General features: G+C 38.6%; 48 protein-coding genes. 19 read left to right on the plus strand and 29 right to left on the minus strand.

Annotated elements, in window-relative coordinates; genetic code table 11:
* The 4 genes from AC1DDK_RS24405 to AC1DDK_RS24420 all read left to right on the plus strand — a co-directional run.
* Positions 1-1,515 (plus strand): SusC/RagA family TonB-linked outer membrane protein (locus AC1DDK_RS24405; RefSeq protein ID WP_477634128.1); only part of this gene is annotated, 1,515 nt, incomplete at its 5' end.
* An 11-nt stretch (positions 1,516-1,526) separates the two neighbouring features.
* On the plus strand, positions 1,527-3,275 hold the full coding sequence (locus AC1DDK_RS24410; protein WP_477634129.1) for a RagB/SusD family nutrient uptake outer membrane protein: 1,749 nt from the start codon (positions 1,527-1,529) through the stop codon (positions 3,273-3,275).
* Between the two features lie 13 nt (positions 3,276-3,288).
* Positions 3,289-3,711 carry a DUF4945 domain-containing protein gene (locus AC1DDK_RS24415; RefSeq protein ID WP_337716065.1) on the plus strand — a complete coding sequence of 141 codons (423 nt, stop codon included), beginning with the start codon at positions 3,289-3,291 and terminating at the stop codon, positions 3,709-3,711.
* A gap of 207 nt (positions 3,712-3,918) precedes the next feature.
* A complete protein-coding gene (locus AC1DDK_RS24420) occupies positions 3,919-4,815 on the plus strand; it encodes a DUF3078 domain-containing protein (protein WP_337716063.1) in 897 nt (298 codons plus the stop codon).
* A gap of 111 nt (positions 4,816-4,926) precedes the next feature.
* Here AC1DDK_RS24420 and AC1DDK_RS24425 read toward each other — a convergent pair whose 3' ends face one another.
* Genes AC1DDK_RS24425 through AC1DDK_RS24435 form a run of 3 tightly spaced genes read right to left on the minus strand, consistent with a single transcriptional unit; the run spans position 4,927 to position 8,910 of the window.
* Positions 4,927-6,522, minus strand: a complete 1,596-nt coding sequence (locus AC1DDK_RS24425; protein ID WP_337716061.1) for an MFS transporter — start codon at positions 6,520-6,522, stop codon at positions 4,927-4,929.
* Positions 6,519-7,583: an HlyD family secretion protein gene (locus AC1DDK_RS24430; RefSeq protein ID WP_288881680.1), complete on the minus strand. Its 1,065-nt coding sequence runs from the start codon at positions 7,581-7,583 to the stop codon at positions 6,519-6,521. The genes AC1DDK_RS24425 and AC1DDK_RS24430 overlap by 4 nt, the downstream gene beginning before the upstream one ends.
* A 1-nt stretch (position 7,584) precedes the next feature.
* Positions 7,585-8,910, minus strand: a complete 1,326-nt coding sequence (locus AC1DDK_RS24435; protein WP_477634130.1) for a TolC family protein — start codon at positions 8,908-8,910, stop codon at positions 7,585-7,587.
* A gap of 83 nt (positions 8,911-8,993) precedes the next feature.
* Here AC1DDK_RS24435 and AC1DDK_RS24440 point away from each other — a divergent pair, with 83 nt between their 5' ends.
* Together AC1DDK_RS24440 and AC1DDK_RS24445 are read left to right on the plus strand one after the other, a co-directional pair.
* Complete coding sequence (locus AC1DDK_RS24440; RefSeq protein ID WP_337716059.1) at positions 8,994-9,788, plus strand: AraC family transcriptional regulator; 795 nt, start codon at positions 8,994-8,996, stop codon at positions 9,786-9,788.
* Positions 9,789-9,928: 140 nt separating this feature from the next.
* Entirely contained in the window at positions 9,929-10,300 is a 372-nt protein-coding gene (locus tag AC1DDK_RS24445) for a hypothetical protein (RefSeq protein ID WP_172662727.1), read from the plus strand.
* Between the two features lie 7 nt (positions 10,301-10,307).
* Here the strand turns inward: AC1DDK_RS24445 and AC1DDK_RS24450 are convergent, their stop codons facing one another.
* The 3 genes from AC1DDK_RS24450 to surE are packed head-to-tail and all read right to left on the minus strand — an operon-like array spanning position 10,308 to position 14,065.
* Positions 10,308-10,769, minus strand: a complete 462-nt coding sequence (locus tag AC1DDK_RS24450) for a DUF4268 domain-containing protein (RefSeq protein WP_172662726.1) — start codon at positions 10,767-10,769, stop codon at positions 10,308-10,310.
* An 18-nt stretch (positions 10,770-10,787) separates the two neighbouring features.
* The gene (locus AC1DDK_RS24455; RefSeq protein WP_477634131.1) at positions 10,788-13,280 is read right to left on the minus strand and encodes a YfhO family protein; all 2,493 of its coding nucleotides are present in this window, start codon (positions 13,278-13,280) and stop codon (positions 10,788-10,790) included.
* A 38-nt stretch (positions 13,281-13,318) separates the two neighbouring features.
* Entirely contained in the window at positions 13,319-14,065 is a 747-nt protein-coding gene (surE, locus tag AC1DDK_RS24460) for a 5'/3'-nucleotidase SurE (protein WP_048905710.1), read from the minus strand.
* Between the two features lie 63 nt (positions 14,066-14,128).
* Between surE and AC1DDK_RS24465 the strand changes: the two genes are divergently transcribed.
* Complete coding sequence (locus AC1DDK_RS24465) at positions 14,129-15,064, plus strand: diacylglycerol/lipid kinase family protein (protein ID WP_172662724.1); 936 nt, start codon at positions 14,129-14,131, stop codon at positions 15,062-15,064.
* Here the strand turns inward: AC1DDK_RS24465 and AC1DDK_RS24470 are convergent.
* On the minus strand, positions 15,038-16,234 hold the full coding sequence (locus tag AC1DDK_RS24470) for an MFS transporter (RefSeq protein WP_172662723.1): 1,197 nt from the start codon (positions 16,232-16,234) through the stop codon (positions 15,038-15,040). The two genes, AC1DDK_RS24465 and AC1DDK_RS24470, sit on opposite strands and share 27 nt — an antisense overlap.
* Positions 16,235-16,278: 44 nt before the next feature.
* Here AC1DDK_RS24470 and cysC point away from each other — a divergent pair, with 44 nt between their 5' ends.
* Entirely contained in the window at positions 16,279-16,824 is a 546-nt protein-coding gene (gene cysC, locus AC1DDK_RS24475; protein ID WP_172662722.1) for an adenylyl-sulfate kinase, read from the plus strand.
* Here the strand turns inward: cysC and cysQ are convergent.
* Genes cysQ through AC1DDK_RS24495 form a run of 4 tightly spaced genes read right to left on the minus strand, consistent with a single transcriptional unit; the run spans position 16,821 to position 21,085 of the window.
* Positions 16,821-17,585, minus strand: a complete 765-nt coding sequence (gene cysQ / locus AC1DDK_RS24480; protein ID WP_172662721.1) for a 3'(2'),5'-bisphosphate nucleotidase CysQ — start codon at positions 17,583-17,585, stop codon at positions 16,821-16,823. The genes cysC and cysQ overlap by 4 nt on opposite strands.
* A gap of 3 nt (positions 17,586-17,588) precedes the next feature.
* A complete protein-coding gene (locus AC1DDK_RS24485; RefSeq protein ID WP_477634132.1) occupies positions 17,589-18,605 on the minus strand; it encodes a sulfotransferase family protein in 1,017 nt (338 codons plus the stop codon).
* A gap of 27 nt (positions 18,606-18,632) precedes the next feature.
* Entirely contained in the window at positions 18,633-19,844 is a 1,212-nt protein-coding gene (gene chrA / locus AC1DDK_RS24490; protein ID WP_172662719.1) for a chromate efflux transporter, read from the minus strand.
* A gap of 35 nt (positions 19,845-19,879) precedes the next feature.
* On the minus strand, positions 19,880-21,085 hold the full coding sequence (locus AC1DDK_RS24495) for an MFS transporter (RefSeq protein ID WP_337716055.1): 1,206 nt from the start codon (positions 21,083-21,085) through the stop codon (positions 19,880-19,882).
* Between the two features lie 71 nt (positions 21,086-21,156).
* Here AC1DDK_RS24495 and AC1DDK_RS24500 point away from each other — a divergent pair, with 71 nt between their 5' ends.
* From AC1DDK_RS24500 to AC1DDK_RS24510, 3 genes are all read left to right on the plus strand, one after another.
* Complete coding sequence (locus tag AC1DDK_RS24500; RefSeq protein WP_337716053.1) at positions 21,157-21,822, plus strand: HAD family hydrolase; 666 nt, start codon at positions 21,157-21,159, stop codon at positions 21,820-21,822.
* 21 nt (positions 21,823-21,843) lie between these two features.
* Positions 21,844-23,097 (plus strand): gliding motility protein GldB-related protein, encoded by a 1,254-nt coding sequence (locus AC1DDK_RS24505; RefSeq protein ID WP_337716051.1) that lies wholly within the window; start codon positions 21,844-21,846, stop codon positions 23,095-23,097.
* A 103-nt stretch (positions 23,098-23,200) separates the two neighbouring features.
* A complete protein-coding gene (locus AC1DDK_RS24510) occupies positions 23,201-24,415 on the plus strand; it encodes an MFS transporter (protein WP_172662715.1) in 1,215 nt (404 codons plus the stop codon).
* A 7-nt stretch (positions 24,416-24,422) separates the two neighbouring features.
* Here AC1DDK_RS24510 and AC1DDK_RS24515 read toward each other — a convergent pair whose 3' ends face one another.
* Both AC1DDK_RS24515 and AC1DDK_RS24520 read right to left on the minus strand, forming a co-directional pair.
* Positions 24,423-25,139, minus strand: coding sequence for a LytR/AlgR family response regulator transcription factor (locus AC1DDK_RS24515; protein WP_337716049.1), 717 nt, complete (start codon positions 25,137-25,139; stop codon positions 24,423-24,425).
* On the minus strand, positions 25,139-26,209 hold the full coding sequence (locus AC1DDK_RS24520; RefSeq protein ID WP_337716047.1) for a sensor histidine kinase: 1,071 nt from the start codon (positions 26,207-26,209) through the stop codon (positions 25,139-25,141). The genes AC1DDK_RS24515 and AC1DDK_RS24520 overlap by 1 nt, the downstream gene beginning before the upstream one ends.
* Positions 26,210-26,431: 222 nt before the next feature.
* Between AC1DDK_RS24520 and AC1DDK_RS24525 the strand changes: the two genes are divergently transcribed.
* A complete protein-coding gene (locus tag AC1DDK_RS24525; RefSeq protein ID WP_337716045.1) occupies positions 26,432-28,870 on the plus strand; it encodes an outer membrane beta-barrel protein in 2,439 nt (812 codons plus the stop codon).
* 6 nt (positions 28,871-28,876) lie between these two features.
* On the opposite strand, the gene AC1DDK_RS24530 is transcribed toward AC1DDK_RS24525, so the two are convergent.
* The 6 genes from AC1DDK_RS24530 to AC1DDK_RS24555 are packed head-to-tail and all read right to left on the minus strand — an operon-like array spanning position 28,877 to position 36,870.
* Positions 28,877-30,529, minus strand: a complete 1,653-nt coding sequence (locus AC1DDK_RS24530; protein ID WP_337716043.1) for an alpha-L-rhamnosidase-related protein — start codon at positions 30,527-30,529, stop codon at positions 28,877-28,879.
* 15 nt (positions 30,530-30,544) lie between these two features.
* Positions 30,545-32,392: a glycoside hydrolase family 127 protein gene (locus AC1DDK_RS24535; RefSeq protein WP_477634133.1), complete on the minus strand. Its 1,848-nt coding sequence runs from the start codon at positions 32,390-32,392 to the stop codon at positions 30,545-30,547.
* Positions 32,393-32,401: 9 nt separating this feature from the next.
* The gene (locus tag AC1DDK_RS24540; protein WP_477634134.1) at positions 32,402-33,466 is read right to left on the minus strand and encodes a glycoside hydrolase family 99 protein; all 1,065 of its coding nucleotides are present in this window, start codon (positions 33,464-33,466) and stop codon (positions 32,402-32,404) included.
* The gene (locus AC1DDK_RS24545; protein ID WP_477634135.1) at positions 33,459-34,232 is read right to left on the minus strand and encodes an SDR family NAD(P)-dependent oxidoreductase; all 774 of its coding nucleotides are present in this window, start codon (positions 34,230-34,232) and stop codon (positions 33,459-33,461) included. The genes AC1DDK_RS24540 and AC1DDK_RS24545 overlap by 8 nt, the downstream gene beginning before the upstream one ends.
* 24 nt (positions 34,233-34,256) lie before the next feature.
* Complete coding sequence (locus AC1DDK_RS24550) at positions 34,257-35,969, minus strand: IlvD/Edd family dehydratase (RefSeq protein WP_477634136.1); 1,713 nt, start codon at positions 35,967-35,969, stop codon at positions 34,257-34,259.
* A 10-nt stretch (positions 35,970-35,979) separates the two neighbouring features.
* On the minus strand, positions 35,980-36,870 hold the full coding sequence (locus AC1DDK_RS24555) for an SMP-30/gluconolactonase/LRE family protein (RefSeq protein ID WP_337716035.1): 891 nt from the start codon (positions 36,868-36,870) through the stop codon (positions 35,980-35,982).
* Between the two features lie 138 nt (positions 36,871-37,008).
* Between AC1DDK_RS24555 and AC1DDK_RS24560 the strand changes: the two genes are divergently transcribed.
* A complete protein-coding gene (locus tag AC1DDK_RS24560) occupies positions 37,009-39,348 on the plus strand; it encodes an ATP-binding protein (protein WP_477634137.1) in 2,340 nt (779 codons plus the stop codon).
* Between the two features lie 18 nt (positions 39,349-39,366).
* Here the strand turns inward: AC1DDK_RS24560 and AC1DDK_RS24565 are convergent, their stop codons facing one another.
* Entirely contained in the window at positions 39,367-39,855 is a 489-nt protein-coding gene (locus tag AC1DDK_RS24565; RefSeq protein WP_172662705.1) for an Lrp/AsnC family transcriptional regulator, read from the minus strand.
* Positions 39,856-39,983: 128 nt separating this feature from the next.
* Between AC1DDK_RS24565 and AC1DDK_RS24570 the strand changes: the two genes are divergently transcribed.
* Entirely contained in the window at positions 39,984-41,354 is a 1,371-nt protein-coding gene (locus tag AC1DDK_RS24570; RefSeq protein ID WP_337716033.1) for an MFS transporter, read from the plus strand.
* A gap of 352 nt (positions 41,355-41,706) precedes the next feature.
* On the opposite strand, the gene AC1DDK_RS24575 is transcribed toward AC1DDK_RS24570, so the two are convergent.
* From AC1DDK_RS24575 to AC1DDK_RS24605, 7 genes are all read right to left on the minus strand, one after another.
* The gene (locus AC1DDK_RS24575; protein ID WP_216854465.1) at positions 41,707-41,958 is read right to left on the minus strand and encodes a HepT-like ribonuclease domain-containing protein; all 252 of its coding nucleotides are present in this window, start codon (positions 41,956-41,958) and stop codon (positions 41,707-41,709) included.
* A gap of 72 nt (positions 41,959-42,030) precedes the next feature.
* A complete protein-coding gene (locus AC1DDK_RS24580) occupies positions 42,031-42,342 on the minus strand; it encodes a nucleotidyltransferase family protein (protein ID WP_172662703.1) in 312 nt (103 codons plus the stop codon).
* A gap of 62 nt (positions 42,343-42,404) precedes the next feature.
* The gene (locus AC1DDK_RS24585; protein WP_337716031.1) at positions 42,405-42,821 is read right to left on the minus strand and encodes a hypothetical protein; all 417 of its coding nucleotides are present in this window, start codon (positions 42,819-42,821) and stop codon (positions 42,405-42,407) included.
* 31 nt (positions 42,822-42,852) lie between these two features.
* Entirely contained in the window at positions 42,853-43,224 is a 372-nt protein-coding gene (locus AC1DDK_RS24590; protein WP_172662701.1) for a hypothetical protein, read from the minus strand.
* A gap of 413 nt (positions 43,225-43,637) precedes the next feature.
* Entirely contained in the window at positions 43,638-45,191 is a 1,554-nt protein-coding gene (locus AC1DDK_RS24595; RefSeq protein WP_337716029.1) for a TlpA family protein disulfide reductase, read from the minus strand.
* A gap of 96 nt (positions 45,192-45,287) precedes the next feature.
* Complete coding sequence (locus AC1DDK_RS24600) at positions 45,288-45,539, minus strand: hypothetical protein (RefSeq protein ID WP_172662699.1); 252 nt, start codon at positions 45,537-45,539, stop codon at positions 45,288-45,290.
* A gap of 57 nt (positions 45,540-45,596) precedes the next feature.
* Positions 45,597-46,643 (minus strand): hypothetical protein, encoded by a 1,047-nt coding sequence (locus AC1DDK_RS24605; RefSeq protein WP_477634138.1) that lies wholly within the window; start codon positions 46,641-46,643, stop codon positions 45,597-45,599.
* Between the two features lie 481 nt (positions 46,644-47,124).
* Between AC1DDK_RS24605 and AC1DDK_RS24610 the strand changes: the two genes are divergently transcribed.
* The 4 genes from AC1DDK_RS24610 to AC1DDK_RS24625 all read left to right on the plus strand — a co-directional run bounded on the left by AC1DDK_RS24610 (position 47,125) and on the right by AC1DDK_RS24625 (position 51,216).
* A complete protein-coding gene (locus AC1DDK_RS24610; RefSeq protein ID WP_477634139.1) occupies positions 47,125-48,450 on the plus strand; it encodes a hypothetical protein in 1,326 nt (441 codons plus the stop codon).
* Between the two features lie 527 nt (positions 48,451-48,977).
* Positions 48,978-50,408, plus strand: coding sequence for a serine hydrolase domain-containing protein (locus AC1DDK_RS24615; protein ID WP_337716026.1), 1,431 nt, complete (start codon positions 48,978-48,980; stop codon positions 50,406-50,408).
* A 119-nt stretch (positions 50,409-50,527) separates the two neighbouring features.
* On the plus strand, positions 50,528-50,752 hold the full coding sequence (locus AC1DDK_RS24620) for a hypothetical protein (protein WP_172662695.1): 225 nt from the start codon (positions 50,528-50,530) through the stop codon (positions 50,750-50,752).
* Positions 50,753-50,934: 182 nt separating this feature from the next.
* Positions 50,935-51,216 (plus strand): hypothetical protein, encoded by a 282-nt coding sequence (locus AC1DDK_RS24625; protein WP_172662694.1) that lies wholly within the window; start codon positions 50,935-50,937, stop codon positions 51,214-51,216.
* A 141-nt stretch (positions 51,217-51,357) separates the two neighbouring features.
* Here AC1DDK_RS24625 and AC1DDK_RS24630 read toward each other — a convergent pair whose 3' ends face one another.
* A complete protein-coding gene (locus tag AC1DDK_RS24630; protein WP_172662693.1) occupies positions 51,358-51,765 on the minus strand; it encodes a DUF3997 domain-containing protein in 408 nt (135 codons plus the stop codon).
* 262 nt (positions 51,766-52,027) lie between these two features.
* Positions 52,028-52,504 carry a hypothetical protein gene (locus tag AC1DDK_RS24635; RefSeq protein WP_172662692.1) on the minus strand — a complete coding sequence of 159 codons (477 nt, stop codon included), beginning with the start codon at positions 52,502-52,504 and terminating at the stop codon, positions 52,028-52,030.
* A 129-nt stretch (positions 52,505-52,633) separates the two neighbouring features.
* Between AC1DDK_RS24635 and AC1DDK_RS24640 the strand changes: the two genes are divergently transcribed.
* Positions 52,634-53,083 (plus strand): hypothetical protein, encoded by a 450-nt coding sequence (locus AC1DDK_RS24640; RefSeq protein ID WP_337716024.1) that lies wholly within the window; start codon positions 52,634-52,636, stop codon positions 53,081-53,083.
* Positions 53,084-53,154 lie beyond the last annotated feature (71 nt).

A 53,154-nucleotide genomic window follows, 5' to 3' on the forward strand; every position in this document is an offset into this window, starting at 1 on the left:
GTGGATATGCTTGGCGGTTTGGAAGCCTACAAACTTTTACAGGAAAATTTTCAGGGTAACCGCGACGGACTGCTATTAGAAAATAGAGATTACGCTTACCTTGGAACAGCAACGGGTGATAGCAAAGGCCTGTTAGGCGKAGGTAATGAAAGAAAGCTCTTCTCTTACTTTGGAAAGATCAATTACGCATATGCGTCCAAATATTTGCTTTCCGCAACTATTCGCCGTGACGGTTCTTCTGTATTTGGAGAAAACAATAAATACGGTTTCTTTCCTGCCTTCTCCGCCGGCTGGAGAATTAAGAACGAATCCTTCTTAAAGGATGTCAGCGCTATTTCAGATTTGAAACTAAKGGCAAGCTGGGGCCAAAATGGTAATTCTGCACCACTCGCCTCAGCATTACTGGTAAACATTTACGGTGTAAATGTTGATGGGACTTCTTATCCGATAGCCGGTAATCAAACCGGTGGTATCCCATCAGGATACCTCAGAAGAAGTTTGGGTAACCAGGATTTAAAGTGGGAAACCACTACCCAAACTAACATAGGTGTTGATTTTGCTTTCTTAAACAATCGCCTTACGGGATCTTTGGATTGGTTTAATAAGAAAACAACAGACATGCTTTTTCTACCACCCTATATTGGAGCTTTGGGTGAAGGTGGATACAAGTGGATCAATGGTGCAGATATGACGAACAAAGGGTTTGAATTGATCCTGGGCTGGAATGACACCAAGGGTGATTTTTCTTATCACATCACCACTAATTTTTCTGCCTACAAAAATAAAATTACAGGCCTGCCTTCAAGTGTTAGGTACGCTTATGGTGGCAATGGATTGTTAGACGATGTTCTTGGTCGGCCACTTAATTCATTTTATGGCCTGGTTGCCGATGGTATTTTTAAAACGCAGGAAGAAGTTGATAATTCTGCCCAACAACCAGGAAAAGGTATTGGAAGGATCAGATACAAAGATCTGGATGGAGACGGGGTAATTAATGAAGCCTACGACCGTACCTGGATAGGCGTTCGAGATCCCAATTTAATGGCTGGTCTAAATCTTCAGGCTTCTTATAAAAATTTCGATTTTACCGCCTTTTTTCAGGGTGTTTTTGGCAACGACGTATATAACTCATGGAAAGAACTGAGCGATTTCTGGAACATAGGTGTTCAGAACGACAGAAATCACCCACTCCGCGTGCTGGATGCCTGGACCCCTTTAAATCCTAATTCAGACATCCCAGCATTGTCACGACGCGACTCAAATGGTGAAAAAAGATTGTCTACCTACTTTATCGAGCCGGGATCTTACGTGAAACTCAGAAGTGCTGATTTAGGCTATACATTCCCCTCAAAAATTACTCAGAAGATCAGCGTAGAAAGGTTAAGGTTGTACATATCTGCTCAAAATCTTTTTACCGTTAAAAGTGGCAAGTTCACCGCAGGAGATCCCGAAAATCCAGGCACGGGCTATCCAATGCCACTTACTACTTACTTAGGTATTAACGTAACATTTTAAAACGTAAGAAAATGAAAAAATATAAAATAATTATAGCACTCCTTGGAATGATCCTATTCTTTGGGTGCAAAAAGTACCTCGATGTATCAACCAAGGGCGCTTTAACTGAAGAGCAGGTGTCCAATCCGGAACAACTGGAAAACTTTGTAACGGCAGCGTACGCCTACATKCCGAATCTGGGATATCCTGATACCCATGCACCCTGGATAGCCAGTCTCCGCTCTGACGATGCCTATAAAGGTGGAGGTGGTTTAAGTGATCAAACTCCATGGTACGAAATGGAGATCTTTTCAGCTGTAACGCCAAACGTTGGAAATAATGATGGGCCATGGTATCAGGGTTACTGTGCCATCAGCCGTGCCAATGGTGCGCTGCGCCTGTTAGGTAAATTTGACGAAACGCAGTTTGCAGCCAAAGAACAACGTATTGCAGAAATGAAATTTCTAAGAGGATGGATTTATCTGGGGATGAAATTAAGATGGAATTATGTACCATGGATAGACGAAACCGTCGCAACAGATGCCGTGGTAGTTGCAGGAATTTCCAACCGGCCTAAAGGTTCCGTAAACGACCTTGAATTGTGGGATAAGATCATCAAGGATTTAGAAGATGCATCCAATATATTGCCAGAAACCCAGGCCGAAAAGGGCCGCCCTACTAAGTTTGCCGCTCATGCCCTTGCCGCCAAAGCCCTACTATTTAGAGCGTATGAAAAAAATGACAGGCATGAGGTGACTAATATCAACAAAGAAACTTTAAACAAATCCTTGGCACATATTAATGAAATTACCGCAAGAGATGGATCGCAGTATGACCTGACTCCGGATTTTGCAGAGAACTTTATGATTGAATATGATAACAATACCAAAGAGTCTCTTTGGGAAATCCAGTACTCTTTAGACGATGGAACAACCAATGGAAGGGTAAACTGGGGCGATCAGCTTAATGCACCCTGGTGGTCTCCGTATTTTGGCTGCTGCGATTTTCATAAAATCTCCCACAACATGATAAATGCTTTTAAAACTGATGGAACCGGGTTACCTGATTTCGACAATTACAACAATACTGAATTAGGCGGACAGCTTTACAAACAGTATTTCAAGGATCATGCTTTTGACCCACGAATGGGACACACTGTGGCGATACCTGGCTATCCCTGGAAATATGACAACAAACTTATGTTTGATGAATCTGGATCACGTGCGCCATTTCAATATGGATACTTCAACTCTATGAAAGAACAGGTCCGTCCTGATTGTAACTGCATGTTCAAGCCTTTTTATGTTMAAAATTCAATGAACAAGAAAGAAATTCGCTATGCAGAAGTATTGCTTTGGAAGGCCGAAATCTTAATCCAATTAGATAGAACTGATGAAGCCCTCCCCATCATAAACAGAATAAGGGCACGGGCAGCAAATAGCCTTGGCCGTTTAAAGAAAGACGATGGAAGTTTGTGGATGAATTATAAAGTAGAACAATATAAACCCGGTGTAAACTGTACCTGGACCAAAGATTTTGCATGGAAAGCATTAATGTGGGAAGACAGGTTGGAGCTTGCAGGCGAAGGACGACGCTTTTACGATCTCATGCGTTGGGGACAGTTAAGTACGGTAATGAACGCCTACATTGAAAAGGAGAAAAAACGTTTTGATTGGTTTAACCTTGCACATTTTACTGCTGGCAGGGATGAATTCCTACCTATTCCTCAGCCTCAAATGAATTACTCTCAAGGAACTTATGTACAGAATCCAGGATATTAAAATCTATATAGTGATGAAAAAAATTATTTATATGTGTTGTCTCCCTTTGATTTTTCTGTTTACCGGCTGTAAGAAAGAGCCGGTTATTGAAAGCAAAGCTGGAGTGAGTTTGCCAATGGTAACCAACCTTCAATTACAGAAAACAGCTGAAAAGGAAGTAAAGTTAACCTGGGGTATTCCGTCCTCCGTTTCAGATCAAATTGTTCAGCCTTTAAACGTATTTGTTGAGGTAAACGAGGTGATAAGTGTTACAAAAACAGTTTCGGTATTTTCTACTACACTTGCTAATGCACCCACAGAATTTGTATACCAATTGCCTGATGCAGCAAAAACCTACCACATTACGGTAAAACTTATGGGAAATACAAAAGTTGTTGACAAGAACTATTCAAGTCAGATTTATTCACTTGGACAGACGGTAGTTTATACAAAATAAACTAAAGAAGCTTAACACTCGATACTGGTTTGGCACCAACAATGGCACCAGACCAGTATCTCTAATATAGCTAAACCAAAAGCATACTCCTCTTTCAGTACGGGCGTATATTTTGATAAAATAATAACATTTTACGATATTAGATTAATCATTTATCGAAAAAATTAGAACACAATTGTTTAAAATTTATCAAAAACAGTACCTATTATGAAAAAAATCGCCCTATTACTTTCATTGTCGTGTGCCAGCTTTATTGGCTATGCACAAGACACACCCGCTGCAGATACGACTAAAACCTGGACAATTCACGGGGAGAATACTTTCTTAATCAATCAAAGCTCATTTTCAAATTGGGCAGCAGGAGGTGTAAATTCAATTGCTGGAAATCTCGTTTTTAACTACGACTTTAACTATAAAAAAAACAAATGGACCTGGGACAATAAAGCAATCGTTGGATTTGGTCTGAGCAAGCAAGACGATATTGGCGTTCGTAAAAATGACGACAGGCTTATATTAAATAGTTTGCTCGGTTATAAAGCCTCCAAATATTGGATGTATACCTTTTATGCGAATTTCCAAACGCAATTCGCTAAAGGATATAGGTACGAGGGAGATGGAAAAACGCTGATTTCAGATCTGTTTGCACCAGCTTACCTAACTCTTGGTCCTGGTATTGCCTATAAACGCGATGATAATTTCAGGGTCAACATTTCTCCCTTTGCTTCCCGTTTTGTTTTTGTAAGGAACAGAAATTTAGCTGAATCATTTGGGAACGACCCAATGAAAAGGCTTCGTTATGAGTTTGGTGCTTCATTAGATGTGTATTACAAAGTAAATCTTGTAGAAAATATTAGTTTAGAGAACATCCTGAAATTATACTCTAACTATCTCGATAAACCACAAAACGTTTATACAGATTATACAGCCAACCTTTTCATGAAGGTAAACAAATTTGTAACCGTAAACGCTGGTGTACAATTGCTTTATGACGACAAGACTGAAATCCCAATCTTAGATGCTAATGGAGCCAGGATTGAAGGTGAATTCAAAAAAGCTTTACAGGTTAAACAGATTTTCGGAGCTGGTTTTACCTACAAGTTCTAGATACTTCTTCACTCATTCTACACACATCCTTCACACCAAACCCACAAAAGGGTACCTTTTTGTGAAGAATGTGTGTGTAATGTGAACTATGTGAAGACCAGGCATAAGCAACTAGTAAGATATTGGAGCAGGTTGCTTTGATTTAAGATTAATAATAGTCCTGTTAATGTAGGGAATCAATGCAATTATAAGGATTACAACAATCAATAAACCACTTATAACCGTATAGTAATCTATTGCTGATCTCAATTGAGCTTGAGTTTCTATGAATCTGCCGAGCAATCCCTGAGCAATTTTAGCAGCCTGACCTGTAGAAACTCCCTTTCCAACTAATCCTCTTTTATACATCTCTAGTTTTTCCACCGCTACCGGATTTAAAGAAGTGATATGCTCCTGAAAACGGTTTATGTGATTGGTTCTATTATAAAGCTGATAAAAATTAATTAAAGCGATACTGCTGCAGAAACCTAAAAAGCGAAAGAACACACCAACGGCTGAAGCCGTACCACCCAAACGTTCAGGAACCGAAGAAACAGCAAAAACGATTACAGGCGTCATTAACATACCTGCTCCCATTCCCTGAACAATTAATGGAATGATAAAAGTTGAAGCATCTGCCTGAGTATTAAAAAGGAAGATCATCCAGGTGTGAAATATCAACAGCAAGCCGAAACCATAGATCCAGATCAATCTCATTGGCCTTTTTAAGATTAAAAGTCTTGAAGAAATTAAAATACTGATCACTATTCCCACAATATTGGCAGCCATGATGTACGCGATATGAATTGGATCCATCCCCAAAACAGTAGCAAAGTATAGATTTGTAATGTTTAGTGCACCGCGAACAATATAAAGCACAAAGATTAAAAACACACCAACAATATAGTTTCTGTATTTGAACACTTCCATGTTCTGGCTAGGTCTCTTTAAATTGAGCTGTCTTAAAATATGGAGGAGCAATAGTACCAATATTGCACCGCAACTTCTAACTATGCGTTTATCCTGCAACCAATAGTATTGTTGACCATATGCCAGCACATAACCAATCAGGCATAAAACTAGTGCATAGATCACAAAACTGGCCCAATCTACCTGATAAAGTGGAATCTTACGGTTTAAACGAACCGTATTCATGATAGACAATAGCAAAATAGCACCAGGTAAATAGCAAAATATGATGGCTTTATACAAGAAATTGTAATCGTAGGCATCTACAATTGGTGCGGTAAGCAGCATAGATATCGGACTTATACACAACAGCATGCCGTAGAAAATAGAATAGCCGATTTCTCTGGCCCTTTCGCTCTGAATTCTGCTAAATATTAATGTAATGCAAATGCTTGTTGTACCACAATTGGCCATTCCCTGTATAAACCTGAATATAAAAAGCGTATGTAAATTATGCGTGTTATAGCAAATGTATGAAGTAACAATTTGCAGTATAATCCCTACAAGGAAATACTCCTTAGTAGCCAGGTACACAAAAAAACGCCTTTCCAAGGCAAAGAAACTGGCAACTGCAGCATAGAATATGATCATTGAATATTGAACATCAGCAGGTTCAATACCATAATAACCAGCTGCAGCATTTGGATTGGCCGTAGATAACCCAAAAAGCAGCAGACAGGGTAAAATAACAATGAATATGGTGCCTCTGATCAGCCATTCAGGAGCCCATCTTTTAAATACCGGTTTTACAGCAATCATTGGTTTTTAGCAATTACAACAATAGCATTCATACCTGCCTTTAGCTTATCGGTTATTTTCCTATCGTCATCTAACTTAATTTTAACCGGGATACGCTGCACCACCTTAACAAAATTACCGGTAGAATTATCAGGAGGCAGTAATGAGAACCTTGCCCCTGTCGCCGGAGATAAGGAAACAATCGTTCCCTGAAACTCCTCGCCCGGATAAGCATCAGTTTCAATAACCGCATGGCCATTTAGCTTCATGGTCGAAATTTGGGTTTCTTTAAAATTGGCAATAACCCATTTGCCCGCTTCCTGATCTACAATAAATGCCAGTGTTTGTCCGGCCTGGATCAACTGCCCTTCCTGTATGGTTCGTCTTCCCATCTTTCCATTGTACGGCGCTGTAATTACCGTGTAGCCTACATCAAGCTTGTTTCTGTCCAATAATGCTTCTCTACGCTTTATTTCAGCCAGATATACGTCCCTTTGAGACCTGATGTCGTTAACTTTCGATGCCGAAGTTTCATAGCCGTTCAGGGCCGATCTGTATTCTGCATCTGCTACATCCAGGGCAGCCTTGCTATTTTCCAATTGTTGTAGTGTTGCAGATTCTACTTTGAAAAGCTTTGAATAGCGATCATAATCCTGCTGTTGCTTTAAAAGTTTAGCTTTTGCAGAAGCGATCTGAGATTTCATAACGCTTGCTGCTTTTGTTGTGGTTAGCTCATTGCTTTCCATTACTTTAATCTGAGCCTGTGCATTTAACAAAGCCGCTTCGGCCTCTTGCTGACCAAGTTTATACTCACTGTTGTCGATAACAAGCAAGGTATCACCTTTCTTTACATCCTGATTTTCTTCGTATTTAATTGTTCTTATATAACCTGTCACTCTTGAAGTTATAGGGTTTATATATTCCTCTACTTGTGCGTCATTGGTTTCTTCATACTTATAAAGGTCAAATAAGGAAATTGCTCCCCAGATCATTAAACCAAGAACAATAACGCCTGCAATCCAGGCCGTGACTTTGGTGATGAGCTGATCGGTACTTGTATAGTTTTTCTTTTTTGTTCGCATTTTAAAGGTTGCCTATTGCTTTTTGTAATTGGAAATATTGTAATTGTGCCGCTATCTGCGCTGCTGCAAGATCAAATCTGGTTTGCAGCAATTGTGTATCAGCATCTAAAAGATCAGTTAGCAGTGATAACTGGTTGAAATAAGTATTGTTAACGATCCTCAGGTTCTCTGTCGCTTGCTTTATATTCTGCTTTGCTACATCAATCCTTGTAATGGCTTCTTTATATCTTAAATAGGCTTCGTTAACTTCCTGTCTAACTTTATCTGTTGTTGCTTCGTGTTCAACCTCTCGTCGCTGAAATGCCAGCTCAGCCGCCTTGGTTTTATGTTTGTTATGGTAAAATGCTGAGATAGGGAAACTTGCTTTTATACCACTTAAGCCAATCCCATACATAGCTATAGAGTAAGGATAAAATTGAATTTGAGGATAGGAATAGGTATAATTTGCAAACAAGCCCACTTTAAAAGATACATTGGCCTTTACTTTTTTCAGTTCCAGCTTATTCAATTCAGTTTCCTTTTCAGAGATCTTTAGTTCATAAGAGTGTGTTATGGCTTCATCCAAATATTCGGGATAACTTTTAATAACTAAACTAGTGCTGGTTAGCGAGTCGGGCAATATCTTAAAATCATCCTGCTCACCAATCAGTATTGCCAGCTTTTGGTTGGCTATATTGATGTCGTTATCAATTTGTAATAGCGACATCTTTTGGCGCGACAACTTAAGCTCTGCTCTTAGCACGTCGCTTTTTAAGATCACTCCATTTTTAAAGAGTTGTCTGATCTCTGCTAATTGCTTTTCCTGATMGCTTATATCCTTTAACAGTAAGTCTTTAAATACTTTACTCCTCTGCAGATCAAGGTAATATGCAGCTGATTTTAACTTAATTTCAGAAGTAGTTAAATTTAGTTGTTCCACAGAAAGGTTCTTCTTTTCTTTTTCTTCTCTGATCTTCAGGTTGGTTTTATTCCCGTTGTAAAGGTTAAAGTATGCGTTGCCACCAAAACTATAGGAAGTATGAACCACTTCAAATTGTGAAGGGGTATGAAACAGACCATTGTCGTAAATAGGCATATTGCTCACCCTTGCATACTCCCCTTCGGCCTCAATATCAGGTAGTCGTTCTGCTTTGGCATCTTTTATCGCCTCTTCAGATTCGTTAAGTTTTAAACCCTGCATCCTGACGGCTTTACTATTGGTTTCTGCTTTACTCCAGACTTCTGTTAACGACAAATGATTTGCTGAGAGGTCTTGCTGTGCTAAGGTAGTAGTGGAAATGAGGACGGAGAGCAAGATAAGAGCATAATGGTTTTTATAGAAATACATATAATTTATAGAATGCACAAAGTTAGCCATATGACAAAGCTGTAATTTTATCTATATTGCCAATTATTTGTCCATTACAGCCAATGAATATTTTAAAAACATCAGAATATCTTAGCGCAATTGACTTAAATCCAGATAGTATATTCGTTTTACATGAAAAAATAGAGCGCAAGCTAACGGCCCATTCGCACACAAAAGGACAATTAACGTACGTTCAGGGTGGCGTAGCTTTCATACACATTAAAAACGTGAGCTATATTATTCCTGCCCGGCATTATGTATGGGTGCCATTGGGCTTAACGCACTATCTTGAAGTAAGGCATCAGGCTACAGTGATTAGAAACATCTATTTTTATGACCAGGGTGATACCAGTGAGCCCTTCTTTCAGCAATTGGGCATCTATCCCGTCAATAATCTTTTACTGGAAATGATCATCTTTACTGAGAAATGGAACGGGAATATTTCTGCGAATAATGTGGTGCCTTTCCAATTCCTGTCTTCTTTAAAGAACTTACTTCCTCAGCTTGGTATAAAAGCATTCCCAATAGCTTTACCAACCACAAACAATGAACGTTTACTTCCAATTATTGCTTTTCTGGCAAGGCATTACAATGAACAGCTTACGCTGGAAGATATGGCAAAAAGATTTGGTATGGCCGAGAGAACACTCTCCAGATTATTTCAATCTGTAATGAGTATCTCTTTCTTACAATATTTAAAACTGCTAAGGATGGTTAGGGCTATTGAAATGATTCTGCAAACCAGTAAATCAACCAGCGAGATTGCATATGCTACTGGCTATAATAGCCTGGCGGCATTTAGTAAAGCATTTTTTCAACTTACAAATATCCGCCCGTCCGATTTTGGGAAGCGCTAAAACATAAGTCTAAAGGCTTTAAAAAAAGAAAGCGGGAATAATCATACCGACCATTCCCGCTTATCTAAATTAACGCTCTCAGTATAAAGACGTATATTTAACAGTAATATTGTATTAGGTTAAAAAAAAATATTCATCCCATGCCAGCAATAACAAGGAAGACTAAAATAGACGCTTCGGCTTTCTATGATACCGAAGAAAATCCCAAACAGCTTATTCACCTCCTTCATCATCATATATGCAAAACAGGTGAACTGGAAAAATTGATTCTGGATTACGAATACGGTAAAGGTAAAATAGAAAACATCGGGATTCTGAAAGATACCCTTGTTAGTGATCACAACTTAAAAGGCAAATTTAAAGCAGGATATCAGATCAGCGAATTTTCCATGTGTGCCGCAATAGATTATACGGATGATCACGCTATGGATATCGATTTTACCATTGATAAAGACACCAACGAACTGATATTAACTGGCGAAACCCGATACGAAAGATCAGATGAGCTTTAAATAAAGCCTACTTAAATAGCTCAAAACCATAACGCGCATCGTTCCAGAACTCATCCAGCGCTATAATACGAGGCTTAAAAAAGGAAATCAGCTTAGGCCAGTCTTCTTTGTTAAATATGCTCACGCCAGGTAAAACGGTATATATCTTGCAAACTGTTTTGCCGTACTCATCTGTCGAATGTAATTCCCACTGCCATTCTTCTCCTAAAATTCCGGTTAACAGTTTCTTATATTCTTCAAACTGCTCAAACAAAAGCTGCTGTATGGTTAAATCAGGATTGGATAACTCTATCCCTATCCATGCCGACTTCTTATCAACCTGCATTTTGAAAGCCAAATGCTTGATGCCAGTCTTATAGTTAATCCAGTTAATTCGCAACCCCTCAGCAGAAGGTTGCAATGCCATATACTGCCCATATGCAGTCCAGAAAGCCTGCTTAATCTGCGAAGCCTGATCTTTTGAATACAATCTTTATCGTTTAATGGTTTATACCAAAGCAGTCTTTTTCTTAGCTCTGAAATGCAAAAATACAGCAATACCTGAAATGATTACCAGAATTAAAGAAGAAATCATTGATATCTTATCTCCAACAAGATAAGATGTCGGTTCAAACTTAAATTCTAAATTGTGACTGCCTGCAGGTAATTTGGCTGCTCTAAGTATGTAATTAGCTCTAAAATAAGGGATTTTATTACCATCTAAGTAAGCATTCCAGCCTTTGTCGTACCAAACCTCAGCAAATACAGCTATAGCATCCTGTGCACTTTTATATTTATAAACCAGGTGATCGGGATGATATTCGGTCAGTTGAATCTTTGCAGTAGTATCAGTTAAAGATTTTGCATCGCCAATTTGAGATTTAAAAGTCTCATCAACTATTGCCGTTGTTTTCGGGTCAAAGCTGGTAATGGCTTTCATCTCTTCATCCGCATTTTTAACGTAGCTCACATTGCTGATGAACCAAGCATTTCCCAAAGCTGTCTTTCTTTCTATGGCCTGAGGCGTCGGACTAGCCTTATCGGCCATAATCACGTATTTGGTATTTAGCATATCCAATACGGGCTCATTTATCTTCTCGCTAAATTGTGCCGTTATCAATTCGTCGTAACGCTGCAGCCTTGCAGAGTGCCTTCCTCCTACCGATTTGTGGAAATACGAAGCCGACGCATCAAAGAAAGGATTACCTTTTGTAAAATCTATAACCCTATAATCAAGTGTTTTATCATTTAAGATCTGAAGATCAGCTGCAGTAGCCTGGTAATTTTGATCCAGCACAGATTTATCATAGAAGTTGCTGTTGTTCAGGTATCTTTTGTCTACACCCCACATATCAACGAGTATCAGCACACCTAAAACAATAAATGCGGTGTTTGCTTTAACTTTCCCTTTTAATATTGCCCATAACACACCAAAGCCAAGCAAAATGAAAATCAAGGACCTGAAAGCATCCGTACGGGCAAGTGATATCCTGTCTTCTATCAAGGCACTCCCTATGGAATTGGCAAAGCTAAGATCAGCCTTAAAAGCCTCAGCAAGGTGATTTACCATTTCCTGATGCGATGAATCTCTAAAATCAAAAAACAAGGTTGGCGCGAGCATAAATAACACTAAGCCACCGCCTGTTATATATAGAGAATAAAGTAACTTTTTGGGTAAATCTTTTGCCGTATCTTTCTCATCTACGAATTGCTTAAGTGCCACAAATGCCAGCAATGGTATAATTAATGCCGGTATAACCAATATAGATTCTACTGCCCGCATCTTGTTATACATCGGGAAGTAATCAAAAAACAGATCAGAGATTAATGGGAAATGTTTGCCAAACGATAAAAACACAAATAGAAATGTGGAGGTTAAAATCCACCATTTCATTTTACCCTTAACTATAAATAGCCCCAGAACATATAAAAAGACCACAATACAGCCAAAATACCATGGACCATGAGTGCTCGATTTTTCACCCCAATAAGTTCTTAATAAACCTTGCTCAAGCTGAGGGATGAGCTCTTTAACCTGATCTTCAGGAACGCCCTTTGCTACCAGTGCTTTAGCTACATTAGAATGCTCATCTAATTGTTTGATCTGAGTAGCACCCCCATACATATTTGGAACAAGGAATGTTGAGATTTCGCCAACACCCTGGCTCCAGAGATAGGCATAATCGCGCCCAAGTCCACTATCTGATTTTGAGGTTGTTCTGGTTAAATTTGCCTTACCGCGGATAGATTCGTTTCCATATTCGTAGGTAGTCCATAATTGTCCCGCGTTTACACCAACGGCTAAAATCACACCTGCAAAAAGATATCCTACAGCGGTAAAAAAAGCCTTTAACTGTTTGGATGCTATTGCATAATACAGTTCAAAACCTGCCAATATGAGCAGGCACATGAACAGATAATAAGTCATTTGTATGTGGTTGCATCTGATTTCAATGGCAAGAAAAAGAGCAGTTAACAAACCACCTAATAAATATCGTCCTCTAAAAGTGAGTAAAATAGAACCCAATACAGGTGCAAAGAACGAAATTGCCATTGCCTGATTGCTGTGGCCGGCTTCAATATAGATGAAATTATAAGACGTAAAAGCAAAGGCTATGGCTCCTGCAGCAGCAAGCCAGGGCTTCATTTTTAATGTACTCAATAAAAAATAAGCCCCCAGCAGATAGCAAAGCACAATATCTATTGGGTTCGGAAATACAGTTTTTAAGGTATTGATCACATAGTTGGCTATACTGCCACTGTTCGATACCCAGATCTGGAAACTAGGCATCCCACCAAACATAGAATTGGTCCACAATGGCCCTTTTCCTGTTTCCGCGCGAACATCCATGATCTCCTTTGCCATTGCTTTGGMTTCAAGCACATCGCTCTGGTAAAGGTCCTTACCCTGCATAGCAGGACTGAAATAAGCAAAACAGAGAATAAAGAATATCCCTATGATAATAAAATGTGTGCTGTTAGCTTGAAACCATTTCTTCATACAGTAAAGAAAGCAATAATATCAAACAAGAGCTAGAATTAATTAGTTTTTGATAAAATTACTGTCGGCTCATGACTTTTCAATTCAGTTTCATTTGTTAAATCAAGCCTTAAAGGAGTTATAGACACCAAATCATTTTTAACCGCCCATCGGTCAGTCCCCTCTTCTGCCAGTTCAAGTGGCTTTACCGTAATCCAATAATGCTTTCTGCCCATTGGGTCATGCCCCGGAACCACGCTTCCATCGTATAACCTTACCGACTGCCTTGTCCACTGAAGCCCTTTTGGCTTACGCGGAAAATTCACATTATATAACCCAAGATTCGTATTTTCTAACAATACAGTTAATGCCTGCTCAACAAAAGGATCCAGGCTTTCAAAATCGGGCTCCGATTTACCGACAGGTGTACTTAATGCTATTCCCTTAACCCCTAGTAAAACCGATTGTTTAGCAGCGGCCAAAGTTCCCGAATGCCACATAGAGTTCCCTAGGTTTGGCCCCATATTGATACCTGAAAGCACAACTTCCGTATCAGGATACATATGCAAACCAAGTGCAACACAGTCTGCCGGTGTTCCATTTACCCTAAAAGCATCAATGTTTTCGAATGTGATTGGCGATTTTTTATAAGAAAGCGGACGCGAGTGTGTAATGGCATGTCCCATTGATGATTGCTCCACATCAGGGGCTACAATTCTAACTGTACCAAAGCGCAGTGCGATGTTTGCCAGCGCTCTGATACCGGGACTATAAATACCGTCGTCATTTGTGATCAGGATTTTCATGATAGTTTTTTAAAATAATTACTACAATGAAAACCATAGTTATGTCAACATTGTTCAAACTATATGAAAAAAACCAGCAAACTCATCCGATTAATCCATAATCCTACTGCGGGCGATGGTGAATACTCGAAAAAGGAAATCGTTAAATTGATAGAATCTAACGGCTACAAGTGCGATTATACTTCTTCTAAAAAGAAATCAATTGGAAATATTAAACCAGAAACGGAATTTATTGCAATTGCCGGTGGAGACGGAACGATAAGAAAAATGATTATGACATTGCTAAACAAGAAGTTAAAATACAAAAGGCCAATTGCCCTGCTTCCCTTTGGTACTGCAAATAACATTGCCACCTCACTCCATATTAGCAACAACAACAATACAAATGTCAGCTCTTGGAACAATTATCATTTAAAGAAGTTTGATGTAGGCCAGGTAGTTGCCCCAGAGGATACTTTCTTTTTCATAGAGGCATTTGGATATGGTGTTTTTCCAAAACTAATGAAGCAATTAACGAAGATGAATACCGACCATATCAAAACACCTGAGGATGAATTTGAGCTGGCGCTCAAAACCTTGCATAAAATCTGCAGTACATATAAACCCTTTAAAGCCACAATTGAATTAGACCACAAGGTTTTTGAGGATAAATACCTCTTGATTGAAGTCATGAACATCCCTAGCCTGGGGCCTAATTTAAAGTTAAGTCCAGATGCCGACCCTGGTGATGGATATTTTGATGTACTGATGGTTGCCGAAAGTAAACGAAAAGTATTATCTGATTATATCTCCGTAATTCATGAAGGTAAGGAAAGAGTATTTACCATTAAATCGATCAGATCCAAAACGGCAGCTATTTTTACAGTATGTAAGGATGCGCACGTTGATGATCAAATTATAAAAGAAACACCAGAAAAAGTAAAAATAAAGAACATGGATAGCTTGCTTGAAATTGTAGTTAACAACAAGAAATCAGTCGCGATCGTCCCCTCTAAATGACATAGATCGCTTTTTCCAGATCACCATATACACAAGTGCCACAAATGCAACACCGGCAGTACAATATAGAATGGATGGGATCATAAAGATCACGTCCTGATATGCCCAGCCTGCAAATAATGCGCCCAAACCTATACCTGCTTCAAGAGCGATATACATGGTTGCCATAGCTTTACCTCTATGTTGTGGGTGGCTAAGGTCTATAGTCCATGCATTTAATGCAGGAGACAAAACACCTGCACCTATGCCATAAACTACTGCTCCGGTAATTAAACCGGCTTCGGAAGTGCCGTACCCTGTGATGACCAACGAGGCACACAGAATGGTCAATCCGCAGATTGCCACATTCAAACGGCCATAATTATCAGATACTTTTCCGGCAATAAACCTGATCAGCAACGAGGATATGGTAAACACCATAAAGAATATCCCCTTATTGGCCAGTCCAATATAACCACTCCAGTCAGGTATTAAGGTAAGTATTACACCATAACCTACATACGATAACAAGGTTACAATAGCTGCAGGTAATACCCTAACATCAATAATGTCCTTGCGTGATATTTTCAGAATAGATAAACTGAATTTCTTTTTATCCTTCAAGGTTTCCTTCATGTTCATCAATATGATGATCGAAAGCAACGCCAAAGCAGATGAGCTGTAAAACAGCACATTTATTGAATACAGGCCACTAATAAAACTACCAATAGCGGGGCCAATGGCCATTCCGGTACTAAAACACAAACCATGTATTCCTAAAGCCTCTCCCCAACGCTCCCTMGGAATAATATCTGCAACGTAAGCCGCAGTAGCAGTTGGCTTAAATCCGGTCGAAAAACCATGAATAAGACGCAGAAACAAAAATCCGGAAACAGTGCCCAGTATAGGGTATAAGAATCCGCAAACAAAACATACAATAGATCCTACCGCCATAACCGGAACCCTGCCAATGGTGTCGGTTAACTTTCCGCTAAATGGCCTAGATATACCTGCCGTAAGCGTAAACAATGCTATAATTAAACCCTTATACTCGGCACCACCCAAACCACTAAGGTAAGCTGGCAAATCAGGTATGAGCATATTAAAACTGGCAGAAAATAAAAGTGAACTCAGGCAGAGTAATGCAAAAGGAAGGTTATATATAGGATCTGATGTAGTGGAATTATTCATTGAGCTTGCAAAGGTAGTAAACTATTTTTTTATACATTCGTTTAATGAAATTACCACATCAAAAGGGCATGGTGATATGGCTTATGGGCCTATCCGGAGCAGGGAAAAGTACAATATCGAATCTGTTTGAGGAGCAATTAAATGAGTCCGGCTTCTTTTCTATGAAACTTGATGGGGATGAAATGAGAAAAGGCTTAAACTATAATCTGGGCTTTAGTATGGATGATAGAGCCGAAAATATCAGGCGGGCAGCTGAAACCGCAAAAATAATTGCATCCAACGGCGTAATTGTTATCTGTTCATTTATTACGCCTTTAAATGGGCATAGAACAATAGCCAAAAACATTCTGGGCGGTATGTATTTCGAAGTGTTTATCGATTGTCCGCTGGATATTTGCGAACAAAGAGATGTTAAAGGTCTATACGAACAAGCGCACAACAACACCTTAAAAAACTTTACAGGGATAAGCTCTGCCTTTGAAAGACCAACCACACCAGACTTGATCCTTCATACTGATAATTTTACTGCTGAACAATGCTGTGACCAGCTATACAACGCAGTAAAAAACAAGATAGCAGATAACGCTTAACTTACTTTACAATAAAACCCGGGATTTAATAACGAGGGTTTATTGTAAACAAATTCTTCAAAATCTGCATTAACCATAATTGCACCACTACTTACTGCTATTGCCTGTCCGGCTGCAGTATCCCATTCCATTGTTGGTCCTTTTCTGAAATAGATTTGCGCTTTACCCTCCGCAACTAAACAGAACTTTAATGAACTACCAATGGAAAGCTTACTAACTACAGGGTATTTTTTTAAGATATTCTCCTCATCCTCATCGGCATGAGAACGACTACCTATAGCAATCCATTCACTCGTTTTCCGATCTACACTGATGGCTTCAGGGGCTTCACCTGGTGTCATTTTCCAACTTCCTTTTCCTACAATTCCATAGTAAACCACATTCAATACAGGGCTATAAATTACACCAATTACAGGCTTATTGTGCTCCATAAAAGCAATGTTAACGGTAAACTGACCATTCCTGCTGATGAACTCTTTGGTGCCATCCAGTGGGTCTACACACCAATATTGCTTCCATTCTTTTCTAACAGCATATTCAATATCAGCACCTTCTTCAGATAGTATTGGAATTTCCGGATAAAGCTTAGTTAAGCCGTCTACAATGATGTCATGCGAAACACGATCAGCAGCAGTCAACGGCGAATTGTCTTCTTTTCTGGTAATTCCAAAATCTTCCTGTGTTCCATTATAAACCTCCAAAATAGCTTCTCCGGCTTTAATGGCGATGTCAATTAGTGGCTGTATGTCTGTAATGTTCATTGCTTAGGGTAAAATTATTGTCGCTCTTTCTTTAATTTCTTTAAGGATTTTGGCCTGTCCTTCTCTGTTATCTAAATCACTTTGTCTGGCAGTCCGCAGGGCTTCTTTCTTTAAAATTGCATTTTCCTTGTCGTAAACTGCAATATKATCGGCATCAATTAAACTTACATCAGCATTTTGAATAACCAGTTCGTAATCCAATTCCCTCAATACATCCCCGGCAACCAGTTCAAAGATCTCCAGATCATCGCCCTTAAATTCGTCTAAAAATTTACCGGTATTGTTACTAATGATGGGCTTTTCCAGATTGCTCCACATTTCGCCTGCTGCTGCAGTAAGTTTAGAGGTTTTGGAATCATAAAACTTAAGCATATCAGGATGATAAGCGATATCCAGATAAAGGCATAGTTTCTTAATCACCCTTTCCGGTTCCGTAATCAATGTTTCATAATTAAGCGCGAAAAAGCGCTCTGCCGGCAAACTTGCCCTTAACTTCAAACAAGCTGCCTGATCTTCGCTCCATTGCTTGGCAAGGTGGTAAATGTGTTTTTCGCCAACAATAGCTTTCTTAAATGAACAGGCTACATCTCTCCCATCTCTGTACAGATAAATGTATTTCAGGTTTAGTCCAAAATCTTCCATTTCTGTAGCATAATGAACGTTTGCCATACTTTTACAGCACCAATACTTAGCACCTTTACTAATGGCAGCCTGCTCATATACCAACCTGTTTATCTCTAAAAGATCATAACGTGTTGATTGTTCGTAAATCTCGTCTGCGTTCAGTAAAACCCCTTCCCATGGTACCGGATTGGCATTTACATAAGCTACTACATCATTAACAAGTATTTTATATGAAGTACTGTTAAGCTTGCCGTACAGATGTAAAAGCGGCATAAAAACCACTAAAATATGAGGCGGATGCGGCGATGCTATTTCAGCCGACTGATCCAGAATTACTCTTAAAAGATTAGATCCGGAGCGTTGCGTTCCTATAATTTGTATGCCGGTATTGGTCATTCTTGTTAGTTAAAATTAATTCAGTACCTATCCCATAAAGTGTACTGCAGTCCCTATTAGTAAAGAAATAATGATTAAGTATACAGGATTAAATTTAAATCTGAAACTTAAAATAAATGCGACCACAAATAATGCAACATTAATTGGCGTGGAAGGCACTGAGAAAAAGAGCTTTATGCCCGAAGCGATGATCATGCCCACTACTACAGGTTTTATTCCTGCCAATGCATTTTTCATCACCGTTGAGTCTGCATTATTCTTAAATATCTTTGAAACAATGATCATTAAAATAGAAGAAGGTACAAAAATAGCGATTGTTGCCAATGACGCACCGGCCACACCGGCCAATTTATAACCTGTAAAAAACGCACTTACCAGAATTGGCCCTGGTGTTAGCTGGCTAAAAGCAATGCTATCTATGAATTCCTGATTGCTTAACCACTTCAATTCTGTTACAAAGAGGGACTGCATAATCGGGATCATCACATAACCTCCGCCAAAAAGCGAAAGACTGATCCCTGAAAACACGGAGGCAATTTTAAGAAGAATCAGGTCTGTGTTTCGGTACAATCCGGAAATAAAAGCCGCATATAATAACAACAGCGATGACAAGCCTATTTTAGCACCGCTGCTCAAGCGCTCCCATGTAAATTTAGCCCCACCAGTATCAGCTAAATTGGCTAGTTTAAAATAAACACCAATTAACCCGCCAATCAGTATAAGCAACAGAATGATCAGATAGCCTTTAATGAAATAAAGTAATATTATGGAGATTAAACACAGTGCTATTTTACCGTTATGTCCTTTTACTTCCTTTAAAAATATATTTAAACCAGTAGTTAATATGATCGCACTTACAGCTGCTACTGTATAGGCCATTATACCCGAAAGATCCTTAACATGAATGTAATTAAAATAACACCACGACAGCACAAACATCAATATGCAGGCCGGAAGCAGAATCCCCAGCATGCTCACCAGTAAGCCATTTTTTTTGTGCAGATGATAACCAATATACGATACCACGTTTACTGCCAATGGTCCGGGCAATAAACTGGCAATACTAACGGCATTTAATAAGTTTTCCTGACTCAGGGTTTTGTCCTTTTCAATCATTTCCTTTTGAACAACCGCTATTAAAGCCATATGCCCACCAAAAGAAACACATCCTATTTTTAGAAAAGTAAGGAAAAGGTACTTTAAACCCGCTTCCTTTTGCACTATGCTGATATCATCCACGCTATTTCTTTGTTTTTACGGTTATCAATTATTGATTAATCCTGTTTCATTAGTCTATACATATACGCCGAGATCATCAACAAAATGGTAATCACTATCCAAAGCGTGTTGTAACCATACCTTTCTGCAATAAAAAACCCGGCTATAGGACCAACAACCTGCGCTATCGACCAGCAAAGCATATATCCCGCTGCGTACTGGCCCCTGTTAAACTCATTTGCCCTGCTCATTACAAAGGTATTGATAAAAGGCAAAGCAAACATTTCACCAAAGGTGAAGAAAACTATGCACAGGGTGCCCAATACTATAGGACTTCCAAAAGGAAGCAAAAGTACAGCGAATGAACATGCAACTAATATAGCACCTAATACTATAAAAAAAATAGGAGACCTTTTATTCTCAATCTTATGGATCATCACCATTTCAAACAGTGCAATAATGATCCCGTTGAGGCCTAATATCAAGCCTATCTCAAACTCACCTATCTTCCAAATTTCTTTATAAAATACCGGAACAACTCTAAACATCAGAAAAGAGCAGATGATAAAAACAGCGGTTAACAGCAGGAACCTGATAAATACTGCATCTTCCCAGGGCTTACGCACTACAATTCCCTTAACTTTTTCCTTTAAAGCCTTTCTATAGTCTTTAATTTTTGGCAGAAACCATAAGATGCCTAGTCCTGCAATAATACTTACCGTGCCATCAACATAAAACAACAATCTGTAATCGTAAGATGCAATTAAACCACCCATACTTACACCAACTGCCCATCCCATATTCACCGCAAGACGGTTTAAAGAATAAGAACGGGTCTGTAATTCAGGTTTGGCATAGGCTGCTATGGCTACAAAGTTCGCAGGACGAAAGGCTTCCGAAAAGAAACTGATCACAACAGCAAGCGCGCATAACGTATGGAAATGAGTAATATTTGCAAAAAAAAGAAAGAATGTACCACTAACAATAGAGGTCACTATCTGAACCGGTCTAAACCCAATTACATCTGTAAGCTTACCACCTGCTGCTGATCCCATTATAGAGCCGACGCCAAAAAGAGTGATGATTAATCCTGCATCAGAAGCTGGTCTGTGGAGCGATTGCGTTACAAACAAACCCATAAAAGGCACCGCCATATATCCACTGCGGTTGATGAGCATAACAATGCTCAAGATCCAGGTTTCGCGGCTTAAGCCAGTAAATGAAAGTTTATAAGTGCGTGCAATTTCTTTGAATAATAACATAAGTAGCGGAGCTGTGGCAAAGATAATAAAGCAATTAGTTTTTTCTATTTTAGCAAAATACTTTTACGTACATGCAGAAACTTAAAGCCATATTATTCGATTTAGATGGCACACTTATCGACTCAGAATACTTCCATTACCAATGCTGGATAGAAATCCTTGAAACCTACTCGTTATCTATGACTTATGAGGAATGGGTTAATACTTACGCAGGCTACCCACTCCCAGTCAACAGCAAAAAAATTAAAGAAAAATACAATCTCAATATTGGTCTATCTGAACTAATCCTCTGGCGGGAACGCTTAAGCAAAACCGGCTTTTCAACTAGAGATATCAATTTAATGCCCTTTGCCTTGGAAACAATACAGTTTTTTAAGCAAAAAGGACTTAAATTAGCCGTTGTTACCGCTAGCCCAAGACCAGATGTTGATCTGATCTTTGCAAGAAATGGTTTGAGCAACTACTTTGATCTTATGGTTACCAGAACCGATGTTACTTTAACAAAGCCAGATCCTGAATGTTATAATTTCTGCTGTCAGCAGCTTGGACTAAACAAGGATGAGTGCTTAGCTTTTGAGGATACAATTAATGGCCTAAAAGCTGCTAAAGCAGCCAATCTGGTTTGTTATGCTATACAAAGTGATACTTCGCAACATCCTAAGTTAGCTATTGCCGATAAAATATTTACAGACCTAAAACTTGCCAGTGAAAACGCTGCAACGCACTTCACATTATAAAAACAGACATATACTCAACGCATGCTTAAATTCAAACAACTCTTAATTCTATTGCTACTAGCTGCCACGGCCACAGTTGCGCAAGTGAGACCAGAGAAAATAGCCGACAGTCTTTACAAAGCAAAAAACTTTAAAGAAGCTGGCAGGTATTACCTAAAAGCGACCAGGCAAGTCGACTTCGAGGTTCTTAGATCAGATAATTATTATAATGCGGCATGCTGTTATGCCTTAAGTGGTCAAAAAGACAGCGCCCTGGTTTTACTTACAAACGCTGTAAATAGTGGCTATAAAAATATCGATCAAATTAAAAAAGATACTGATCTTGAATCCTTACGTTCCTTACCAGGCTGGCCTAAACTCCTAAATAGCATTAAGACAGTTAAAAACAGCACCACAGATCCATATAAGGCTAAACTGATTACCAGCGATGTAAAGAACTTTTGGAAGGCATATGACCTAGCTAAAAAGGATACCGCCAACGCCATCAACCTTTATAAGAAATACTATGTAGAACCTGCCTCAAATGGACTTCAGGATTATCTGGGTTATAAAATCAGAAACCTGAAGAATTTTGTAAAATCTGTAAACACCAAGCCTCTATTTTATGCCGCTGTACGTAAAAATACTTACGCCGTAGATCAGCAAAAGCCTCAAATGATCCAAAGCTTTGTTAAGTTCAAGCAAATCTACAACAAGGCTCAATTTCCTGACATTTACTTTGTTATTGGCGCTTTTAATTCAGGCGGAACCAGCACTGATGCCGGCTTATTGATAGGCTTGGATCAATCTGCCCGCACAGAAGAAGTTCCTGTTAAAGAGCTAAACTTATGGCAGCAAAACAACTTCACAAACCTAAAATCCTTACCAAATCTAATTGCCCATGAGCTCATCCATTTTAACCAGAATGGCCTTGCTGGCGACACCACGCTCCTTGCCGGTTCACTTACCGAGGGCATGGCCGATTTTATTGGCGAACTGATATCGGATAAAACTGCTAATGAACGTCTGCATGTCTGGGCTAAAGGTAAAGAAAAACAGATCTGGACAGATTTTGAGAAAGAGATGTATCTCGCCAAGTCTCACAATTGGATCGCAAATTCCGATCAGGAAACTGCAGATAAACCTGCTGATCTGGGCTATTGGGTTGGTTACCAGATCTGCAAAGCCTACTACAACAAAAGCACCGATAAAAACAAAGCTGTAAACGATATGCTTAACATAAAAAACTATAAAGAATTTTATGTTAAAAGCGGCGCCGGGCAGCTGTTTAAGTAATTATTTTACTTTAAAATAGTTTATTTATTACATTACCATGTTCTAAAAATACGGGTTAAAAACCTTTATAAGGGTAACTTTGGCTGCTCAAAACATTTATCAATTGACAGCATCAAAACCATTAAAAGAACACAATAAGGGCATTTCTACTGTCCTTGCTTTTGCCCTGTTACCATTATCCGGCTTCGCAACAGACATCTACATCCCTTCCTTACCTACCATGGCTACCACCATGAATGTAAGCAGTTTACAAGTACAATTAACACTTAGCTTATTCCTAATCAGTTATGGAATTTCACAGCTCTTTATAGGCAGCGTGCTAGATAGTTTTGGCAGGTATAAACTTAGCCTTATCTGCTTACTCGTATTTGCAGCAGCAAGCATCGTAATTGCAAATACCCATAATGTCTACCTCATTTACCTCATGCGAATCATTCACGGATTTACAGTAGGAACTATCATTGTAGGCAAACGCGCATTTTTTGTCGATATTTTTGAAGGCGATAAACTTAAACACTATTTAAGCCTGTTCTCTATCATTTGGTCTACCGGCCCCATAGTAGCGCCATTTTTAGGTGGCTATTTGCAAACTGTATTTGGCTGGGAGTCTAACTTCTACTTCCTTGCCGGTTTAGCAATCATACTTGCCATACTCGAATTCATTTACAGTGGCGAGAGCCTGACCCGCTTCTCTAAATTCTCATTAAGCAATATCGGCAACATCTATCTTAAAATGATTAAAACCCCGAGCTTTAGTCTGGGTATAGTGATGTTGGGCCTTGCCTATTCAATGGTAATGATTTACAACATGACAGGCCCATTTATCATAGAACACCACCTTCATTTTTCACCGGTTGTCGCCGGTTATAGCTCCCTGATTCTTGGTTTTGCCTGGATGGTTGGCGGTTTTATAGGTAAAGCAACCATAAACAAGCCATTTTTAAAGAAAATGATTGTGAACCTGGGGCTGCAAATACTCTTTGTGCTGCTCATGTTTATCAGCATTCAATTCATATCCAGCATCTATACACTTATATTCTTCGCCTTTTTAATTCACGTTACGGCAGGCTATATCTTCAATAATTATTTTACTTTTTGTCTGGGCAGATTCCCTAAAAATGCAGGCATTGCCAGCGGATTAACCGGCGGTGTTACGTATGTGATCGTGTCGTTTCTAAGCTACAGCGTTATCTCATTCTTACCGGCAAAAGACGAGCACAACTTAAATTCCAGCTACTTACTACTAGCCGTTATTTCAGGAATAGTGATGTTTGTGATCTTTAAGCTCACCAAAAAAGAAGAGCTAGCGGCAGCGTAGTCAGGCTTTAAGAAAAGCCAAGATCTTTTAGCAATTGATCTTTGTAGTTACTTCCTATCGGGATTTCATTGTTATTAATAAATATACGATTGCCCTCTATGTGGCCAATTTTAGATTTATTAATAATAAATGAACGATGGGTTCTTAGAAAAAGTTGTTTGGGTAAGAGCTCTTCAAAGTTCGAGAAAGGCATTTTAGGCAACAGAAAATTACTGGTAGTTATGATTTTAGTATAATTGCCTTGTGCTTCGGCATAAAGCAACTCATCATATCCAATTTTATAGATCTTTCCATCGGTTTTAATAAAGATAAAATCTTCATTATCAGAGCCAGAAACCTCGATTGCCTGCATAGTTGCTTTAGGTTCTAATTTTTCTAGTGCCTTATCTACAGCAATAATAAAACGATCAAAGGAGAAGGGTTTTAACAGGTAATCGCAAGCTGCCAAATCAAATGCATCAACAGCAAACTCCTTATAGGCTGTTGTAAATATAATCTGAGGCTGGTCTTTCATTGTTTTTACAAATGAAATTCCATCCATTATCGGCATGTTAATATCCAGGAAAAGGATATCGATCTTTTGTTTCTGCAACACAGCCTTTGCTTCAAGCGCATTCCCGCACGATGCTACAACATTAAGGTAATCCAAGTGACTACAATATGTCTTTATAATATCTCTGGCAATCGGCTCGTCATCAACAATAAGGCAGTTTACTTGGTCCATTACTTCATTTTTAAATGTAAGATAACATTGTAAAATGAATTATCCTTTTTAATGTTCAATTCATGTTCGCCCGTATAAAGCAAGTTTAACCGCTTGCTTACATTATCCAAACCAAAACCGCTGTTTTTGTTAAGCGTAGGCTGAACATTTTCTTCCTTACCGTATGAATTCTTTACCGAAAAAAGGATAGAATTACCCCAGGTCTTTAGTTTTATATCTATATAAATCTTCTCATCAATTGTGTTTTTAGAATGCTTAAAAGCATTCTCAATAAATACAATTAAAAGCATGGGTGCTATTTTTATTTCAGGTACAATTGCCTCTTCAATTTCTGTAGTCAATACCAACCTATCGCCTATCCTTATCTTCTCAAAGTCTATATAATTGTTAACGTAGGCTACTTCATCCTTTAACGGTACATATATTTCTGTCGCATCATAAACTGAATAACGCAATAGTTCCGATAGTTTAAGCAGCAATGCAGGTATTTTCTCATGATCAGTAATAGAAAGCCCATACATATTGTTTAACGTGTTAAACAGAAAATGAGGACTCAGTTGAGATTGTAACAAATGCAGCTCACTTTTACTATGAGCAGCCATTGTTTTGGCAGCTCTCAATTGATTTTCAGAAATCGCGTGAACGATCTTGATCAAGGCACCGAGCGCCAGACTGATCAGCATAAATGGAACCCACGACAGTAATAAATTAATGGCAATTCGCCCTCGTAAGGGGAAATCAGCATGAAAAAACAACCAGCCAATGCAAACTATGATCAGGATAAATAACCCAAAAGAAATTTGCTTGGGAAGAACTGTTAACCTTGCAGTCCATATCTGTGCAACATATCTACCTGTAAAAAGCCCAATGAAAAAGAATACAGTTCCGGCAAAGGCCACGGCTTCATCTTCATGTATCTCAATAGACTTCGCATATGTTTCTATTACCAAAAAAACAGGGATTGAAATGATAAGGGATAAGACTATATAAAGCGGTTGGCCAAAGAAACCGATCAGTGGTTTAAATTTTATCTCGTCCATAGTGTTTCTGATGTTCCTTGTGTCAATCATAGGCTACAAATTTGAACAAGTTCATCGAGTCAATAAATAATTACTGACGAACAGCCCAGAATCATTGACAGAACCCAAAAAACAGGTTACAAAACAGTTCAACACCTCAAAATAGCTTTCCATCAACTAACAGGCAAGTTACAACATATTTTTTTTCGGAGCTAACACGAACAATCAATATTTGATCAATCAACAACCTGATCAAATTAAAAACCATTTGTAATGAAAACATATATTATATTATTTTTCGCTTCTCTGATCTCTCTTACTGCCCTGGCGCAGGTAAAACAAGGAGTCATTTCCTCAACTGTAAAAGATTCAAAAAACCAGGCAATTGGCGGTGCTACTGTTCGTCTGCTTAAAGCCGCAGACACCTCGATTATTACCACGCGAACTACTGATATCGATGGTAAATTTCAATTCAATGATGTCACCAAAGGTTCTTATCTATTAAGGATAACAGCTGTAGGCTACAAAGAATTCAATTCATCGCCCTTACATGTACTGGATAACGCAGGCGTGGTGTTTCCCGTAATTATATTACTGCCGGCTAAAAGTACAGAACTTGCAGAGGTAGTGATAAAAGCAAAGCGTCCGCTAATTCAAATGGAAATAGACAAAACAGTAGTAAACGTGGATGCCATGATTAGCAGCGCCAGCAGCAATACACTAGAAGTGCTCGAAAAAACGCCCGGCATAGTTGTAAATTCCAATGGGGATATCACATTAAACGGCCGATCTGGAGTTATGGTTTTAATTGATGGCCGCCCTACTTACATGTCGGGACAAGACCTTTCTCTTTACCTAAAATCTCTTCCCGGATCACTTTTAGACAAGATAGAGCTGATGGACAACCCTCCTGCCCGTTATGATGCATCAGGAAATGCAATTATCAATATTAAACTGAAAAAAAACAGGATAGGTGGTTTTATAGGAAGTTTTGCTACAGGTTATTCTAAAGGAGAATATGGAAGAAACAACAACTCTTTGAACCTGAACTACAACTATAAAAAGATCAATTTGTTTGGGAGTATTGGTTATAGTCACGAGAAAAATTATAACATCGACAACATGACAAGGAGCTTCTTTGATACTAACAATGTACCAACATCAACCGTAGAGCTAATAAATAATCAGGAGTTTAAAAGCAACGGCTTAAATGCAAACGCAGGATTAGATTATGCAGCCACTCCAAATACAACATACGGTTTCCAGGTCAATATAAACGACAATAAAAACAACGATCTGCTGAATTATAATAGCGACAATTACAACGCCGGACAACTGAACAACATTGGCAAAGGAAACACCATTGGCGATAATAAAAGAACCAACTTAGGATCCAACGTCAACTTTCTGCATAAATTCGGATCAACCGGGAAGGAACTCTCTGCCGATATCAACTACTTAAATTACCGCAGTACCGGCAACCAATCGCTCGTAAACTCACTTTATCAGCCAGATGGCACTGCTATCAGCGATAGCAAATTCTTTTACGATTTACCTTCTACCATAAATATATACACTGCCAAAGCAGATTATGTGCAAACCATGAAAAACAACGCAAAATTTGAAGCGGGCTTTAAATCGAGCTTCGTTTATAACGATAACAAATCTGATTATTACAACATTACCGATCAGGGACCGGTTATCGATAACGGACAATCAAACCACTTCAAGTTCAGAGAAAACATAAACTCTGCATATGTTAATGCTCAAAAAGGATGGAAACACCTATCTATTCAATTAGGATTGCGTTTGGAAAACACACAATCTAAGGGGGAGCAATTAGGCAACGAGCTGGTGCCACCAAGCAGTTTTACTAAGAACTATACGCAAGTGTTCCCAAGTATCTTTTTAAACTACAAGCTTGATACAGTTGGCACAAACACCCTAAACTTTAGTATCAGCAAAAGAATAAACAGGCCAAATTATCAATACCTGAATCCTTTTGTGTTTTTTAAAGACAAGTACTCTTACTCTTCAGGTAATCCGGAATTAACCCCTCAATATCAGATGCGTTATGAACTTAAATATCAACACAAACAATGGCTTAGACTAGCTTTAAGTTATAACAGATTTACAGATGTAATTTTCCAGACTACACGTGTAGAAAATGATATTTTTATCAGGAAACCGGAAAACGTAGCCTTCGGATATATGATAATTCTAAATACCAATATCACAATTACTCCTGCTGAATGGTGGACACTTTATTTTGAACCGCAATTCGCCAGATTGGGATTAGATGGTATGGCATATGGCGAAAAGCTTAATCCAAGTATTTATGCAGCCAGAATAGGAATATACAACCAATTTCAATTCAAAAAAGGATGGAGTGCAGAACTGGGCAGCTATTATGTCAGCCGGGATTTAAACGGGCAAACTTATACAGCAGGCAGGTACAGGGTAAACTCAGGTATTCAAAAAAAGATTTGGAAAAACAAAGGCAGCATCAGGTTCAATGTTGATGACATGTTCCATAGCTGGGTAGCCAGGGAACGTTCAGTAGGGCTGGCGCAGGCCTATTCATTTCAAACCAATGAATCTGATACGCAGCGATTTGGCATTGCACTAACGTATAACTTTGGTAAAGACACGTTTACCCGTAAAAGCAAGCACAAAAACAATGCGCTTGATGAGGAAAAAAACCGGATGTAATAGGAATTAAGGGCCCTGAAAAATCTCCGGATGCTTTCTGATAAAGTAAACAGGCGTACAGCTCCAGGCATGACAATAGCTATTTATCGGAAAAAAGTTATAAGGAGAAAGCTTGTCATTATCAGGATCATAAGCCTCCCAAAAAGTATCAGCGCCCTTATTTACCATTCCACCCCAATAATCTATAACAGAGGCTTTGGCTTCTTGTGTTAACCCACATTTAATCAAAGCCTCAATATAATAATGATACAGATAAGGCGTGCCCGGCTTTACCACATTATCATAACCCGCAATAGCTTTCATAGCCTTCTGAGCTTCAGCCTTACTAGCTACTCCACTCATTATCATCCATGCCTGCGAGGCGTAAGAAACCTGCTTAGAAGCTCCACTTACAAAAAGCCCTGTCTTCTTATCATAAAGTCTTGTTTTAGCCGCCTTGGTCATTTTGTCAATTAAGCCATTTAATTGCGAAACCTCCTTATCCTTACCCAATAATTTAGCCAGCGTCAATGTCTCTTTCATGGTAAAAATCATTATTCCCTGCAAAGAAGCCTGTTTATCCAGCCCATCTCTCCAATCCACAAAGATCCACCAACCGTCCTTTTGAGCCGCATTAACGTTAAACAGCCCGTTATCATCCAGATGCTTGCTAATGTTGTCCATTTGCCTTTTGGCTACAGGCCATAAATCAAGCACAAACTCACTGTCTTTAGTGGCAATAAAATATTCCTTCAATGCGGCATTAAACAATAGCGAATATTCAAACAAAAATGGCGCACCTGCCTGCGCATGGGGCTTAGGGTTTTCAAATGCATTAGCATTTAAGTACCCATCTGTACGACTCAATCCTGCAATTAAATACAGACAACGCTTGGTAAGCTCATGATCTTTAAAAGAATAATTGTTAGCTAACGATTCCAGATACAAATCCCCTATCCATAATCTCCTGTCGCGTTTCGGGCCATCTTCATAAACCGTTTGCATACATTCTTTTAGCGTAGCCTGGCCAACAGCATCAACCTTTTTAATCATTGGATCTGTATTTGCCGCCAATTGAACAGGTACATTTGTAACCGCCGTAACAGCTTTAAAACTCATATCCGTTATCTTAAAATCAAAGTTACCGGAGCCTGCTAAAAGATCAATTTTAAGGTATCTAAAGGCCATACGTCGTGGAATAGTAATTGTAGCAGGCAATTCCATTACAGTAATGATTTCGTCCTGCAGCCATGCCCTGGTCAAACCTCCTGTGTACGGATCAAAAGGTGTGGCAAGTTCACCCGGCACCTCTGCAAATGTCATTTTAAAACGTAATGGACCATCCAATACATTAGCACTTTCCTTCATGGTAAATGTATAATAACCGGTTAAATGCTCGCCAAAATCAATAACTACACCAGACTGTTTTTTAAAAGCTTGCTGATAAAGCTGGTCAACCGAACCTGCAGGAGTAGCCTTCCAACCTTGAAAAGCCTTATCATCAGCCTCTAGTTTAACCAATTGCACAGGCTTTTTTTCCTGCTCAGTCAGTTTAGGCTTATTCGTTTCTGCTTTAGCCATCCATTTATCACGCTGCTCCTGAGTATAAAAATCCTGAGCTGATAACAGCGATGGAATGCCAATGCCAAAAAATAGTAGTATCGTTCTTAATCTGTTCATGTGAAGTATAAAAATTTAGTGATCCTTTTTAGGATCAATCAACTGAGGAAACCAGGCTTTAAAATAAGTTGCTTCTTTGCCATTCCCGKCCGAGGCATAATCGCATAAATCAACAGTTACAGGCTCATCTCCCTGCTCTTTATATGATTCCGGAGAAAACTTAAGACTGAATTGTAACCACACATTTTCAGAAGTATGAGGTACGGAAACCAAATCAACATATCCGGTCTTACCTGCAAGGTTAACAATCGATCCCATATTAGCCCCTTTTAATGCCTCATCGCGGGCAAGCAATATAGGGCCACGCATCACAGCAGCATATTGAGACTTGTCTCCAATAAATTCAACCCTGCCTCTCATATCCAGTTCTAAAGCTATTTCGTCGCCATCTTTCCAGGTTCGTTTTAAGGTAGCAAACTGCCCACCAGCTGCCTCAACTGCAACACCGTTTACCATTAACACATTCTTCTTGCTCCATTCAGGTATGCGAATATTAATGCTAAAGTCCTCAGGCTTTGAAAGTTTTACACTAATTCCAATCTTACCCGTAGCCGGATAATCTGTATGCTGAACTACACTTACATTTTTACCAGTTGGAGTAACCAAAGCATAACTCCCTTTAATAAAATAATTTACAAATAAGCCATCTGCAGCTTTCATCACCACATGAGCCGGAAGGTTAAACAAACCCCTTGGGCCGCTTGCCACACAACAATTAAGATCCATACCACACTGCCCGTTTCCGGGTAATCGCAATCCATTTAAAGGCGTATATTTTGCCCAATGAAAACCATCGTGACTGGTAGAGCCCAACAAAGCGTTATAATAACTCTGTTCCACTGCATCGGCATATTTTGCTTCGCCGGTAAGCCTAAAAAGCTGATGACAAAGCTTTATCCAGGTTACTGTAACGCACGTTTCCTGATAATGAAAGATGGGATCAGCCTGTAAAGCCTTGCCACCAAACCACATTTCGGCCGATGCACCTGATCCTGCCATATTGATCTCTTTATCGCGAACGTTTTGCCAGGTCTTCTCAACCGCAGTTTTATATGTCTGTTTGCCCGTTAGCCTGTACAATTCCAATAAACCTTCGTAGCACGACATCATTTCGTATGCCTTTTGCCCCTGTTCAAAAGAATACCAGTTTTCAGGTTTAGGAAAGCGTTTAGACACATCAACATCKGCCTTGGAAATTAACTGTGGCCCCTCAGGTGTTTCCCATTGGCGAACAATCTCTTCTGCAAAATCAAGATATTTCTTATCCTTTGTTTGCGTATATAACAAGCAAATAGGCTCCAATACAGATGATGCAGCCATACCCCRGTAATTCCCCTTAGTCACAATTATACCGTCGGCTTTCTTAATATCATCTATCAAATTATCAGCAACAGCCTTGGCTGCTTTAAGACTCTTTTTATCACCGGTTAGACTATAATAGTCAAGCAGCCCCAGCATACAATACTTTCGTCCCCAAATGTCCCACTGCTTTAATCTGCTTTCTTCAGCATAATTACCAATATAGCCATCAGCACTTTGCGTAGCAATTAAACCACCAACAGCGACATCCAGCTTTTGCTTTAGTTCAGGTGTTGGTTTATATTTATAGGCAAGAACTGCCGAAGTAAACCATTTTCCCCAAAACTCACTTTGCCATAAACTGGTCTCGTTTCTATGCTTAAACKGTTCAATTAAGGCATCTGCATCCTGAAGTAAAACCCTGTTCTTGTAAGAATTAGACAGCCTTTCGCCAATAAACCCACCAATCGTTTCAGATTTTGCCCTGCTGAGCTTATCCTGCCCTACACTAACACCGGTTACTAAAACAAATCCTGCTAACAATAATGAAGTATATTTTTTCATCCTAAAAGATTATTTTTTTAAGAAACGGTCGGTCCAATATCTGGTTCTGGTGATGTAGTAATCATTTGCCAGCGGGCTATAATCCAAGTAAGTAAAACCAGTAATACTCAGTGGTTTTGCCGGTTCAATCTGTGTACCCTCATGCCATTCGTTAAAAGAAGTAATGGCCACATACGGGCTTTTCACGGAAATTGCTTTTTTCCAGTAATCATCATAATACGTCCCATTGTCCCTGCTTTGCGTATTGGCACTATTCTCCGGGCGGATGCGCTCATCTATATAACCAGGCCCTACACAGGGGATGAATATCTTGTTGTTTTGAACCGCCCATTCCTGCATCTTAGCCCAGTTATTTGGGTTAGAGCCATAACGGAACACCTTCGAAACAAAGTAGGTATAGAAACCGTCAAATCCCGAATCTTTAAAGAACTGATGCTCATTATCATTCACCCAAAGACCCATAAAATCAGCATCATATAACGTTTTTCTAATGGTTGAACTTCCAGCTGGCGATAATACATCMGACCATTCAGCGGCCTTACTCAAATACGAATCATAAACAAAGAAAAGCGGTTTCTTCTGTTCAGAATAGTAAAAAGCCGGGTGCTTGCCATAAGTATCAATTAGATACTTCACATCAGCCTTAACCGTTAAGGGAGATCTATTTCCATACGGCTCAATTTGAAAACCAACCTTAACACCAGCCTTTTTAGCCTCATCTAATATCACCGGAATGCTCTTTGCTGTAAAATGATCCTTACCCCACCAGGTTAAAAAAACAGCATTAATACCTGCTTTAGCAATCATTTTCATGTGCTTAGCCACCAAAACAGGATCATTTGTGCTGTAATTACCTAATGATGGAAAAAAATTAGCGCCTATGTTATCACCACCCGGGTACCCAGTAKGATTGCCATTACTCCAATGCGACCAATGCTGATCTGCTCCATCAAAAGCCTTGGTCTGGTACCAATTGTAGTAAAAGCAAAAAACCTTAGGTTTTATGGCCAAAGCTGATCCGCAAAACAGCAGCACCAAAGGCAAAACAAATATAAATTTCAGCAACCTATTCATTTGGCGAAGGACTAATTGCACTCCAACCACCATCAATCACCAAACTTTGTCCTGTGATGTGTTTTGCCCCATCCGACACCAGAAACAAAGCCGCATTGGCAATATCTATCGTTTTAGCAGGACTACCCATTGGCGTAATTCTAGACCATACAGCCTCATAATTCGGATCATCCATGGTACGCTCTGTAAGTGTAGCACCCGGCGCTATCGTATTTACATTGATCTTAAAAGGAGAAAGCTCCAGCACCAGGTTCTTGGCCAGCATTTCAAGAGCAGCTTTAGTCATTCCGTAGGCTGCCAGATCTTTATGTGCCTGATGTGCCGTAACCGATGAGGTAAACAACAAAGAACCACCTTTAGCCTRAGTTCTCATTTGATTGGCCGCGGCCTGGGCCAAAAAGAACGTACCACCAAGGTTTGTATGTAAAACTTTATACAAAGAATCCTGAGGGTAAGTAAAGAAATCGCCAAATAAAGTAATCCCTGCGTTGGCAATCACAACATCCAGACTGCCGGATGTTTTTACAGCCAGATCAACCATACTTTGTATAAAATCCTTATCACCAGAATCACCTGCACAGGCAATACAATTTCCACCCGCATCTTTAATTGCTTGTACTGCGCCATTGGCCAGCACCTCATCTATATCATTCAATAAAACTGTAGCGCCTCTAGCTGCCAGTTGTTTACATATTTCAAAACCAATGCCCTGTCCGGCACCAGTTACAATTACCGTCTTGTTTTCAAATGCTGTTGAAGTCATCATATTAGTCTTTCGTCTGTTTATATATTAATGTGAATCGCGTAATACTTCACTACCTGAGTTACCCTTTAAAAAATCAAAATCGGCACCTAAATGTGCCTGTTCAACATGTTCTACATACAACCTTGCATAGCCCCTTTTAAACTGATTAACAGGATCAGCAAGTAAAGCCCTTCTCTGATCCAATTCCTCATCAGACACCAATAAGCTTAACCTTCTCCCTGCTACATCCAGTTCAATCATATCCCCATCCTTAACCAATGCGATGGTTCMGTTTTCGGCAGTTTCTGGCGAAACATGCAGTACCACAGTACCGAATCCGGTTCCACTCATACGGCCATCAGATACGCGTACCATATCTGTAACCCCTAAATCAAGCATCTTTTTAGGTAAACCCATATTACCCACCTCTGGCATGCCAGGATAACCTTTAGGGCCTGTATTTTTCAATACCAATACACTATCTGCATCAACTACCAGCTCCGGATCATCAATTCTAAGCTTATAATCTTCAATGTTTTCAAATACCACAGCCTTGCCTCTATGCTGCATTAAACGCGCATTAGCTGCCGAGGGCTTAATGATAGCACCCTCCGGGCAAAGATTGCCCTTTAACACCGCTACACCAGAATCCAGTTTAAAAGGACTTTCTACAGATGCAATCACCTCCTGATTCAAAGTTTGCGCCGTTTCCAGATTCTGACCAATATTTCTGCCGTTTACCGTAATACATTCGGCATTCAAAAAGCCTTGCATTTCTTTCATTACGGCAGGTAAACCACCGGCATAATACAGATCTTCCATAAAATGCTCGCCTGAAGGCTGCAGATTAGCGATTAGCGGTATCCCTGCAGAGTATTTATCAAAATCATCAATGGTTAAATCTATCCCCACCCTGCCTGCAATGGCCAACAGGTGTATCACAAAATTGGTAGAGCCACCAATGGCAGCATTTACCTTTATCGCGTTTTCAAAAGCTTTACGCACCAGAACATCAGATGGTTTCAAATCTTCCCTAACCATATCTACAATCCTGCGGCCCGAGAACTGGGCAAGTACCTTTCTTGAAGAATCAGCAGCCGGAATAGCCGCATTGCCAGGCAACGAAAGCCCAAGCGATTCAACCATACAAGCCATAGAAGATGCAGTGCCCATAACTGCACAATGCCCTCTGCTCCTGCACATTCCGGCTTCTGCCAGGTTCAATTCCTCTTCCGACATGATTCCGGATCTTACACTTTCAGAGAACCTCCAAATATCACTGGTACCTATATTTTTACCCTGAAATTTACCCGTAAGCATTGCACCACCAGAAACCACAATAGATGGAATATCTACACTGCAAGCACCCATAACCAGTGCCGGAGTAGTTTTATCGCATCCGCACATCAACACCACACCATCAATTGGGTTTGCCCTGATGGACTCTTCCACATCCATACTTACCAGGTTCCGGTAAAGCATGGCCGTAGGTTTAATCAAGGTTTCGCCTAAAGACATTACCGGAAATTCAACCGGGAAACCGCCTGCTTCAATTACCCCTCTTTTTACAGATTCGGCAAGCTCCCTAAAGTGGGCATTACATGGTGTTAATTCCGACCAGGTATTGCAAATTCCAATAACAGGTTTACCCTGAAACTCATCAGCCGGAATGCCCTGGTTTTTCATCCAGGCCCTGTAAATAAACCCATCCTTACCTTTTTTACCAAACCATTGCTGACTACGAAGCTTCTTTTCCATATCTATTTTATTATAACACACAATTAAAAACCGTAGCACCTGTTACGCCCGGCTCTACTATAAATATATGACCACTTTCGGGAAATCCCTTAAGGTCATTTTCTGTCATTCCTTTTTTTGCAGTAGTAATGATCATCTGGTCCAGCGCATCTCCAACAAAAGCACAGCTGCTTACATTAGGAGCAGGAACATCAATAAAACCCAACATTTCACCAGAATCTACATCAAACCTGCCAACACCATATCCACCCCATAACGCTATCCAAAGTTTACCTTCGGCATCCAAAGCAATCCCATCGGGCACACCCTTCTCCAAAGAAATCTGCACCGCAATACACTCAAATTCCAGATCACCGGTACGCTCATCGTAGAGGTACGACTTAATTGCACCTGTAACACTATCGGTATGATAGAGCCGCTTATTGTCGGCAGTCCAAGCTATACCGTTCGAAATAGAAAGCTTACCCAGCTTTTCGCTAACCTGCAAGTTCTTATCAACGCAATAAAGTGCACCCGCATCTTTTTTATGTTTTAAGTCAGTTGTGCTTATCCATAACCGGCCCATATTATCACAACCACCATCATTGCAGCGGTAGCTTTTCCAATCGGCATTAAGTTCCGTTGTAAGCATGGTTAAAGTTTCAGTAAGCAGGTTAAACCTGGCTACACCGCCTTGCAAACCCACAATAAGTTCATCGGCAATACTGCCTTTAACTACTAAAGAAACGCGTTTAGATAATTCATATTGGCGACAGCTTTTATCGGGAAAACTGTATTCATAAATCGTACAACCCTCAATATCAACCCAAAAGCAACTCTGTCGCTCATTGTGCCACATGGGGCTTTCGCCCAATATACAACCCGAAGGATACAGCACTGCCGCCCCTGTTTTGTTTACCATTTATAGATTCTTATCTGGTTAGTTTTAAGTTAAAGGATAAATATATATAATACAATCCTGTAAATAAGGTAACAAATCAAATAGAAAGATAACATACAAACTTGTATATTTAGCTGATTATTTTGCAGTAACGTTCAAATGTGGGTTAGAAAGCCTTATCTCCTATTCCTGGTAATACTTTTAATTAGCTGTCAAAAAGCTGCTGGCGCTGGCGTTCCTCAGTTTGTCAACTCAAAAGCTGTAATCGACCTGCGTACCCAATCTTTTCATAAAATTGTAGAACTAGGCAAGCAGTGGGAGTTTTACTGGAATCAGCTTTTAGAGCCTCAAAACGTGTCTGCCAAAGGTGGTAAACTCGTAAATTTCCCATATGTATGGAAAGGATTTGGCTACGCTACCTACAAAGCAACCCTACTACTACCACACAATAAAAGTACATTATTACTGGCCATTCCAGAAACCTACTCAGCTTACAGGCTATATATAAATGGTAAACTAGAAGCAGCCAATGGAAAAGTTGGCACCAATAAAGAAAGTTCTATGCCTTATTGGGAAAACCGTACAGTAGCCATACCTGCCAACATAGATACACTAAATCTTTTACTGCAAATCTCCAATTTCGACCATAGCAAAGGAGGCATTAAAAAACCCCTGCAAATTGGAAACAGAGACCAATTGATACTGAAGGAACGGCAATCGGCCTCCATAAATCTTATACTTACCGGATGTTTAATCATGGGCGGCCTTTTCTTTATGGGATTGTATCTGCAAGGAAAAAACGACAAGGCCATCCTGTTTTTTGCCATCTTTTCTATAGTCTATTGCTACAGAACTATTGGTACAGACACTTATGTACTGCATAATATCATCCCGAACCTAAGCTGGCATCTAACCATCAGGTTAGAGTATCTTTCCTTATTTATAGGTATAGGACTGTTCGCGCTTTACACGCTTTATCTATTTCCTAAAGACATTAACATGCCCATACCTAAAATAATATGTGGCATATGCKGTTTATTTAGTTTAGCGGTAATATGTTTGCCGGCAGTTTATTTTACCCAATTAATAAATCCGTTTTTAGCTGTAATGTTATTCTGCCTGCTGTATGTTCCATACATATATATAAAAGCATACAGAAGAAACAGAACCGGCGCACTATACACTTTATTGAGTTCTTTTGCCCTGATCCCGGCATTTGCCATATCTCTGCTTCATTACTGGTTACTTATCCCTCCTTACCAACTGGCCAGCTTCCTGTGCTATATCACCTTCTTTTTCCTTCAGTCGCTGGCATTATCGCACAGGGTTTCTTTTGCTTTAAAACAAGCCAAAGCGCAGGCCGAAGAAGGGCTAAGTGCTAAAAGCGAATTCCTGAGCAATATGAGCCACGAGATTAGGACGCCATTAAATGCTGTGATTGGGATGAGCCATTTACTGTTAAAAAGTAACCCGCGCGAAGATCAGGTAGAGCAATTGGATGTATTGCGCTTTTCGGCAAATAATCTGTTGGCCATTGTAAACGATATTCTGGACTACAATAAAATTGAATCGGGTAAAATCTCTATTGAGCGCGTTGAAATGGATATTGCCTCTATTGTAGGTTATATTGTTAAGGGTCTTGAAATGGCAGCGCAAGACAAAAGTATAGCCCTTAATTTATCGATAGATAAAGAAATGCAAAGCAAGGTAATGGGCGACCCAACCAGAACTACTCAGGTAATTACCAACCTGGTGCATAATGCCATTAAGTTTACAGACAAGGGTTCTGTAAATGTTACCATAACTGTAGAATCTCAAAATAAAACTTCAATTACCATTGCTGTGGAGGTTAAAGATACAGGAATCGGCATATCCAAAGAGAAACTGGCTATTATCTTCGAACGGTTTATGCAAGTTAATGCGTCTGGATTTAAAGGTCCAAGCGGCACCGGACTTGGATTGGCAATATCAAAAAAGATTCTTGAACTGCAAGATTCTACGCTTAATGTAAAAAGTGTTGAAGGCAAGGGTTCTACCTTCTATTTTGAGCAAACTTTTGAAAAGGCCGGAAAAAGAAACGGAATCAATTATAACTCTGAAGCCATTAAAGAAAAATCTAAACCTTTTGAGGGGATACATATACTTTTAGTAGAAGATAACCCGATGAATGTTCTTGTTGCACAGCGATACCTTGAGGGTTGGGGAGCATCAATTGATGTGGCTTTAAACGGATTTGAGGCGCTTCACAAATTTGATGGCGCCAAACATCAGCTGGTGCTTATGGATTTACAAATGCCTATTCTGGATGGATATGAGGCTGCAAAAAAGATGCGCAAATCTGGAGTTAAAATACCGATAATAGCCCTTACCGCAAACCTGGCTGCCGAAATACAAKATCAGATAAAAGAAGCAGGTATTGATGATTACATTATAAAACCATTTTTACCAGAGGAATTGTTTAACAAGGTATCGTATTACACGTTAGAGGTCGAGGATTAAACGCACTCGTCATCCTTCCTACATCAAATTATGCGTTTCCTTAATCACATCCATTACAAACACGCTCTTAGTCTGTCCAATTCCCGGCACTTCCGTTAACTTATCTACAAAAAACGTATGATAACTTTCCATATCCTCGGCTACAATTTTGAGCATAAAGTCAAAATCACCAGAAATATTATAACATTCAATAACCTCTTTAAACCCCTGTATGGCATTCACAAAAATAGCCCCGGCTTTTTTGTTGTGCTCTCTTAAAGTAACCATACACAGCACAATCATTCTTTTGCCAACCAAACGCTTATCTAACACCGCAGAATACTGCTTAATTACACCACTTTTCTCTAAGCGCTTAATTCTATCATGTGTTGGCGTGGGACTTAAATGAATTTGCGAAGCAATTTCCCTCACAGTAAGTTTGCTATTCGATTCTATTAGTTTTAGTATTTCATGGTCTTTGCCATCTAAACTAATTTCGGGTAATTTCTGTTGTTCTGTTTTCGACATCTTTTGAAGCACTTAAAACGCACTTGTTCTATAAAAATACAAATATCAACATAATTGTTCTTATTATTTTTTATCTCTTCAATCAGAAAATCATTATTTCTACTTTTGACAGGACAACGAGCTAACTTATGTTTTCAAAAAAGAATATCATTCTGATGATTGCTTCTATGGCCATTTTTGTAGAAGCCCTGGATATTGCCATCATCAACCTCACCATACCATCTATACAAGCCCAGTTTAGAGTTGGCAACGATCAGGTGCAATGGCTGCAAACCTTGTACGTATTGCTTTACGGAGGGTTTCTGATTATTGGCGGTAAACTATCAGATGTAGTAGGTAAAAAGAAGGTATTTATGATCGGCTCTGTGCTGTTTCTAATCACCTCGTTGGGTGCCGGTTTATCCACGTCATTCGAAATGCTAGCTGTTTTTAGGGCCATACAAGGTTTAGCAGCCGCGTTGATCATGCCCTCGTCCCTATCCATAGTCATCCATAATTTCACAGAAGAAAAAGAGCGAAGCAAGGCAATTGGTATTTTCAGTTCTTTTGCCGCCATAGGATCTGGAAGCGGACTTTCTTTTGGAGGCATCATTAGCACCCTATGGGGATGGCACTGGGTTTTCCTGATCAACGTACCTATCCTATTCCTGGTAGTTATTATTGCTTATTTTTACCTGGAGGCCGATGTAGCAGAAAAGAACAAAAGAGCACCCGATGTTATTTCGGGTTTATTGCTAGCCGCAACGCTGTTAATGATCAGTTACGCGGTGCATACCATTGGCGAGTTTCAAAGCCACTCGGCATTGCTGCTTTTCCTAGCTGTTGCCATTCTAATCTGTGTTAAGGTATTATACAACAGACTTACAAGGCTCTCGGAACCGCTAATAGACTTGTCTATATTTAATTCCAGTTCTGTTGTTACGGCCAATTTGGTGTTTATTCTTTTAGGGGCATTTTTTACAGGTTTCCTGTTTATGGTTTCACTGATTCTGCAAAAGGATATGAATTTAAGTGCTGCAAAGTCTGGATTGTTGTTGGTTCCGTTTAGTTTACTCTCGGCCGTTGTGGCAAAATTAGGGATACCTGTATTAACCAAAAGGCTTACGGTTTCGCAACTGGGCATAGCCGGAATGCTGTGTATGCTTATTGGCGGATTGTTTTTAACCAGTAGCGTGCTGTTTAATCATTCGCTGGTTCTGGTACTGCTATCGGCCACCTTTGTTACCGGACTAGGGATGACATTGAGCTACACCGCCCTATCGGTACTCTCTGTACAAGGCATTCCTAAAGCGCATTATGGTCTTGGATCTAGCATTGGTACAACATCGTATTTTTTAGGTGCAGGTATAGGGCTTTCTATATTAACACTGTTCATGAAATCTAAGGACATAGCCGTTTCAGTTAATATCGTATCGTTAGTTGTTTTGAGTATTTATGCGCTTATAGGATTGACTTTGATGATTAGGCACAAGACCTCCGCGTCCCTTGCAATTCTTTAAAAACCAATTAACTTTCCCTTCTTTTAGCGGAGGGTATAAACTATTCACACAGATCGGTTGACAGGGCATTGATAGGGTCTTTCTAATAGTTAACTCTCTTAAGATTATTGGGGCTGGAGAATGAAATATTAAATATATATAGTTTCGACTATCCCTTGTAGCATCAGACCTTACAAATGGTTCGGTCATGGCATACTAACGAAAGGAGTTATATAGGTGTTTCATAGGTGTATTGTAGGTGTACACACCTATGAAACCTGAATGAAACGGAAATGTTATCCGGATATTAGTATTATGCTTAAAGAACCTTGACCGAACCATTTGTAAGGTCTAACCAAAGCAAATAATTTTTCTAATTCTCTGAGATGATTGCCTGAATCTCTGCTTCAAGATCAGGTAATTTAGATACTATTATATCCCAAACGATGTCATAATCTACTCCAAAATAATCGTGAATTAACCGGTTACGTGTATTAGACATTTTTCTCCATTCTATATTGGGGTATATAGCTTTAAACTCATCATCAATTTTGGTACTAGCCTCACCAATAATTTCCAAGCTTCTAATTATAGCCCTTGATAGAACAGGATCGTCAACTACCAAGTCTCTATTTTCCCTTTGACAGCGTTTAGTATAAAAGAAACTTCTTCAAGAATATGCTTAAATAACTTAACATTAGATGGCAACATGCTCAGCTTGTTTTAAAATATGTGAGCCAATATATTTACTTAGTGATTGTGGTGTCACCAGCTCTACTTTTCTACCTAGCAAGTCTTCTAAGAAGAATGACAAATCCATAAAATTATCATAGCTTTTTTGGCTGGGGTCGAAATCGACTAAAAGATCAACATCACTATCCACATCAAGTTTCCCAGAAATAAACGAACCAAATATGCTCAAGCTCGAAACTCCATAAGATTTCAGCTTCTGGCTATTAGCCTTAAGTAATGATATTAATGTCCGTTTATTCTGAACTGCAGTTTGCATAACACAAAGATACTAAATAATGACAATCGTCATAAATGTAAGCCATTAATATCAAGTAGTCGCTATTTATTTCCAGGCCTAATTAACTCATTTTTTCGGGGGGTTTTTAGGATTTTTATGATCTCTCTTTTCAGTTCCTTACTCTCGTAATATTCAATACAATCCATTAAAATAGGCTTACGCCCTTCATAGTCATCAACTTGAGTTGGAGTAATTGAGTTCATCAGTTTCTTTGCCAATGAATCCAGTTTATGGGCGTGGTTAGTAGAGCCAAACTCATCACCTACTGCGTAGTATACAGCGAGACTGATGTCCTTAGAACCAACAACTTCCTCACCAAATGCAAAATAAATGCACGCCGCCAGGAAATACTGACGATAAACCTCTCTCATTTCTTTTGGTGAAGGTATCTTTTGTGAATAAGCTTGGCTTATGAAAAAAGAAATAAAAATCACAATAGCACAAGCTTTTACTTTCATAGTATAGTTTCCTTTTGAAATTACTTATGAATTAATTCCAAATATTTGTTCCGAACAAAATGCCAATCAATTTACGGTCTTGTCTATACTTATTAAAATCTGCCGGTACGCCTAAGTTGAGTTTAGTTCCATCACAATAGTATTGATGTTGATTAGTTGAGCTAAACTGGGCGTTTTGTATTTCTATAACTTCACTATCATTATATCGATAAAGTACTATACCGTTAATCGTGGGCTGACCCGACATTTGTGAATATTCGTCCTTAAGCCAGGCTATATTCTTTAATGGATCTTTTGTTCCACATACCGTTAATACTTCTTTTCCATCAAGCGTTGCCTTTTTTTTACAAGAAACGGCAGTTATTATTAATAATAAACAAATTAAGCTGGAGATTTTTTTCATATAACATCTTCATTTTATAATGATTACATAAATCTAATACAAATCCTAAACATCTGCATCAGTTATCATGACTTAAAATATGACTTCGGACAATCTATAATTAAATACTTTCGAGATTATTTTGTTTCCTATATTTACTTATTGACCCTAGTACATAAAAGCAATAAAGCAAAACTGCTAACGATATTATGAAAGTTGGCACAAGATATTTTAACGGGTAAGGACTTTTAGCAAGATCAGTGAAATAGCAAATTATACATATTAAAGACAACGGAGCTACAAAGCCGCTTAATCCGATTAGTCCAGCGGATATCATTTCTTTAGCTTTTAAATTTTCCATAATAATTTAGGTTGGTTTGCTAAAGATAGCGATTATTTAAAACGAGCATTTATAAACCATTGGCATCCTTGGGTCACTTCCAATAATCAATGGGAAATTTCCCGGGAAAGTACTTTTGGAATTCGCTTTTCATGTTGTAAGAAGCAAAATTATCATCCTGTATTTTACCCTCTTCTGTTACCAATACATACCGGGGGATTCCATTGAACCTGAATAGCTCTCTCAGCGCCAGATACTCGTCAGCCGTGATTCTATGCGTATTTAACATCAGATTCTTTTTGATATAATCGTCATAAAATGCAGCTCCTGTATTTTCGCTATCTGTTACATATACAAAATCAAAATCAGGATTGTCCTTATATTTCTTCCGGAACTCCAGGCTGCTCTCTATTCCGGCACGGCATGGTCCACAATTCTCCGCCCAAAAATCAACGATCAACACCTTTCCTTTTATTGGGTTAATGATTTTTTTGAATACGGCTGCTGCTGTGGTATTAGGTAAGTCGTAAGCTACATTTCCTATTTTATATTTGTCATACATTCGATCCATCTCTCTCAGCAGAAAGGGTTCTTGCACGGTTTTTAATAAATCAGTGGTTTCCTGGGCAAAACTTCTCTTTTTGTACTCGTAGAACTTAAAATCAGAAGTTAATGAGCGGAGTTTGGCGATGTCGTAAACCAAATTGACCTTTTTATTTTTACTGAGATAGGCCGAGTCTAGTTTCAAAAAGCCCTTGGTTTTCTGGTTTTGAAAAAGAATCTTCCGTTCGAACACGGGGGAAAACTCAAAGCGGTTTACAAACGTCGAAAAATCATTGGAAACTAACAGCAATTGATCATCCAAATCAATCTTACTTAAAAAATCGAAGTAGTTTTCAGGCATGGGCAACTTTAATATTTCATTGTCCGGCGCCTGTTTCTGGTAGTAGGTGCGCGACATTTCGTAATCGAACAAATAAACGGCATAAGTCAGATCAACCTGGTTGGCTACCAACTTCCTTACCCTCTCCGACGTCTGCTTTACCTCCATGGTACTGTCTACCTTTTCCCTGGTACTTTCCCAATTGCGAAGCTGAGCTTGCTTAAAGTCATTGGGCGTCTGTGTTTTCCGATACTCATCTAAATTATTGTAGTCAGGGCGGGGTGGCTCAATGGCAGCTAACTGATCGTTGATCGCCTTATTGACGCCCAGGTATTCAGTGGTCTTATCACCTAGAATGATCCCGGTGGTAGTCCCTGGCTCGGCATAAAATTTTATGCTTTGATCATTAAAATGTATACTGGAAGACATGGGATGTATAGCCGGCAAGCCACACTCAAATCTTCCATCTTTGTAGATCCTTACTATAGTTGGTAAATCTTCCCTGGTAATGTTATTTCCATGGTAGATGATGCCACTGGAATATTTCGCGTTTTTATCATACCCTTTGATATAGCCAACGATTTTAATAGAATCGCGCAAGAAGAAGCCTTTTTGGATTGCTTTACGTTTTTTAAACGCCGTTTTTTCGGTCAGCCATTTCTGAACATACATCGGTACCGAAGCATCAGCTTTGGGTTGATCTGTGGTTTGTGCCTTGGTGATGAGCACGAGAAAGATGAGCGCGAGCAAGTTAAAATATTTCATGAGTTCGGTTAATTTTCAAATGAATATACCGAATAATCATTGCATTTCCACAGGCCGAACAGTATTGATAGGCTACAAATTGCCTAAATCTATATTTTAGCTATAATTTTTAGTGGCTGTTTTGAGATAAGTGAGCATCCAAACAAAAATCGCTACGATGGCTAAATCGTATAGTAAATTTAAAGATATAAAAGAGATCATGAAAGAACTTCCCTCTACCCCCTCGAAAGTCTTTTTTTGCAAATAAGGGAACAGAAAGCCTAATTCGACAAATGAGAAATGATTCCATAGTAATGGTAGTGCAGACATTAATGCGAAACACAAAACCCCAATTAAAAAATATTTCATACGTTTAAGTTAAAATGTCAATTTATGGGACTACAAGCGTTTTATAATTTAGTCATTTCACTTCGTGGTGATGAGAACACCCCAAGAATAACCCTCTATCAAATAATCTTTTTTTAAGGTATTTTTATCTATAATAAGTACACTCTGTAAATTTTCATTAGTAATGCCCGAAAGGCCTGCTTCATGATCTTTCAACAGTGGTTTACCATTCAAAATATAGAATATACTGCTTTCTTCGTCTGGACTTGGCACGTGCTTCAGATAATCATCAGATTTCGATTTCAAAGATGTCCAATATCTTTTCTTGACAAAAGAGATTGTTTCCATGTACACTAAACCATTCTCAGCCTCGGCTCCAAACCGATCTGTAGCGTTCTTACCTTTATAAACAGTAACCACAGCTATGGTATTCGGATCTACGCTATTCATCTCACCTCTAAACACCTGAACACTATCCAATATGAATACCGGATCATTTGTTGTCTCTACCAAAGTAAAAGATTCTTCAGATGGCACATAACAAGACATCACTAAATCAACACCTTCAATTGGTTGGTTTAAATAATATGCTTCGTCAATCGGATACATCGGCTTTTTGGATCTGTCAATCTTAACGAAAAAGGAAATAGTATCATTTGACAGATTCCAATAGTCTGAACAGCCTCGCGAACCCCATTTTCCCTCAAGCGTTGGAAAGCGCTTAAAGACATCTTTTGCCTTTAACTTACTAATATCAATGTCTGTATTATCAATGAACTTGCCTTTATAATCGGTAGTGAGCCTAATTTTACCGATCAAATCTCCGTCTCGTTCTTGTTGAAAGATAAGTCCTGGTTGTTTAGTAGTAGCAAAACCTTTTTTAGCGATGTATCTTGAATCTAGCTGCTCACATCCGGAAGAGTAGTTCATTTCTTCCACCTCTATTTCATGAAGATCATTGTAATTTTTTCTTAATTCAGTAATCGTGGTGCCACAAAGCGAAAAGCCTAAAATGCTGACAACAGGCTTGGTCTTTGTACTTATGGTTGTGTTTTGGCTCTTTGATGATAAAGCAAAGAAGAAAACTAAAAGGAGTAKATAAATTTTTAAGCGGTTAATTTTCATGCCCTGCAATTGATTTTTCTAAGGTAAGAATATTGTTAAACTTAATTCACTCACCAACTTCTCTTTTCTCGTTGTTTTATTATATATATATTTTTTCTACCCATATTAATAAAGAATCACCATCTAATATGGCTGATGTCTTATGATTTGGGATTAAATCTTCTGCAGCAGAAAAAATTGTATTCTCAATCTGTGAAATTACATTCTCAAAAAATTAAACTTGGAAATAAATTTTTAGTTACAGATTAATATTGCAATACATTATACCAACTAATGGGTATTGTTTTGTAGTTGCTTAGAAAGTATTTTTAATAAAAAAAATAATACGTTTCATACAATAAAATCGATAGCTGTTTTAAACAAATTCTGTGCTCTGTCCTATTAATATTCTTTATCGGTAAATAGTATTTTATGTTGAACCAAATTCACGTTTTTTAATATCCGCCAATCAAAGTATTTTTTACTCTAAATAAGCTCCGTCATGAAACTCTCAACTCTAAAAACAAACTTGTTTTTAACTAGATGCATCGTCATCACCTCAATGTTTATAACATTTAACTGTATTTCATCAAATGTTGTAGGACAGGAATTGAAATTTCAAACCCCGTCTCCGCTTAGCACAAAAAAAGAGAAGGCAGATAAAAAAATCACTATCCAGTTTACCTTGGAAAAAGCAACAAAAGACACCAAAATTTCCTATAAAGTCCTGAAGGATAAAAGTTCGGCCATTGACAGGGACTATACTTTGGCAGATGGTGAAGTAACCGTCAAATCTGCAGACAAATACAAGGATGAGGTCGAAGTCACCATCAAAGCACAGAAATTTACTGAAGCCCTGCGTGAGCTTTACATCAATTTCACCTATAAAGATGACAAGGGTAAAGACCAGTCTACGGAATTCGTAGTAAATATTTTTGACGCCAATGACGGAAGTGCGGATGAACCCCAATACACTGCGAGTGAGGAAGAAAAAACTAGACATGTTGGAATAGAATTTTACACCGGAGGCAGCCTGGATTTCTATAACAATCTGAAATTTCAAAAAATCAGCGGTGAGCTTTTCATATACGCAAATGATATTACTGGTCCGGATGACCGACTAGGCGGCTTCCTGGGAATCGCAAACTTCCAGAATTTTACACGCGATTCCTCAAACGTGAATGTCAGGCCTCAGTACATACAAATAGATACTGGTAAATACATACCAGGCAAAACTAAATACCGGAGAAACATTTTCATAGATCATTTGAAAGTACATACCAGTCAATGGAGTTACTACTTCAACCCAACTTTCAGACTTAACAATAACAGGAGCGATTTCTTTAATATATATTTATCATTTAGAATGGAAGCTTTGGTAGTATCAACCACAAGAAGTTTTGATACCGACACCCTACCTAGCGACACCTCCGCTCTTGCGTTAACAGACCCTGTATTTCAGTCTGGAAAAGGTTTCTTATTACAGAATACTACTGATACCCAAACAAGTGGATACTTCAGTTTTGGACTCCCAATGTTTTTAAATGCGAAAAACAAAGTCAAAATTTATCTTGATCCTAACCTGGGAGTTGCTAACTACAATTTAGCATACTATAGGCCTAGGGAGGGTCAGAGGGGTATGATAAAAAATGTGCTCTCTGAAAAGAAAGCATTCTATCTAGTAAGGGCGCGTATAAGCGAACAGTATTCCGGCTTKGGCGTGACCATTGGTGGAGAAATCAGAGGTTTTTTAAAGGATTATGCACCCAGTATTAATGCCTACTTAGGAATTAAAGCAAATATTGCTGGGCTTTTCAGCAAGAACTAGGATAATGTTACTGACATTTTAAGAATGGCATGATCGATTTTCGCATGTTTTTGGATATGAAAATAATTATGAACAATTCGAAAAGCGTTACGGATTACAATATCATATCTTGCTATGCCTATGAACTTACCGATCGATTACTACTGTTTTAATGATGCGTCTGATACATTGGAGTTCAAGAATAAGGTTGAAGAACATTTGAAATAGTATTCAATCTTATTTAAACAAACATTTACACCCTTCCTTTGGTAGGATCACAGAAGTTTTTAGCAGGGAATCTATATTAACTGGCTTGTATTTTTCATTCTTGCTGGTTTGGCCTTTTAGTCCAATAGACAACAGTATAAAACATTGAAGTAATAGTGCGATTTTCATGAGTGGTTGATTGAGAGGCATTTTTAAATATACTATATTTAAAAATATAATACCACATAGAGTTTTGCCTGGTTTTAGTAAGCCCTTTTATCACTTACTTTGTTTACTTTAGTAAGTAGCTCTAATGTTTACCTTTTTAACGCGATCATTCAATGCCAACTATAAATCGTCGTCATCTCATCATTCACATCTCTTTCCTTTTAACGCTAGGCTTAGCCAGCTGCAAGCCCACAGGTTCGGAACAAAAAACAACTGCTATTGCTAAGTTGACGATTCGTTATATGAATGAGAATAAGCCAGACAGCGTTTATTTACTATTTGGAGAAACCCTCCGAAAACAAATTCCAGTAGTCAGATGGGCTAGTATTTACAAAAAACAGATCTCGGGATTGTTACCCTTAAAAAATCTAAGCTTAGTAAGCTGGAAAGATTCAATTGGGATATACAAAGTGACTGGAAAAATACCCCTGCAGATTATGTTTGGTAATCTGGATAAAGACGGCAAGATGAATACATTTGCCGCTCTGTCATCCACAGAAACGGCAAAGAAAACACACAAAGTAGCTACCGACAACAAATTAATCAACCACCTGGATAGTACTGTTGATAAGGTGGTTTCCACCTACATCCAAACTAAAGGTAATGTTGGGGTAAGTACAGGTGTTCTTTATAAAGGGAAGAGTTACTTTTATAATTACGGTGAGCGCAAAATGGACACGAAAAGTCTGCCCGATAATCATACACTATATGATATTGGTTCTATAACTAAGACATTTACCTCTACCCTGCTTGCTCTGGCAGTTCATCAGCAAAAACTAACTCTTGAAACATCAATTACCAAGTTTCTACCAGATTCTGTGGCTGAAAACCCTGCGTTACAAAAGATAACATTTAAAGAACTTGCCAATCATACCTCTGGTTTACCAAGGGATGCCGACAATCTGGGAGCTACGGTTATTGATGCCAATCAGCCTTATGGTAACTATAAGGTTAAGGACTTGTTTTCGCTTCTAAAGCATTTTAAACAAACAACAGTGCCAGGCGTAAAGTATGGATATAGCAATTTAGGCGTCGGGCTAATAGGTGTATTGTTTGAAAGGATTTATGACAAGTCTTATCAGGAACTTCTACGGCAGTATATTACCCTGCCATTGAAAATGAATGAAACTATGTGCTCCATTGACAGCACCAAATTTAGTAACCTTGCTCAAGGTTATAATAGTTTCTCTCAGCCAGTTCCTTTTTATCATCTGCAGGCTGTTGAAGCGGCAGGTGCCATTAAAAGCTCAACATTTGACCTTATAACTTATGCAAAAGCACAACTATTCTCTTCTAGTCCCACTCTTGATACAGCTATAAAATTAATACATCAGGTCACTTTTGATAAAAAACCGGATATAGTTGGACTAGGTTGGTATTATTTGCCAGATAACAAAAACGTTATGACTCATACTGGCGGAACAGGTGGTTATCTCAGCAGTATTTGCATAGATCTGAGTAGGCAAATAGCTGTGGTTATTCTAACGAACAATACAAATACAGGTCATAGCTTGGGTAATAATTTAATCACTGCGATTCATTAGTAAAGTTGATAATATGCTGAGTATAACTTGCGCATTTAACAGTCTAATGATTAGTAATGGTCTAATGATTTAAAAGTGAATCAGGATTATTAGTAATTATAAATCTAAATTTTAAACGTATGTTATTCGCTTCTATCGGTACTGGTAAAATTGTATTAATTCTAGTTGCTATTGCTATGCTATGGGCATTAGGACGTTATGGTAGAGATACGCGCATAGGTTTTGGTGGTGTTATTTTGCTTGGGCTTTTCCTTACCCCATTGATTGCATTTATTATTATATATTATTTAATAACCTGCAAGATTAAAAAGACAGGTTTAGCCGAAATCTATATTAAAAATTAGATGACAATATGCTCGGCTTGTTTTAGAATATATGGGACTTGAAGGGTCCGTTGGCGACAGTTCTTGGGGTATATACGCCGGAATATTTAGAGATAAATATTATATTGAATGGATTGTGGAGTTTGACCCGACTAAATAGTGTAAAATACCTATTTTTATATATTTCCCGAGAAATTGCTTTCATGAAAAAAATAAACTTAAAAATACTGCTGATTTCAATCATTTTTCTTGGGATTTTAACCGCTGTTAGCTTTGTTGCTGTAGGTGCCGAAGAAGAAGGAACAAGCGGAGGCAGTTTGGCAGTATTAACGCTTTCAAAATTATTTTATGTACTTAGATTTCCGACACATACTTTACTTTGGAATGTTATGGGAGACAATGAATACGTTTTTTTTGTTTTGCTGGGAGTAAATGTCTTGATATACGGATATCTTATTGAACGGCTGTTTTATAAATGTACCTGATTACATGTATTCAATGTCGCCATCATCCTACATATTCGGAATTTCTTGATTCCAATAACTTGCTTTCGATAGCCTGATTCAAAATCATGGTTTATTCATAATGGTTGTACTTCACTTTTTATACAATTGTAATGTCTAAATCTAATTTGCTTTGGACACCCTTTTAAATTCAACCTTCTTCAGCCCTAATTCTTCTATTTTAATTTGAAATTCCTCTTTAGCAAATGGACCTAGTACGCCATTTTCAGGAGTGATTGTCTTTTCCATTTTTTTAATAATATAATAATTAAGGTCAGATTTATTATTGAAATCTTTTGATTGCTTAGCAATTATAAACTCTTCATTATTTCCAATTTCAATAATCTTAGAAGATAAAACCCCTACAAAATCACCTGTTTCTAATTTATAACCTATGTAAATATCTCTATTATAATTATCTGTAGTTGTAATAAAATAATTTCCTAGTATTTTTTGTCGTTGAAATTCACTACCGACACATGACGATATTAGTAGCGCGTATAAAACTATAAAAAGCTTACTTATTTTCATTTCAACTATAATTCTTAATAGTTGTTTTGAGATAAGTCAGTATCCAAACGAAAATAGCTACGATGGCTAAATCGTATAGTAAATTTACTAATATAAAAGAGATCATGAAAGCACTTCCATCTATCCCCTCGAAAGTCTTTTTTTGCAAGTAAGGGAATGGAAAGCCTAATTCGACAAATGAGAAATGATTCCATAGTAATGGTAGTGCAGACATTAATGCGAAACACAGAACCCCAATTAAAAAATATTTCATACGCGTAAGTTATTCGGTTGGCATTATTATATCTCTTATGATAAAGTCTCTGGTAATGCCATATCTTTCAAATTTACCAATTAGCATTTGGACATGTAATATTACTTTTGGCCCGAATTGATCTCCCCATGAGTCCCATATCAGGTTGAATAATCTTCTATCTTCACCACCTATCGGGATATATAATGAACTATCTCCAACTTTAAATTGACCACTGTCATCCGCAAATTGCCACATTACTTCCGGGTGTTGACGCTGAAACATTAGAAATCGGTGTCTATGTACGCCTGAAATTGCGCCCAGGTTCTTATCATAGTTCGCCGTAAACTGAATATTAGTAATAGAATACCCTTCCTTTGGTAAGATCACGGGAGTTTTTAGCAACGAATCAATATTAACCGGCTTATATTTTTCATTCTTACTAGCCTGGCCTTTTAGTCCAATAGAAAATAGTATAAAACATGGAAGTAATAGTGCGATTTTCATATTGGTTGATTGAGAGGCATGTTTAAATATACTGTATCTTTTGAAATATCTAATAAACATATTTAGTAAAATATACTTGACATAATGATATATATGTTTTACATTTGATCAAGTAAACTAGATATAAATATGAAAAATCAATTTCTTCTTCCTGCAAAGTTTCGCCTTATCGGTTGGGTTACATTTTTGCTTTTCTTGGCGTTAGGTATCCTCACGGAATCTTATGGGTACAACATACCAGGTTTTCAGATCTATTATCCTAATGACGGTGGATCTGCAGACTACAATTTAACTAATGAACTTGCATTTTCGGGTGTCATAATTGGTTTAATTATGGTTTCGTTCGCCAGGCACATTAATGAAGATGAACTAATAAGCAAAATTAGATTAGAATCGTGGAAATGGGCAGTCCTGATAAGCTATGCGATCTTATTAATTTTGAATTTCACATCCTATGGTCTTGGGTTTGTGTTTATAGTTACTTATAATGTAGTTACGCTTTTGCTTGTTTACATTATAAAGTTCAACTACAGCTTGTATTTGTTGAATAAAAATTTAAAAAATAGTGAAGACTATTAATTGCCCATGAAAAATTCAATACGAGTCCAACGGGCAATAAAAAATATAACTCAAGCTGAGTTAGCACAGCT

This window comes from Pedobacter sp. 05T44 (assembly GCF_056395985.1).

Coding starts and splice junctions, on each gene's coding strand:
- AC1DDK_RS24415 (WP_337716065.1), top strand. CDS start 3,289: ATGAAAAAAATTATTTATATGTGTTGTCTCCCTTTGATTTTTCTGTTT.
- AC1DDK_RS24420 (WP_337716063.1), top strand. CDS start 3,919: ATGAAAAAAATCGCCCTATTACTTTCATTGTCGTGTGCCAGCTTTATT.
- AC1DDK_RS24425 (WP_337716061.1), bottom strand. CDS start 6,522: ATGATTGCTGTAAAACCGGTATTTAAAAGATGGGCTCCTGAATGGCTG.
- AC1DDK_RS24430 (WP_288881680.1), bottom strand. CDS start 7,583: ATGCGAACAAAAAAGAAAAACTATACAAGTACCGATCAGCTCATCACC.
- AC1DDK_RS24440 (WP_337716059.1), top strand. CDS start 8,994: ATGAATATTTTAAAAACATCAGAATATCTTAGCGCAATTGACTTAAAT.
- AC1DDK_RS24445 (WP_172662727.1), top strand. CDS start 9,929: ATGCCAGCAATAACAAGGAAGACTAAAATAGACGCTTCGGCTTTCTAT.
- surE (WP_048905710.1), bottom strand. CDS start 14,065: ATGAAAATCCTGATCACAAATGACGACGGTATTTATAGTCCCGGTATC.
- AC1DDK_RS24465 (WP_172662724.1), top strand. CDS start 14,129: ATGAAAAAAACCAGCAAACTCATCCGATTAATCCATAATCCTACTGCG.
- cysC (WP_172662722.1), top strand. CDS start 16,279: ATGAAATTACCACATCAAAAGGGCATGGTGATATGGCTTATGGGCCTA.
- cysQ (WP_172662721.1), bottom strand. CDS start 17,585: ATGAACATTACAGACATACAGCCACTAATTGACATCGCCATTAAAGCC.
- AC1DDK_RS24495 (WP_337716055.1), bottom strand. CDS start 21,085: ATGTTATTATTCAAAGAAATTGCACGCACTTATAAACTTTCATTTACT.
- AC1DDK_RS24500 (WP_337716053.1), top strand. CDS start 21,157: ATGCAGAAACTTAAAGCCATATTATTCGATTTAGATGGCACACTTATC.
- AC1DDK_RS24505 (WP_337716051.1), top strand. CDS start 21,844: ATGCTTAAATTCAAACAACTCTTAATTCTATTGCTACTAGCTGCCACG.
- AC1DDK_RS24515 (WP_337716049.1), bottom strand. CDS start 25,139: ATGGACCAAGTAAACTGCCTTATTGTTGATGACGAGCCGATTGCCAGA.
- AC1DDK_RS24520 (WP_337716047.1), bottom strand. CDS start 26,209: ATGATTGACACAAGGAACATCAGAAACACTATGGACGAGATAAAATTT.
- AC1DDK_RS24525 (WP_337716045.1), top strand. CDS start 26,432: ATGAAAACATATATTATATTATTTTTCGCTTCTCTGATCTCTCTTACT.
- AC1DDK_RS24530 (WP_337716043.1), bottom strand. CDS start 30,529: ATGAACAGATTAAGAACGATACTACTATTTTTTGGCATTGGCATTCCA.
- AC1DDK_RS24555 (WP_337716035.1), bottom strand. CDS start 36,870: ATGGTAAACAAAACAGGGGCGGCAGTGCTGTATCCTTCGGGTTGTATA.
- AC1DDK_RS24565 (WP_172662705.1), bottom strand. CDS start 39,855: ATGTCGAAAACAGAACAACAGAAATTACCCGAAATTAGTTTAGATGGC.
- AC1DDK_RS24570 (WP_337716033.1), top strand. CDS start 39,984: ATGTTTTCAAAAAAGAATATCATTCTGATGATTGCTTCTATGGCCATT.
- AC1DDK_RS24580 (WP_172662703.1), bottom strand. CDS start 42,342: ATGCAAACTGCAGTTCAGAATAAACGGACATTAATATCATTACTTAAG.
- AC1DDK_RS24585 (WP_337716031.1), bottom strand. CDS start 42,821: ATGAAAGTAAAAGCTTGTGCTATTGTGATTTTTATTTCTTTTTTCATA.
- AC1DDK_RS24590 (WP_172662701.1), bottom strand. CDS start 43,224: ATGAAAAAAATCTCCAGCTTAATTTGTTTATTATTAATAATAACTGCC.
- AC1DDK_RS24595 (WP_337716029.1), bottom strand. CDS start 45,191: ATGAAATATTTTAACTTGCTCGCGCTCATCTTTCTCGTGCTCATCACC.
- AC1DDK_RS24600 (WP_172662699.1), bottom strand. CDS start 45,539: ATGAAATATTTTTTAATTGGGGTTTTGTGTTTCGCATTAATGTCTGCA.
- AC1DDK_RS24615 (WP_337716026.1), top strand. CDS start 48,978: ATGCCAACTATAAATCGTCGTCATCTCATCATTCACATCTCTTTCCTT.
- AC1DDK_RS24620 (WP_172662695.1), top strand. CDS start 50,528: ATGTTATTCGCTTCTATCGGTACTGGTAAAATTGTATTAATTCTAGTT.
- AC1DDK_RS24625 (WP_172662694.1), top strand. CDS start 50,935: ATGAAAAAAATAAACTTAAAAATACTGCTGATTTCAATCATTTTTCTT.
- AC1DDK_RS24630 (WP_172662693.1), bottom strand. CDS start 51,765: ATGAAAATAAGTAAGCTTTTTATAGTTTTATACGCGCTACTAATATCG.
- AC1DDK_RS24635 (WP_172662692.1), bottom strand. CDS start 52,504: ATGAAAATCGCACTATTACTTCCATGTTTTATACTATTTTCTATTGGA.
- AC1DDK_RS24640 (WP_337716024.1), top strand. CDS start 52,634: ATGAAAAATCAATTTCTTCTTCCTGCAAAGTTTCGCCTTATCGGTTGG.